The organism is Sphingomonas zeae (assembly GCF_014197135.1).
Taxonomy (GTDB): domain Bacteria; phylum Pseudomonadota; class Alphaproteobacteria; order Sphingomonadales; family Sphingomonadaceae; genus Sphingomonas; species Sphingomonas zeae.
In genome coordinates this window covers 1-55,489 of sequence record NZ_JACIFA010000012.1, presented here as the reverse complement: position 1 = coordinate 55,489, position 55,489 = coordinate 1, and the positions used below count along the sequence as shown (strand labels likewise).

The 55,489-nt window shown below is 66.2% G+C and carries 56 protein-coding genes and 4 tRNA genes; 31 read left to right on the top strand and 29 right to left on the bottom strand.

Translation table 11 applies throughout. The features are described 5' to 3' along the window. Positions 1 to 218: 218 nt before the first annotated feature. Positions 219 to 1,304, top strand: a complete 1,086-nt coding sequence (locus GGR45_RS15500) for a tyrosine-type recombinase/integrase (RefSeq protein WP_175310744.1) — start codon at positions 219 to 221, stop codon at positions 1,302 to 1,304. 12 nt (positions 1,305 to 1,316) lie between these two features. On the opposite strand, the gene GGR45_RS15495 is transcribed toward GGR45_RS15500, so the two are convergent. The 10 genes from GGR45_RS15495 to GGR45_RS15450 all read right to left on the bottom strand — a co-directional run bounded on the left by GGR45_RS15495 (position 1,317) and on the right by GGR45_RS15450 (position 10,827). Further along, positions 1,317 to 1,391 (bottom strand) — tRNA-Glu (locus GGR45_RS15495). Positions 1,392 to 1,447: 56 nt separating this feature from the next. Beyond that, positions 1,448 to 3,202: a single-stranded-DNA-specific exonuclease RecJ gene (recJ, locus tag GGR45_RS15490; protein ID WP_175310743.1), complete on the bottom strand. Its 1,755-nt coding sequence runs from the start codon at positions 3,200 to 3,202 to the stop codon at positions 1,448 to 1,450. Positions 3,203 to 3,277: 75 nt separating this feature from the next. Further along, a complete protein-coding gene (locus tag GGR45_RS15485; RefSeq protein ID WP_175310742.1) occupies positions 3,278 to 3,964 on the bottom strand; it encodes a prolyl hydroxylase family protein in 687 nt (228 codons plus the stop codon). Between the two features lie 72 nt (positions 3,965 to 4,036). Next, positions 4,037 to 4,948 (bottom strand): RcnB family protein, encoded by a 912-nt coding sequence (locus GGR45_RS15480; RefSeq protein ID WP_246358256.1) that lies wholly within the window; start codon positions 4,946 to 4,948, stop codon positions 4,037 to 4,039. A gap of 138 nt (positions 4,949 to 5,086) precedes the next feature. Next, positions 5,087 to 5,638: a (2Fe-2S)-binding protein gene (locus tag GGR45_RS15475; RefSeq protein WP_175310741.1), complete on the bottom strand. Its 552-nt coding sequence runs from the start codon at positions 5,636 to 5,638 to the stop codon at positions 5,087 to 5,089. Beyond that, a complete protein-coding gene (locus GGR45_RS15470) occupies positions 5,635 to 6,774 on the bottom strand; it encodes a CaiB/BaiF CoA transferase family protein (protein WP_175310740.1) in 1,140 nt (379 codons plus the stop codon). The genes GGR45_RS15475 and GGR45_RS15470 overlap by 4 nt, the downstream gene beginning before the upstream one ends. A gap of 52 nt (positions 6,775 to 6,826) precedes the next feature. Beyond that, the gene (locus GGR45_RS15465) at positions 6,827 to 8,011 is read right to left on the bottom strand and encodes an acyl-CoA dehydrogenase (protein ID WP_175310739.1); all 1,185 of its coding nucleotides are present in this window, start codon (positions 8,009 to 8,011) and stop codon (positions 6,827 to 6,829) included. 75 nt (positions 8,012 to 8,086) lie between these two features. After that, positions 8,087 to 10,219, bottom strand: coding sequence for a TonB-dependent receptor (locus GGR45_RS15460; RefSeq protein ID WP_175310738.1), 2,133 nt, complete (start codon positions 10,217 to 10,219; stop codon positions 8,087 to 8,089). A gap of 75 nt (positions 10,220 to 10,294) precedes the next feature. Then, positions 10,295 to 10,654 (bottom strand): hypothetical protein, encoded by a 360-nt coding sequence (locus GGR45_RS15455; RefSeq protein WP_175310737.1) that lies wholly within the window; start codon positions 10,652 to 10,654, stop codon positions 10,295 to 10,297. Continuing rightward, a complete protein-coding gene (locus GGR45_RS15450) occupies positions 10,651 to 10,827 on the bottom strand; it encodes a hypothetical protein (protein WP_175310736.1) in 177 nt (58 codons plus the stop codon). The genes GGR45_RS15455 and GGR45_RS15450 overlap by 4 nt, the downstream gene beginning before the upstream one ends. 96 nt (positions 10,828 to 10,923) lie before the next feature. Between GGR45_RS15450 and GGR45_RS15445 the strand changes: the two genes are divergently transcribed. After that, positions 10,924 to 11,541, top strand: coding sequence for a S24 family peptidase (locus tag GGR45_RS15445; RefSeq protein ID WP_175310735.1), 618 nt, complete (start codon positions 10,924 to 10,926; stop codon positions 11,539 to 11,541). A gap of 37 nt (positions 11,542 to 11,578) precedes the next feature. On the opposite strand, the gene GGR45_RS15440 is transcribed toward GGR45_RS15445, so the two are convergent. Further along, positions 11,579 to 11,764 carry a hypothetical protein gene (locus tag GGR45_RS15440; protein ID WP_175310734.1) on the bottom strand — a complete coding sequence of 62 codons (186 nt, stop codon included), beginning with the start codon at positions 11,762 to 11,764 and terminating at the stop codon, positions 11,579 to 11,581. Positions 11,765 to 11,905: 141 nt separating this feature from the next. Between GGR45_RS15440 and GGR45_RS15435 the strand changes: the two genes are divergently transcribed. The 6 genes from GGR45_RS15435 to GGR45_RS15410 all read left to right on the top strand — a co-directional run bounded on the left by GGR45_RS15435 (position 11,906) and on the right by GGR45_RS15410 (position 20,406). Then, positions 11,906 to 12,133, top strand: coding sequence for a hypothetical protein (locus GGR45_RS15435; RefSeq protein WP_175310733.1), 228 nt, complete (start codon positions 11,906 to 11,908; stop codon positions 12,131 to 12,133). Positions 12,134 to 12,245: 112 nt separating this feature from the next. Then, positions 12,246 to 14,249, top strand: coding sequence for an autotransporter assembly complex protein TamA (locus GGR45_RS15430; RefSeq protein ID WP_175310732.1), 2,004 nt, complete (start codon positions 12,246 to 12,248; stop codon positions 14,247 to 14,249). Next, complete coding sequence (locus GGR45_RS15425) at positions 14,246 to 18,400, top strand: translocation/assembly module TamB domain-containing protein (protein WP_175310731.1); 4,155 nt, start codon at positions 14,246 to 14,248, stop codon at positions 18,398 to 18,400. The genes GGR45_RS15430 and GGR45_RS15425 overlap by 4 nt, the downstream gene beginning before the upstream one ends. Positions 18,401 to 18,437: 37 nt before the next feature. After that, positions 18,438 to 19,412: a quinone oxidoreductase family protein gene (locus GGR45_RS15420; RefSeq protein WP_175310730.1), complete on the top strand. Its 975-nt coding sequence runs from the start codon at positions 18,438 to 18,440 to the stop codon at positions 19,410 to 19,412. Between the two features lie 75 nt (positions 19,413 to 19,487). Next, a complete protein-coding gene (locus GGR45_RS15415; RefSeq protein ID WP_175310729.1) occupies positions 19,488 to 20,105 on the top strand; it encodes a peptidylprolyl isomerase in 618 nt (205 codons plus the stop codon). A gap of 1 nt (position 20,106) precedes the next feature. Further along, positions 20,107 to 20,406 carry a putative quinol monooxygenase gene (locus GGR45_RS15410; RefSeq protein ID WP_175310728.1) on the top strand — a complete coding sequence of 100 codons (300 nt, stop codon included), beginning with the start codon at positions 20,107 to 20,109 and terminating at the stop codon, positions 20,404 to 20,406. A 22-nt stretch (positions 20,407 to 20,428) separates the two neighbouring features. Here the strand turns inward: GGR45_RS15410 and GGR45_RS15405 are convergent, their stop codons facing one another. The 7 genes from GGR45_RS15405 to aroQ form a co-directional block, all read right to left on the bottom strand. After that, positions 20,429 to 20,752: a hypothetical protein gene (locus GGR45_RS15405; RefSeq protein ID WP_285139299.1), complete on the bottom strand. Its 324-nt coding sequence runs from the start codon at positions 20,750 to 20,752 to the stop codon at positions 20,429 to 20,431. A 72-nt stretch (positions 20,753 to 20,824) separates the two neighbouring features. Continuing rightward, positions 20,825 to 22,237, bottom strand: a complete 1,413-nt coding sequence (glnA, locus tag GGR45_RS15400) for a type I glutamate--ammonia ligase (protein ID WP_175310727.1) — start codon at positions 22,235 to 22,237, stop codon at positions 20,825 to 20,827. Between the two features lie 107 nt (positions 22,238 to 22,344). Then, on the bottom strand, positions 22,345 to 22,683 hold the full coding sequence (locus GGR45_RS15395) for a P-II family nitrogen regulator (protein WP_007405799.1): 339 nt from the start codon (positions 22,681 to 22,683) through the stop codon (positions 22,345 to 22,347). A 160-nt stretch (positions 22,684 to 22,843) separates the two neighbouring features. Then, positions 22,844 to 23,179 (bottom strand): arsenate reductase (glutaredoxin), encoded by a 336-nt coding sequence (gene arsC, locus GGR45_RS15390; protein WP_175310726.1) that lies wholly within the window; start codon positions 23,177 to 23,179, stop codon positions 22,844 to 22,846. 127 nt (positions 23,180 to 23,306) lie between these two features. Next, a complete protein-coding gene (gene accC, locus GGR45_RS15385; RefSeq protein WP_175310725.1) occupies positions 23,307 to 24,659 on the bottom strand; it encodes an acetyl-CoA carboxylase biotin carboxylase subunit in 1,353 nt (450 codons plus the stop codon). Positions 24,660 to 24,665: 6 nt separating this feature from the next. Next, a complete protein-coding gene (accB, locus tag GGR45_RS15380) occupies positions 24,666 to 25,154 on the bottom strand; it encodes an acetyl-CoA carboxylase biotin carboxyl carrier protein (RefSeq protein ID WP_175310724.1) in 489 nt (162 codons plus the stop codon). A 14-nt stretch (positions 25,155 to 25,168) separates the two neighbouring features. Then, a complete protein-coding gene (gene aroQ / locus GGR45_RS15375; RefSeq protein WP_175310723.1) occupies positions 25,169 to 25,603 on the bottom strand; it encodes a type II 3-dehydroquinate dehydratase in 435 nt (144 codons plus the stop codon). Positions 25,604 to 25,719: 116 nt separating this feature from the next. Here aroQ and thiS point away from each other — a divergent pair, with 116 nt between their 5' ends. Together thiS and GGR45_RS15365 are read left to right on the top strand one after the other, a co-directional pair. Further along, a complete protein-coding gene (gene thiS, locus GGR45_RS15370) occupies positions 25,720 to 26,730 on the top strand; it encodes a sulfur carrier protein ThiS (protein ID WP_175310722.1) in 1,011 nt (336 codons plus the stop codon). A 90-nt stretch (positions 26,731 to 26,820) separates the two neighbouring features. Next, on the top strand, positions 26,821 to 27,003 hold the full coding sequence (locus GGR45_RS15365; RefSeq protein WP_175310721.1) for a CsbD family protein: 183 nt from the start codon (positions 26,821 to 26,823) through the stop codon (positions 27,001 to 27,003). A 178-nt stretch (positions 27,004 to 27,181) separates the two neighbouring features. Here GGR45_RS15365 and GGR45_RS15360 read toward each other — a convergent pair whose 3' ends face one another. Then, the gene (locus GGR45_RS15360; RefSeq protein WP_175310720.1) at positions 27,182 to 28,831 is read right to left on the bottom strand and encodes a thiamine pyrophosphate-binding protein; all 1,650 of its coding nucleotides are present in this window, start codon (positions 28,829 to 28,831) and stop codon (positions 27,182 to 27,184) included. A 100-nt stretch (positions 28,832 to 28,931) separates the two neighbouring features. Between GGR45_RS15360 and GGR45_RS15355 the strand changes: the two genes are divergently transcribed. From GGR45_RS15355 to leuD, 6 genes are all read left to right on the top strand, one after another. Next, positions 28,932 to 29,633: a CoA transferase subunit A gene (locus GGR45_RS15355; RefSeq protein WP_175310719.1), complete on the top strand. Its 702-nt coding sequence runs from the start codon at positions 28,932 to 28,934 to the stop codon at positions 29,631 to 29,633. A gap of 100 nt (positions 29,634 to 29,733) precedes the next feature. Next, on the top strand, positions 29,734 to 30,675 hold the full coding sequence (locus tag GGR45_RS15350; RefSeq protein ID WP_246358255.1) for an HAD family acid phosphatase: 942 nt from the start codon (positions 29,734 to 29,736) through the stop codon (positions 30,673 to 30,675). 2 nt (positions 30,676 to 30,677) lie between these two features. Then, positions 30,678 to 31,313 (top strand): CoA transferase subunit B, encoded by a 636-nt coding sequence (locus tag GGR45_RS15345; RefSeq protein ID WP_042490199.1) that lies wholly within the window; start codon positions 30,678 to 30,680, stop codon positions 31,311 to 31,313. Beyond that, a complete protein-coding gene (locus GGR45_RS15340; RefSeq protein WP_175310718.1) occupies positions 31,313 to 32,002 on the top strand; it encodes a glutathione S-transferase family protein in 690 nt (229 codons plus the stop codon). The genes GGR45_RS15345 and GGR45_RS15340 overlap by 1 nt, the downstream gene beginning before the upstream one ends. A gap of 168 nt (positions 32,003 to 32,170) precedes the next feature. Further along, positions 32,171 to 33,628: a 3-isopropylmalate dehydratase large subunit gene (leuC, locus tag GGR45_RS15335; RefSeq protein ID WP_175310717.1), complete on the top strand. Its 1,458-nt coding sequence runs from the start codon at positions 32,171 to 32,173 to the stop codon at positions 33,626 to 33,628. A 173-nt stretch (positions 33,629 to 33,801) separates the two neighbouring features. After that, positions 33,802 to 34,422 (top strand): 3-isopropylmalate dehydratase small subunit, encoded by a 621-nt coding sequence (gene leuD / locus GGR45_RS15330; protein ID WP_175310716.1) that lies wholly within the window; start codon positions 33,802 to 33,804, stop codon positions 34,420 to 34,422. A gap of 34 nt (positions 34,423 to 34,456) precedes the next feature. On the opposite strand, the gene GGR45_RS19855 is transcribed toward leuD, so the two are convergent. After that, positions 34,457 to 34,582 (bottom strand): hypothetical protein, encoded by a 126-nt coding sequence (locus tag GGR45_RS19855; protein ID WP_281394136.1) that lies wholly within the window; start codon positions 34,580 to 34,582, stop codon positions 34,457 to 34,459. Between the two features lie 233 nt (positions 34,583 to 34,815). Here GGR45_RS19855 and GGR45_RS15325 point away from each other — a divergent pair, with 233 nt between their 5' ends. From GGR45_RS15325 to GGR45_RS15275, 11 genes are all read left to right on the top strand, one after another. Next, entirely contained in the window at positions 34,816 to 35,139 is a 324-nt protein-coding gene (locus tag GGR45_RS15325) for a DUF1476 domain-containing protein (protein ID WP_175310715.1), read from the top strand. A gap of 2 nt (positions 35,140 to 35,141) precedes the next feature. Beyond that, on the top strand, positions 35,142 to 35,378 hold the full coding sequence (locus GGR45_RS15320; RefSeq protein ID WP_175310714.1) for a BolA/IbaG family iron-sulfur metabolism protein: 237 nt from the start codon (positions 35,142 to 35,144) through the stop codon (positions 35,376 to 35,378). A gap of 24 nt (positions 35,379 to 35,402) precedes the next feature. Beyond that, complete coding sequence (gene grxD, locus GGR45_RS15315) at positions 35,403 to 35,726, top strand: Grx4 family monothiol glutaredoxin (RefSeq protein WP_175310713.1); 324 nt, start codon at positions 35,403 to 35,405, stop codon at positions 35,724 to 35,726. A 230-nt stretch (positions 35,727 to 35,956) separates the two neighbouring features. Continuing rightward, positions 35,957 to 36,325, top strand: a complete 369-nt coding sequence (locus GGR45_RS15310; RefSeq protein ID WP_175310712.1) for a BlaI/MecI/CopY family transcriptional regulator — start codon at positions 35,957 to 35,959, stop codon at positions 36,323 to 36,325. Continuing rightward, entirely contained in the window at positions 36,322 to 37,947 is a 1,626-nt protein-coding gene (locus GGR45_RS15305; RefSeq protein ID WP_285139297.1) for a M56 family metallopeptidase, read from the top strand. The genes GGR45_RS15310 and GGR45_RS15305 overlap by 4 nt, the downstream gene beginning before the upstream one ends. A gap of 92 nt (positions 37,948 to 38,039) precedes the next feature. Continuing rightward, complete coding sequence (locus GGR45_RS15300) at positions 38,040 to 38,897, top strand: MBL fold metallo-hydrolase (RefSeq protein ID WP_175310711.1); 858 nt, start codon at positions 38,040 to 38,042, stop codon at positions 38,895 to 38,897. Next, complete coding sequence (locus GGR45_RS15295) at positions 38,879 to 39,628, top strand: DUF4230 domain-containing protein (RefSeq protein ID WP_175310710.1); 750 nt, start codon at positions 38,879 to 38,881, stop codon at positions 39,626 to 39,628. Before GGR45_RS15300 ends, GGR45_RS15295 begins: the two co-directional genes overlap by 19 nt. Positions 39,629 to 39,673: 45 nt before the next feature. Beyond that, a complete protein-coding gene (gene nadA / locus GGR45_RS15290) occupies positions 39,674 to 40,660 on the top strand; it encodes a quinolinate synthase NadA (protein WP_175310709.1) in 987 nt (328 codons plus the stop codon). Next, the gene (gene nadC / locus GGR45_RS15285; protein WP_285139296.1) at positions 40,657 to 41,505 is read left to right on the top strand and encodes a carboxylating nicotinate-nucleotide diphosphorylase; all 849 of its coding nucleotides are present in this window, start codon (positions 40,657 to 40,659) and stop codon (positions 41,503 to 41,505) included. Before nadA ends, nadC begins: the two co-directional genes overlap by 4 nt. Positions 41,506 to 41,527: 22 nt before the next feature. Then, positions 41,528 to 41,923 (top strand): hypothetical protein, encoded by a 396-nt coding sequence (locus GGR45_RS15280; RefSeq protein ID WP_175310708.1) that lies wholly within the window; start codon positions 41,528 to 41,530, stop codon positions 41,921 to 41,923. Then, complete coding sequence (locus GGR45_RS15275) at positions 41,920 to 42,627, top strand: ribonuclease T2 family protein (RefSeq protein WP_175310707.1); 708 nt, start codon at positions 41,920 to 41,922, stop codon at positions 42,625 to 42,627. Before GGR45_RS15280 ends, GGR45_RS15275 begins: the two co-directional genes overlap by 4 nt. A gap of 6 nt (positions 42,628 to 42,633) precedes the next feature. Here GGR45_RS15275 and GGR45_RS15270 read toward each other — a convergent pair whose 3' ends face one another. The 7 genes from GGR45_RS15270 to aroA form a co-directional block, all read right to left on the bottom strand. Beyond that, complete coding sequence (locus GGR45_RS15270; RefSeq protein ID WP_175310706.1) at positions 42,634 to 43,053, bottom strand: DUF4112 domain-containing protein; 420 nt, start codon at positions 43,051 to 43,053, stop codon at positions 42,634 to 42,636. A gap of 5 nt (positions 43,054 to 43,058) precedes the next feature. Continuing rightward, positions 43,059 to 44,489: an ABC transporter substrate-binding protein gene (locus GGR45_RS15265; RefSeq protein ID WP_175310705.1), complete on the bottom strand. Its 1,431-nt coding sequence runs from the start codon at positions 44,487 to 44,489 to the stop codon at positions 43,059 to 43,061. A 5-nt stretch (positions 44,490 to 44,494) separates the two neighbouring features. After that, positions 44,495 to 44,578 (bottom strand) — tRNA-Leu (locus GGR45_RS15260). 101 nt (positions 44,579 to 44,679) lie between these two features. Beyond that, positions 44,680 to 44,967: an integration host factor subunit beta gene (locus GGR45_RS15255; protein WP_175310704.1), complete on the bottom strand. Its 288-nt coding sequence runs from the start codon at positions 44,965 to 44,967 to the stop codon at positions 44,680 to 44,682. Between the two features lie 145 nt (positions 44,968 to 45,112). After that, a complete protein-coding gene (rpsA, locus tag GGR45_RS15250) occupies positions 45,113 to 46,822 on the bottom strand; it encodes a 30S ribosomal protein S1 (RefSeq protein WP_175310703.1) in 1,710 nt (569 codons plus the stop codon). Between the two features lie 376 nt (positions 46,823 to 47,198). Then, positions 47,199 to 47,834 (bottom strand): (d)CMP kinase, encoded by a 636-nt coding sequence (cmk, locus tag GGR45_RS15245; RefSeq protein ID WP_175310702.1) that lies wholly within the window; start codon positions 47,832 to 47,834, stop codon positions 47,199 to 47,201. Further along, positions 47,831 to 49,162, bottom strand: a complete 1,332-nt coding sequence (aroA, locus tag GGR45_RS15240; protein WP_175310701.1) for a 3-phosphoshikimate 1-carboxyvinyltransferase — start codon at positions 49,160 to 49,162, stop codon at positions 47,831 to 47,833. Before aroA ends, cmk begins: the two co-directional genes overlap by 4 nt. 95 nt (positions 49,163 to 49,257) lie before the next feature. On the opposite strand from aroA, the gene GGR45_RS15235 reads away from it, so the two are divergent. The 3 genes from GGR45_RS15235 to GGR45_RS15225 all read left to right on the top strand — a co-directional run bounded on the left by GGR45_RS15235 (position 49,258) and on the right by GGR45_RS15225 (position 49,895). After that, positions 49,258 to 49,581 carry a TIGR02300 family protein gene (locus GGR45_RS15235; RefSeq protein ID WP_175310700.1) on the top strand — a complete coding sequence of 108 codons (324 nt, stop codon included), beginning with the start codon at positions 49,258 to 49,260 and terminating at the stop codon, positions 49,579 to 49,581. Between the two features lie 86 nt (positions 49,582 to 49,667). Beyond that, a tRNA-Ala gene (locus tag GGR45_RS15230) sits at positions 49,668 to 49,743 on the top strand. Between the two features lie 76 nt (positions 49,744 to 49,819). Then, positions 49,820 to 49,895, top strand: a tRNA-Ala gene (locus GGR45_RS15225). A gap of 194 nt (positions 49,896 to 50,089) precedes the next feature. Here GGR45_RS15225 and GGR45_RS15220 read toward each other — a convergent pair. Together GGR45_RS15220 and GGR45_RS15215 are read right to left on the bottom strand one after the other, a co-directional pair. Then, complete coding sequence (locus tag GGR45_RS15220; protein ID WP_175310699.1) at positions 50,090 to 51,550, bottom strand: globin-coupled sensor protein; 1,461 nt, start codon at positions 51,548 to 51,550, stop codon at positions 50,090 to 50,092. A 131-nt stretch (positions 51,551 to 51,681) separates the two neighbouring features. Then, complete coding sequence (locus GGR45_RS15215; RefSeq protein WP_175310698.1) at positions 51,682 to 53,697, bottom strand: M3 family metallopeptidase; 2,016 nt, start codon at positions 53,695 to 53,697, stop codon at positions 51,682 to 51,684. 540 nt (positions 53,698 to 54,237) lie between these two features. On the opposite strand from GGR45_RS15215, the gene GGR45_RS15210 reads away from it, so the two are divergent. Next, positions 54,238 to 55,218, top strand: a complete 981-nt coding sequence (locus GGR45_RS15210; RefSeq protein WP_175310697.1) for a bile acid:sodium symporter family protein — start codon at positions 54,238 to 54,240, stop codon at positions 55,216 to 55,218. Positions 55,219 to 55,489: the final 271 nt, after the last annotated feature.

Here is a 55,489-nt window from a genome sequence, read left to right as displayed (position 1 = left end):
GGTAGGGTTGCTCTGACGCCTCGCCTAGTCGGGGAGGAACAGGCTGCGTCGTATATCGGACGCAGCCGGACAGCTTTCCGGTCGCAGAGGCTGGCCGGACAAGTGCCCGCCCCTTCCGACCACAATGGTAAAATTCCGCTATGGGATACCCGTATTCTGGACGCCTGGGTTGACGCGAAAAGCGGCCTAGGCGCATCCAACGACGGATGGGCAGACTTTTGATTCCGGGCGTCGTCCAGAAAAAAGGCCAGACCTATCGCCGCTTCAAGGTGAAGGTGGATGGCAAGTGGAAGGACCACTACGTCAAGTTGCCAGACCCGAGCAGCCCCGGCTTTGCCGAGGCCTTGGCGAAGGCGAATGGTGCCAGTGCCGTTCGCAGCGATCCGGTCGCGGGCACATTTGCTGCGCTGGCGGTTGAGCACCGTAAGCGCCTGACGACCTCCAAGCTGGCGGACAGCACCAGGCGCAACAAGCTGTATTATGTCGCGCTGATCGAAGAGACGATCGGTGCGCGTCCCGTTCGCTCAATGAGGCCGTTCCACTGCTACAAGCTCCGCGATCGGTATGCCGACAAGCCGGGCAAGGCCAACAATTTGATGGCCGTCCTGAAGGCCATGCTGACGCAGGCCGTCGAATATGACTGGATAGCGACCAACCCGGCCGCAGGCATACCCCTCTTGGAGATTGGCGAGCATGAGCCTTGGCCAGCCGAGGTGCAGGAAGCTGCGCTGAGAGATGCCGATCCGATGCTGCAGTTGGCAATCATCACCGGCCTATGCGGTGGTCAGCGCCTGAGTGACTGCATCCGCATGGCGCATAGCTGGCACGATGGTCGCATCATGCAGATCCACGGCCAGCAGAAGACCGACGTTGCGGTGGCCATACCGATGCACCCGCTATGGACGGCAGCTATCGCCAGTATGCCCAAGAAGGCGACGACGCTGTTATATGATCGGTCCGGCAAGCCGTTTAGCGGCCCCGATCGCATTCAAGAGCGGCTGCGTCGGCTGATGCATAAGCTAGGCTACGTGGATGACGATAGGCAGTTGCTCTACACCTTCCACGGCCTGCGCAAAAATGCGTGCTGCTATCTGCTCGAATTGGGCCTGAGCGATACGGAGGTAGGCGCAATCCTCGGCATGACGCCGGAAACCGTCAGGCATTATGGCAAGCGAGCGCGCGTGCTGGTCATTGCCGAAGGTGCATTGGAGCGTGTGACCAGCGGCAAGATTTTGAGCTTTGGGGGAACTGGTGGCGATTCTTGTGGGAACCAGCCTGTCAGTAAGAGCACGCTAAGTGCTTGATTTTGCACCAAATGGTGACCCCTACGGGAATCGAACCCGTGTTTCAGCCGTGAAAGGGCCGCGTCCTAACCGCTAGACGAAGGGGCCCCGAAAGGCGTGGAGGGGCCTCTAAGGGAGGGTGGGGAATCGGTCAAGGGCTTTTTTTAATCGGCCCAGGCGGCATCCTCGACATGGAGCTCGGCGACGTCGCGGCCCGACCAGTCATCGACCTTGGCACGGCCCGCCAGCCACAGGCGGCGGGTGCTTCCTGCGCCCAGCAGCGCCTGGCCGAGCGCCGTGTCGGCCTGGCGGAAGGCCATGGCCTTCAGGCTCCGGCCATCGGCACCCGCCACGATCGCCCGGACGTGATGCGTGCCGACCAGATCGGCACGGATCACGCGGAACGGCCCGGCGGCGATGCGCGGGGCGGGCCAGCCCATGCCATAGGGGCCGCCCGCCTCCATTGCGCCGACCAGGCCGGGATTGACCCCGCCGGGCGCCAGCACCGCATCGACCAGCAGCGCGCGGCCCGCACTGGCGCGCACGACCGTATCGGCCAGCCGCTCCTCCAGAAAGTCGGCGAACTCGGCGATGCGGTGCGCCTCGATCGTCAGGCCCGCTGCCATGGCGTGACCGCCGCCCGCGATCAGCAGACCATGTTCCTTGGCCGCCAAGATCGCCGCGCCCAGGTCGACACCCGCGATCGAGCGGCCCGAACCCTTGCCCAACCCATGCTCGTCGATAGCGATGACGATGGCCGGGCGGTCGAGTTTTTCCTTCAGCCGCCCGGCGACGATGCCGATGACGCCGGGATGCCAACCTTCGCCGGAAACGACCGCCACTTGTCGATTGCGGTCGATGGCGGTCTCGGCCGTGGCCTGCACGCCGGCCTCGATCGCGCGGCGCTCATCGTTGAAATGGTTGAGCTCCTCGGCGATCGCGCGCGCCTCTGCGGGATCGTTGGTGGTCAGCAGTCGCACACCCAGATCGGCACGGCCGACGCGGCCGCCTGCATTGATCCGCGGCCCCAGCGCAAAGCCCAAGTCCGAACAGGTCGGCGCGCGGGTCAGCCGGGCGGCTTCGGTCAGTGCTGCAAGGCCGATATTGCGCCTCTGCGCCATGACCTTCAGCCCCTGCGCGACAAAGGCGCGGTTGAGCCCACGTAGCGGAGCGACGTCCGCCACCGTGCCGAGCGCCACCAGGTCCAGCAGGTCGAGCAGGCGCGGCTCGGCCCGGTCCGCGAAGAAGCCGCGCATCCGCAAGGTGCGGATCAGCGCGGCACCGAGCAGGAAGCAGACGCCCACCGCCGCCAGATGGCCATGCGCCGCGCCTTCGGCTTCGTCCAGGCGGTTGGGATTCACCACGGCATGGGCGCGCGGCAGTTCGGTCGCGCATTTGTGATGGTCGACGACGAGTATCTCGATGCCCGCCGCCTCGGCCGCCGCAAGCGGCTCGAACGCCTGCGCGCCGCAATCGACGGTGACGATCAGGTTCGCGCCCTCCGCCTGAAGCCGCAGCAGCGCCGCCTCGGTCGGGCCGTACCCCTCGGCCAGCCGATCTGGGATATAGGCGCGCGGGGACAGCCCCAGGTCGCGGAGCAGGCGCACCATCACGGCCGCCGAGGTCGCGCCATCCACATCGTAATCGCCGAAGATCGCGACCGATTCCCCCGCGATCACCGCATCAGCGAGGCGGGCGGCGGCGCGATCCATGTCGCGGAAGATCGACGGATCGGGCATGAAGCCCCGGATCGACGGGGTGCGATGTGCCTCGACCTCGTCCGGCGGGCACCCTCGGGCCAGCAGCAGCTGGGCGACCAGATCGTCATGGCCCAGGCCGTCGCGCGCATCGGCGGCGAGCGCGCGCCAGCGCCAGGGCTGCCCCAGGATCGACTGGGCGACGCCGAGGACTTGTGTCATGGGCGAAACTGAAAGCAATGGAACGTCACGCGAACGCCATGCCATGGACCGCGGAGTCGCGACAAGGGCGCCGGATCAGCTGACCCAGTTGCCCTCGCGAAACCATTTGGTGATGACATATTTGGTGCCCTCGACCACGGGCATCCCCTCGTGCAGGGTCATCTCGTTGGGACTGCCGTCGAGCTTCATGTTGTTCCAGGCGAGCAGAAGGCCCTGGCGGGGCGCCACGCGGATGCCAGCCTGGGGGAACCAGGTCGCGCCGCCTTCGGGCACGTCGTTGAGATAGATCATCGCGGTCCAGGTCCGCTGTCCGCCGTGCACGCGCACCTTTTCCCAATAGCTTTCGCTTTCATGGAAATAGTCATGATGAGCGCGGAACTGCTGACCGGGAGCATAACGCTGTCCCTGCATCGTCTCCCCCTGTTCGGGCGCGATGCCCAGAAGGGCGGCGATCGATTCGTCGATCGGCTGCACATCGGGCGACCAGCGCGCCATGTCGCAGCTTTCCGATGTGCGGAAGCCATAATCGGGCCGGTCCGACAACAAGGTCGAGGGACGGCGATTGGCGTCGATCATCGCCATCAGCGCACCGCATTGGTCGGCCGTCAAAAAGTCGGGCTGATAATAGATCTGTGCCGTATCGGTCGCCACACGGGTCACGGCCGGATTGGCATCGAGACGCTCGGCGACGGTAACTCCGAAACGGGCGCGCAACGGAGAGGCGGCGGGATGGCCCTTCGGCTTCCTTTGGAAGAACGACATGGCAGGCGATGTGCGACGATGCGCGGACAAAGACAAGGGGGGAGGGACCCTCGCGCGCGCCTCCCGCCCCGATCACCAGAAGATGTCGTACACGATGTCGACGACCAACCCGCTGCGCAGGTCGACCAGCACGGCGTCGTTGTAATAGCGGACCCAGCGATACGGCCCATAAGCGGGTGGCAGGCGATAGGCGTAAGGGTCGTCCAGCCAGTATGTCCGGCCGAAGAACATCGGCTCCAGGATCACACCGCTCGAAAAGCGCTGATAGCCATAGCCACCATTCGGCCCATAATAGCGCGGCAGATGATAAGCGCCCCGATTGAGCGAGCGCCAGCCCATCCAGTCGTAACGCCGGTCACGTCGCCAGCTGCGGTTCCACTGGTCGGCCCAGGCGCGACGCTCGGCAAAGCCATAGGCCTGGTCGTTATGGTCGCGCCAGTCACCGAAGCTGCGCCGCCAGCGGTCGCGATCCTCGCGCTGGCGACGCTCGTCGTCGCGCCAGCGCCGGTCCCGGTCTTGCCATTGCTGGCGGCGATCCGGACCCCAGTCCTGGCGTTCGACGCGGACGCCACTGGACCCGACGCGATCCGGCGCGGGGGGCGGTGAGGGCTCCGGCCGATTGCGCCAGCCGCCACGATCGTTCCCGTCGCGCGGCTGACCGAGGGGGGCGGGGGACGGCTCGGGCCGGTTGCGCCAATTGCTACGAATGCCCTCGTCGCGCGGCGGCGCGGGCGAGGGTTCGAAGCGCGGCGCCCGGGCTGGTGGACGCGGGGCTTCGGCATGGTCCGGGCGGAAGGCCGGTCGATTTTCGGGGAAGGACTCACGGTCATGGAAGACCGGCCGCCCCTCGCTGCGCTCCAACCGACCAGCGGGACCGCCCCCGGGCCGGGCGCGCGGGCCTTCGTCCATCCGCATCTGCTGCGTACGCGCTTCTGCCGGCATCGTCCCCGCCACCACTGCACTCGCCGCCAGCAGAGCCGCCATCCACCGCCTGTTCATCACCTGTCACCCCATGTGCCGGCGCACGAGCCGACCCCGATCATAAGACGGCTTCTGCCAAGCCGGCGTTGAGCGGAGGCTGAACTGGCCTGTCAGCAACGGGAAAGAATCGTGGCGGGCGCGTCATTCTTCCCGCATTGCGCCGGGCACCAGCGCAGGAACGACGCGGGCGGCATCGGCCGGATCGGTGCCGGGCATCGGTGCGGCGGGAATGGTTTCCTCGCCGCGGGCCGCGCGGGCGGCTCGCTGGATGGCTTCGATCAGGCGCGGATAGATGCCGCAGCGGCACAGGTTGGTGATCGCCGTGCGGATCAGTGCCTCGGACGGATCGGGGTTGTGGTGGATCAGCGCGGCGGCCGCCATCACCATGCCCGGGATGCAATAGCCGCACTGACCGACATTGGCCGCCAGGAAGGCCTGCTGGACCGGATGCGAGCGGTCGCGCGACAGCCCCTCGATGGTGGTGACGACGCTCCCCTCGATCCGGCCGATCGGTACCTGGCAGCTTCGGACCGCGCGCCCGTCTATGTCGACCGTGCACGCGCCGCAATCCCCGGTGCCGCAGCCATATTTGGTGCCGGTCAGGTTCGACGCATCGCGCAGCGCCCAGAGCAGCGGCGTGTCGGGCGGCAGGCGATAGCGGACGGGCTGATTGTTGACGGTGAAGCTGGTCATCGCGGGTGCGTATCCTGCCCTAGCATTGGGGCGGCGCGGTCTAGCATCAGGTCGGCGTCGGAAAAGCGGATCGGGGCGCGGACGCCGGGTACGGTCGAGCCATCGGGGCGCTCCGGATGGATCGCCAGCCCCCGCGCGACTATCTGCGGGTCGGCAAATGCCTGTTCTACCGTGTTGATCGGCCCCGCTGGTACGCCAGCGGCCTCCAGCGCGGCGAGCAAGTCGTCGCGCAGCCAGCGGGCGGTGGCAGCTTCGATCACGGGGGTCAGCGCCGCGCGATGTTCGCACCGCAGCGCATTGGTGGCATAGCGCGGATCCTCGCCATCGATCCCGACCACCTGCGCAAAGCGGCGGAACTGAGCGTCATTGCCCACCGCCAGGATGAACCAGCCATCGCTCGCCGGAAAGGCGGCATAGGGCACGATATTGGGGTGCGCATTGCCCAGCCGGGTCGGCGTCACGCCCGAGGCGAGATAGTTCATCGCCTGATTGGCGAGCACCCCCGTCATCGTGTCGAGCAGCGCCATGTCGATCCATTGCCCGCGCCCGGTCCGCGTCCGCATGTGGAGCGCCGCCTGGATCGCGATCACGGCATACAGCCCGGTCATGATGTCGGCCAACGCCACGCCGATCTTCTGCGGCGCACCGCCGGGCTCGCCGGTCAGGTCCATGATGCCGCTCATGCCCTGTACGATGAAGTCATACCCGGCGCGCGGCGCATAGGGGCCGTCCTGCCCGAAGCCGGTGATCGAGCAATAGATCAGGCGCGAATTTGTAGCCGACAGGCTTTCGTAATCCAGGCCATAGCGGGCCAGGCCGCCCAGCTTGAAATTCTCGATGACGACATCGGCCTCGGCGATCAGCGCACGGACCTTTGCCTGTCCCTCGGGCGTGGCGAAGTCGGCGATGACCGAGGATTTGCCGCGATTGGCCGCGTGGAAATAGGCGGCGTCCTGCGTGCCGTCCGGGTTGGGGATGAAGGGCGGTCCCCAGCGCCGCGTGTCGTCGCCCTCGGGGCTTTCGACCTTGACGACTTCTGCGCCGAGATCGGCCAGCACCTGCCCCGCCCAGGGACCCGCCAGGATGCGGGCGAGTTCGACGACCTTCAGGCCGGCCAGGGGAGCAGGTTTGGTCATCGTCAAATCCTCCCCAAGCTGTGCTTGGGGAGGGGCAGGATTTGAGCAGCCATCAAAACGCCGCGATCCCGGTGATGGCGCGGCCCAGGATCAGCGCGTGAACGTCATGCGCGCCTTCATAGGTGTTGACCGTCTCCAGGTTCATCAGGTGGCGCATCACCTGATACTCACCCGAAATGCCGTTGCCGCCATGCATGTCGCGCGCGGTGCGGGCGATATCGAGCGCCTTACCGACATTGTTGCGCTTGACGATCGATATCATCTCAGGCGCGAACCGGCCCTCGTCCATCAGTCGCCCGACGCGCAAGCTCGCCTGGAGTCCGAGTGCGATCTCGGTCTCCATATCGGCGAGCTTTTTCTGGTAGAGCTGCGTCGCCGCCAGCGGTCGTCCGAACTGCTTGCGATCCAGCCCATAGGCCCGCGCGGCGTGGAAGCAGAATTCCGCCGCGCCCATTGCGCCCCAGCTAATCCCGTAACGGGCGCGGTTGAGGCAGCCGAACGGCCCCTTCAGCCCCTCGACATGCGGCAGCAGTGCGTCTTCGCCGACCGCAACCTCGTCCATCATGACCATGCCGGTGATCGAGGCACGCAGGGACAGTTTGTTCTCGATCTTGGGCGCAGACAGGCCCTTCATGCCCTTTTCCAGCACGAAGCCCCGGATCGCGCCACCATGTGCGTCGGACTTGGCCCAGATCACGAACACATCGGCGATCGGCGAATTGGAGATCCAGGTTTTGGACCCCGACAGGACATAGCCGCCCTCCACCTTACGCGCGGTCGTCCGCATTCCACCGGGATCGGAGCCCGCATCGGGTTCGGTCAGCCCGAAACAGCCGATCCACTCGCCGCTTGCCAGCTTGGGCAGATAGCGATGCTTCTGTTCGTCCGAGCCGTAACCATGGATCGGATACATGACGAGGCTGGACTGCACGCTCATCATCGAGCGGTATCCGCTGTCGATCCGCTCCACCTCGCGCGCGATCAGACCATAGGCGACATAGGATGCACCGACGCCGCCAAACTCCTCGGGAATGGTGGGGCCGAGCAGGCCCAATGCGCCCATCTCGCGGAAGATGTCCGGGTCGGTATGTTCCTGCGCAAAGGCGTCGATGATGCGCGGGGCCAGCCGGTCGTCGGCATAGGCGCGCGCGGTGTCGCGGATCATCCGCTCGTCATCGGTCAGCTGGTCGTCGAGCAGGAACGGGTCCGCCCAGTCGAACTTGCCCATCGGGGACATTGGCTTCTCTCCTTATGTCCCCGCTTCTTTCGAAGGCCGGGGGTTTTGTCCACCCCCGGCCCCGCACCGAGCGGCTTACAGCTTGAAGCTGAGCGTCGCGCGCAGATCGCGACCGGCCAGCGGCGCGAAGTCCTTCAATACGCTGGCATGGCGGCGGGCATCGACATCGAAGATGTTGTTTGCCGACAGGGTCAGCGTCGTCGGGTTCCGTGTGCCCCAGGGCTTCAGCTGGACGGAGGCGTTGACCAGCGTAAAGCCGTCGGTCGGGGTTTCCAGACCCAGCACGCGGCTCTGTTTAAAGCTGCGCTCCACCTCGACGCGGGCGTTGACGCTCTCCGACTGCGCTTCCAGTCCGCCGAGCAGGCGCAGCGGCGGGATGCGCGGCGCGGGGCCGGTGCCGATGATCTGGGCATGGACGTAATCGCCCAGCAGGTCGGCGTTGATCGCATAGCTCCCGATCGTGGCGAGCCGCAGCGAACCCTCCGCCTCGATGCCGTAATAACGCGCGTCGGCCTGGGCGTACTGGAAGCAGGGGAGGTCGACATCGCGGCCCGACGGCGCGGCGGCGGCGACACACCAACCCTGCTGGACCAGCGCGTCATAGATATAGTTGGAGAAGCGGTTGTAATAGGCCGACGCATCGAAGCTGTAGCCGTCGCCATGTCCGTGGACCGTGGCCTCGATCCCCCAGCTCGACTCCTTCTTGAAGTTCGGATTGCCCAGCTCATAGGCCTCGGTCCCGGCATGGGGGCCGTTGGCGAACAGCTCCTCGGCCGAGGGCGCACGTTCGGTGCGCGACAGGTTCAGGCCCGCCCGCCAGTCGGGGGCGAAGCCATAGCTGGCGCCGATCGAGCCGGAAAAGGCGTCGAAGCTGCGCTTCCCGCGGAAGAAGCGATCGTCGCCGACGGCGGTGCGCGCGGTCAGCGAGGTGTGCTCATAGCGCGCACCCGCCTCCATCTTGAACGCACCGCGATCCAGTTGCTGCAGCGTGAAAAGGCCAATCTGCGCGGTGTTGTTGCGCGGCAGGAACGCCTCGTCCCCGCGCACGTCGAAGTCGCGGTTGAAGAACTGGACACCGGATGCGCCCTGCCAGCCGTTCCGCTTGGTCTGAACCAGCTCCAGGCGGCTTTCGATCCCCTTGTTGTAGAAGGCGGTGCCGATGCCGCCATCCTCTTCCAGTTCGTAATGGCGATATTGTGCCGCGCCCGCGCGCAGCCGGATACGGTCGAGGAAGCCGCCGCCCGTTTCGATCTCGCCGCGCAGGTCGAGGCGGTTCTGGACCAGGCTGAGGCGCGGGGCCTCCGGCTCCTCGCCGCCCGGCGTCAGGGTGTAGCGAACCGGCACGCCGTACAGGCTGTCATAATGGCTGTAGGCGATGCCCAGCGAGCCGGTGTCGGTGATGAGCGCGCCGCCCAGACCCGCCGTCCAGGTCTCGCTGGCGGTATTGGGCAGGCGGCCGCGAAGATTCGCGATGGCGCCGAAGTCGAGCGGGTCATTGGGGGCCTGCGCCGCCGACGCCTGCGCCTCGGCGCGCGCGCGCGGGCTGAGGACATAGCCACCGATCTTCAGATCGTCGGTCTTCAAATAGGAGCCATCGGCGTGCAGCACGAACTGCTTGCCCACCGCCACATCGGTCGCACCCGCCACCGAGCGTTCGGTCGCGGCCGAGCCATAGGTTGCCATGCCCGACAGGCGATAGCCCTTTTCCGGCACCGAGCGGGGGATGCGCGTGTCGATGACGTTGACCACGCCGCCCACCGCCGACGATCCGAACAGCAGCGCGGAGGGGCCGCGCAGCACCTCGACCCGCTCGGCGAGCAGCGGGTTGATGACGACGGCATGGTCGACGCTGGTGTTCGACACGTCGATCGAGCCGATGCCATCGGTCAGCACGCGGATACGCTCGCCCTGGAAGCCACGCAGCACCGGACGCGAGGCATTGGGGCCGAAGGACGTGGCCGACACGCCGGGCTGGCGGGCCAGCGTCTCGCCGATGGTCGGGCGGATCGAGCGTTCCAATTCCTGGCCGGTGACGATCGAGGTACCCGACAGCACATCGGCCTCCGACTGCTGGACCGGCGCCGTCACCACGATCTCGCGCGCCCGATTGGCCGGGGTGGAACTGGCAGTCTGCGCAGCGGCGGGGGCGGCGAGCAGGCTGGCGAGCACGGTGGCGGACAGACCGGACAATAGGGCGGGCTTGAACAAGGAAAGGCTCCGGGTTGTGGTGCCATGCCGACTACAGTGTTGTTACAACATATCAAGGAAAAATTCATGCGTCTGTCATCCGCCTGCCGCGTCCAGACAGAGCAGGACGCGCAGGCGTTGCCTCGTTCCGTCTGGCTCCACCGCGATATCCGCGATCAGGTCGCGGCCGAGCGGAATGTCCGCCTCGGGCAGGTTGGCAAGCCAATTGGACGAAGCGGGGCCGGGGGAAGCGTCCAGCGCCAGAACGATCACCGATCCGCTGAAGGTCGCCGAGCACCAGGGTTCCACCATGGTCACGCTCAATCGTACCGTGCATCCCATCCGCGCCGCATGGGCGACCAGCGCACGGGCGAGCCGTTCCCCGCGATCGGCGGGGCGATGGCGGAGCACGGTGCGCGACGCCAAAGCGTGGTCGATCCGGACAAAGGCGGTCATGCGTGCTGTCCTTTGATGAAGGCGGTGACGCGTGCGATCATTTCCGGACCCGGCTCTCGCCCACGTCGCAAATCGCCGACCAGCCGCGGGTCATTGACCGCCAGCCGCCCGAACTTCGTCTCAGGCATGTGAGTGGTTTTCAAATAGCGATCGATTGCTCCCAGCAATTCCATGGACGTTCTCCCAAAAGTCCGATTCTCAGGCTGATGTTCATGATCTGTTCTGATTTCCAACTTGTCTAGGAAAAATCCTATGCCTATATTCGGATCATGGCGGACATGGAGATCAGGGCGGCGATACAAGGGCTGGCCGCGAAGGCAGGGGTGAGTCTGGCGGCGCTCTCGCGGATGCTCGGGCGCAACGACGCCTATCTTCAGCAGTTCGTGCAACGCGGTACGCCGCGCGTCCTGGCCGAGGCCGACCGGCGGCAGCTGGCCGAATTTTTCGGCGTGCCCGAGACGCGGCTGGGGGCTCTGCCCGCCATGGGGCCGATGCTGGTGCCCCGGCTGGCGGTCGCGGCCTCGGCGGGGCCGGGCGCAACGGTCGATGACGAGGTGATGATCGGCGTCGAGGCCATCGATCGCGGCCTGGCCCGGCGGTTGGGCTTGAGCGAGGGAGCGGCTTCGGTGATCCGGGTTCGCGGCGATTCGATGGCGCCGGGCTTGCTGGAGGGCGATCATCTGGTGGTCGATGAACGCGACATCCGACCCGGCGCGCTGGGCGGGCTTTATGTGATCCGGATCGGGGGGGCGCTGATGGTCAAGCGGGTGCGGAAGGGGGAGCGGGGTCTAGTCGTCACCAGCGACAATCCTGCCGCGCCGCCGGTGCCGGACGAGCCGATCGCGGTGATCGGGCGCGTAGTGTGGCAGATGCGGCTGCCGAGCTGAGTGGCATGTTCCTCGCCGGCGAGGGGAAAAATGTCTCCTATCGGCCCCGCCACCAAATCAGCAGGGCCACGACGATCCCGATCGCCAGCCCGATTAGTACCCCCATGGTGACTTCGCCGGTCGCCAGCCCCGCCAGGATGCCGCCGATCACGCCCAGCGCGATGAAGATGCCGCCCGCATGAACGGACGACTGGGGCGGGCGCTGGCGTTTGGGCTCGATCATGGCGGCTGTCCTGCCATGGGCCGAACGGCGAGACCAGCCGTCTATGGTCGAAAACGGGTTAACCATGGAAGGGGGTGGCTAAGTTCATAACCCCGGCTTAGGGGAGGCTCCGGTTTCACGGCGCGGCTTCGAGGAGTTTCCATGCGCGATTTTCGCGACGCCTATGTTACACCATTTTTGAACGATCGAGACGTGGCGGATGCGGCCGAGATGATGGAAACCTATGGCCAGGCAGCGGGCAGCGAGGCCGCGGCGCGCGCCGACCGCAGTCGCGATCTGGGCAATCACATCCATTTCTGCCGCTGGCGTCAGATCGAGCGGCTGATCGACCTGCTCTCTTGCAACGAGGCGGCCGGCACCGTCCATTGAACGGGGTGCCTGTCGACCCTGCGATGCTTCGCGACGATCGGATCGGCAAATCTGTCCAGATGATGGCGCTTGGGGGTGTCGCTGACGCGTGCGCGCGGCTAGGGATTGGCGCATGATGGTCCGCGTCGGGCGGCCGCGCCGCTCGGCCGCCATCATATGCTTGGCAATGGGTCTTGGCGGCGCGGGCTGGCCCGCCGTTGCGGCTGCGCAGATCGCAAACCCCGCTCCGCCACCGTCAACGCAGACCATAGCGGGCAGCGAAGTGCCCGACGATCCGACCATGCTCGACCCGTCGGCTCCGCTGGCGCCCTTGCCCGAGATCGGTGTCGCCTGGCCCGATCTGGCGACGGCGCCGGGCGATCCGGTGGCGACGATGACCGCGACCGTCGATGCCGCGGCCGAGCGGCGCTATCGCTGGCGGATCGAGGGAATCGATGGCACGGGCGATCTGGTCCGCCAGCGTTTCGAGCAACTCTCCACCCTCGACGCCAATGACGGCGAGCCCGCCAACGCCGCACAGCTCGACCGCCGGGCACGCGAAGATTCCGCCCTGCTGACCAACCTGCTGCGCGGGGCTGGCTATTATGACGCGCAGGTAACGACCCGTATCGAGCCGGGCGACCAGCCGATGGTCGTTCTGGAGGCGGTACCCGGCAATCTCTATCGCTTTGCGGGCGTGACGCTCAACGGGGTGAAGGCGGCAGGGGACAAGGCCGCGCCTTTGGAAAAGGCGTTCGGGATCAAGCCGGGTGATCCGGTCGATGCCGACAATATCGTCGCAGGCGAGGCGCGGTTGAAGAGCGTGGTGGGCGAGGAGGGCTTTCCCTTCGCCAAGGTCGGCGATCCGCAGATCGTGGTCGACCGTGCCGCGCGCACCGCGACGCTGGACCTGTCGGTCGATCCTGGCTCGTCGCGCCGCTATGGTCGGATCGTCATGGCGAACGATAAGTTGTTCGACGCCAAGCATGTGCAGGAGATCGCCCGGTTCTCGCCCGGCCAGCCCTATGATTCCGCCGGGCCGGACGATCTTCGCCGCGCGCTGGTGCAGACCGGGCTCGTCTCGTCGGTCGAGGTCAAGCCGGTGCCCGGCGATACGCCCGAGACGGTGAACATCGCCGTTGCGCTGGAGCCCGCGCCGCCGCACACCATCGCGGGCGAGCTGGGTTACGGCACCGGCGAGGGGGCGAGCGCGACGATCAACTGGACCGACCGCAATCTGTTTCCGCCCGAAGGCGCGCTGACCCTCCGCAGCGTGCTCGGCACTCGCGAGCAGCTGGGCGCGATCGTCTTTCGTCGCAACAATTTCCAGGGCCGCGACCGGGTACTGACCGCGCAATTCTCGGCCGCGCATATCCTGCGCGACGCTTATGAGGCCAAGACGTTGTCGCTATCGGGCGGGCTGGAGCGCCAGACGAACATCTTCTTCCAGAAGACCTGGACCTGGTCGCTGGGCGCGGAGCTGCTGACCTCGGACGAGCGCGACGTGATCGAGAGTACCGGCCAGCCGCGCCGTCGCACCTTCTTCATCGGCGCCCTGCCGACCAGCCTGAATTACGACGGCTCGGACGATCTGCTGAATCCGACGCGCGGCTTCCGGCTGGGCGGGCGGATCAGCCCCGAAGTGTCGCTGCAGGGCAGCGTGTTCGGCTATACCCGGACGCAGGTCGACGCCAGCCTCTACCATCCCTTTGGCGACCGGGTGGTGCTGGCGGCGCGGACGCGGCTGGGGACGATCCTGGGCGCGCCGCGCGACCAGATTGCGCCGTCGCGGCGTTTCTATGCGGGCGGCGGCGCCTCGGTGCGCGGCTATGGTTTCCAGGCGATCGGTCCGCGCGACGCCAACAACGATCCGATCGGCGGGCGCAGCCTTGCGGAATTTTCGATCGAGGCGCGGGTCAAGGCGTTCGGCCATTTCGGCGTCGTGCCCTTTCTGGATGCAGGCAACATCTCCACCTCGCCGCTGCCGCGCCTGACCGGCCTGCGGTTCGGCACCGGGCTGGGCGTGCGCTATTATTCCAATTTCGGGCCGATCCGCCTGGATGTCGGCACGCCGCTAAACCCGCAAAAGGGGGATAGCCGCGTGGCGGTCTATGTCTCGCTGGGACAGGCCTTTTGAGCTACGAGACGGAAACCCCGCCGCCCGCCCGGCCGCGTTTCCGTTGGGGACGGGTGATCGCGATCGCGGTGGCGGCGCTGATCGGCATCGTGCTGGCCGCCTTGGGTGTCGTCGACACGTCGATCGGCCATCGCTGGGTCGCGGATCGGATCGCGACCATCCGCACCGACACCGGCCTGCGCTTCTCGGTCGGGCGGATCGACGGCTCGCTTTACTCCGATATGCGGCTGGTCGATCTGCGCGTCTACGACCTGGACGGGCTGCTCGTACAGGTGCCGCAGGCACGGCTGGACTGGCGCCCGTGGAACTGGGCACGCGGCACGCTCGACATTCGGCGGGTCGAGGCGGCGAGGGCGACGCTCTTTCATGTCCCCCACACCCGGCGGACCGGGCGGCAGACCCCGATCCTGCCCGATTTTGACATCCGCATTGACCGGCTGCGGCTCGATCGCCTGGTCTTCGCCCCACGCGTGCTGGGCCGCGAACGGGTGGCGAAGGTCGACGGGCGTGCGGACATTCGTGACGGTCGGGCGGTCATCGCGCTTGATGGCGCGGTTGCGGGAACCGATCGGCTGCACCTGCGCCTGGATGCCCGGCCCGATCACGATCGTTTCGACCTGGCGGTGGAGGCGCAGGGCGGAAGCGACGGCGTGCTCGCCAAGGCGGTGGGCGTCCGCGCACCCGTTTCGCTCAGCGTCGCGGGGGTAGGGCGTTGGTCGCGCTGGGATGGCCTGGCGAACGGCCGGATCGGCGGGCAGCGGGCGGTCGATCTGCGTCTGTCGGCGCGCGCGGGGCGCTATGCGCTGTCGGGACAGGTGGCGCCCTCGCTGGTGCTGCGCGGACGCCTCCAGCGGCTGACCGCGCCGCGGGTCATCGTCGCGGGTCAAGCGGACTTCGCCGCGCGGCGGCTGGACGGCGCGCTGGTGCTGCGCTCGCCCGCGCTGCGGGTGCGAACGCGCGGCGTGGTCGATCTGGGTGCAAACCGGTTCGAGGGGCTGCGCGTCGACGTCCGCCTGCTGCGGCCCGAGGCGCTGTTCCGCAATATGAGCGGACAGGCGATCGCCATGACGCTGCGGCTGAACGGCGCGTTCGACCGGGCGGCGTTCGACTATAAACTGGCGGCGACCCGCTTCGCCTTCGATCGGACGGGGTTCGAGCAGGCGGTCGCAGCAGGCAAGGGACGGTTGCGGGGCGGCTGGCCGCTGACCTTGCCCGTGCGCTTCACCGCGACGCGCGTGACAGGTGTGGGCGAGGCGGCGGGTGGTATCTTGCACCGGCTGTCGGCGGCGGGTGATCTGCGTATCACCCCGCGTGAGATTATGGGGCAGGGGCTGGTGCTGCGCTCCGACAAGCTGGCGGGGCGGCTCAACCTGCGCATCGACCTGACCAATGGGCGTTATGACGTCGGGCTGGACGGCGCGCTCCAGCGCTACCTCATTCCAGGTCTCGGCATCGTCGATGTAAAGTCGCGGCTGACTGCGGTGCCAGGTCCAAACGGCCATGGCACGCGTGTCGTCGGGCGGGGTGAAGCGCAGGTCCGGCGGCTCGACAATGCGTTTCTGCGCTCGCTCGCGGGAGGATTGCCGCATCTGACCACCGACCTGGAGCGGGGGACGGACGGCGTCTTCCACTTCCACCACCTGGTCCTGACCGGTCCCGACATCCGCCTGACCGGCGAAGCGATCCGACGGCGCGACGGCACTTTCCATTTCGTCGGCGGCGGGCGGCAGCGCAGTTATGGCCCGGTCCAGATGGTGCTCGACGGGCGGATCGACAAGCCAACGCTCGACCTGCTGCTCGCCTCGCCCAATGCGGCGATGGGGCTGAGCGATGTGCGCGCGCATCTCGACCCGACCGATCAGGGTTTTGCCTTCCGCGCGGCAGGCGGCTCGCGGCTGGGGCCGTTCCAGGCAAGCGGCGCGATCCTGTTGCCGCGCGGGCAGGATGCGGTGATCCAGATCCAGCCGCTGCTGGTGGCAGGCGCGCGCGCGACCGGCGCGCTCAACGTCGTGCAGGGGAGCTTTGCCGGGCGGCTGGACGTGGGCGGCGGCGGCCTGTCGGGCGAGCTGCTGTTCCGCCCGGTCGGTGAGGTCCAGCGGATCGAGGCGCACCTGGCCGCGCGGCAGGCGCAGATTTCGGGCGTCACCGTCCGACAGGGCCGGGTCGACCTGGTCGCGCTGCTCGATCCCGCCGGGGCCTCGATCGAGGGGACGGCGAATGCGCAAGGGCTGCGGCGCGGCGCGCTCCACATCGCGCAGATGAACGGCACCGCCCGGATGCGCGGCGGCACCGGCGAGGTTCGGGTCGGCATCTCGGGATCGCGGGGTCGGGCCTTTTCGATCCAGACCGTGACGCAGGTTTCGCCCGATCGTTTCTCGACCACCGCGCAAGGCACGCTCGACCGGCGGCCGCTGCAATTGCTGTCGCCTGCGATCATCACCCGTGACGGCGATGGTTGGGTTCTGGCGCCGACCCGGTTGAGCTTTGCGGGCGGCGAGGCGAAGCTGGCGGGCCGGTTCGATCCCGACGCAACGGAGATACAGGCCAGCCTGACACGGATGCCGCTGGCCGTGCTCGACATCGGCTATCCGGGGTTGGGGCTGGGGGGCACCGCGACCGGCACGCTCACCATCCGGCAGGCGACGGGCGCGCCGACCGGTAAGGCGGACCTGACCATAAGGGGGCTGACCCGTGCGGGTCTGGTCCTGACCTCTCGCCCGATCGACATGGGCGTGGCGGGCGTGCTGTCCGCCGACCGGCTGGGCGTTCGCGCGGTGATGGCGTCGGGGGGCAAGATCATCGGGCGCGGCCAGGCGCTGATCGTTCCAGGCGGCGCGGCGGACTGGGCCAGCCGGATGCAGGCGGGGCGGCTGATCGCGCAGCTGCGTTATGCCGGGCCTGCCGACACGCTGTGGCGACTGACCAGCGTCGAGATGTTCGATCTGTCCGGCCCCGTCGCGATCGGCGCGGACGTGACCGGATCGCTGAGCCAGCCGGTCATCCGGGGTGCGGTAAAAGCCGTCGGCGCGCGGATCGAGAGTGCCACGACCGGCACCGTTCTGACCGATGTGCAGGCAACCGGCCGGTTCGGCGGATCGCGGCTGGTCATCGACCGCTTCGTCGCACAGGCGGGCAAGGATGGCCGGGTCAGCGGCACCGGCCAGTTCGACTTCGCCGCCGCCAAGGGCGTCGGGCTCGACCTGTCGCTCAACGCCAGCAACGCGGTGATGATCGCGCGCGACGATATTGGTGCGACCGTGACGGGGCCGCTGACTTTCCATTCCGATGGCGCGGGCGGCACGATCGGCGGCGATGTGGTGCTCAACCGCAGCCGCTATCGCCTCGGCCGGGCCTCGGCGGCGACCGCCGTGCCGCAGCTCAACATCCGCGAGATCAATATCCCCGGCGGCGGCGAGGAGGACGATGTTCCGCGCAAGCCCTGGACGCTGGCGGTGAAGGCGCATGCGCCCAACGGCCTGATCGTGTCCGGCCTGGGGCTGAACAGCGAATGGTCGGCCGACCTGAAGATCGGCGGCACGCCCGACAATCCTGCGATCACCGGCCAGGCGACTCTGATCCGCGGCGATTACGAATTTGCGGGCCGCGAGTTCGATCTGGCGCGCGGCATCATCCGCTTCGGCGGAGAGGTGCCCGCCAACCCCGCGCTCGACATCGCCGCCAACGCGAATGTGCAGGGGCTGAGCGCCACGATCCGCGTCACCGGCACCGCGCTGAAGCCCGAGATCGGCTTTTCCAGCACGCCCGCTCTGCCCAATGACGAACTGCTATCGCGTCTGCTGTTCGGTACATCGATCGCCAGCCTGTCCGCGCCCGAGGCGTTGCAACTGGCCGCCGCCGTTGCCGCGCTTCAGGATGGCGGGGGTGGGCTGAACCCGATCAACGCGGTGCGGCGGGCAGCGGGACTGGACCGGCTTCGCGTGCTCCCCGCCGACGTTCAGATCGGGCGGGCCACCTCGGTCGCGGCAGGCAAATACATCACCCGGCGCTTCTATGCCGAGATCATCACCGACGGGCAGGGCTATTCCGCGACCCAGATCGAGTTCCAGGTGACGCGTTGGCTGTCGCTGTTGTCCAGCATCTCGACCTTGGGGCGGCAGAATGTGAATGTGCGGATATCCAAGGACTATTGAGGCGTTGGCCCGCGCGAACGCGAACTGGAGTAGAGCCATGGAAAAGACCGCCTTTATCGACCGCACCGGCGGGCCAGAGGTCATCCAGTGGCGTGACGAGCAACTGCCGCCGCCCGCCAAGGGTGAGGTGCGGATGCGGCATCATGCGGTCGGCCTGAACTATATCGACACCTATCACCGCAGCGGGCTGTACCCGATCGAGCTGCCCGGCAAGCTGGGCTCGGAAGCGGCGGGCGTGGTCGAGGCGGTGGGCGAGGGCGTGACCGACTGTAAGGTCGGCGACCGGGTTGGCGTGTTCGGCCCGGCGCGCGGCGCCTATGCCACGGCGCGCAACGTCGCGGCAGATCTGCTAGTGCCGCTGCCCGATCATGTCGATGACCAGACGGCGGCGGCGATCCTGCTGAAAGGCGCGACGACCGCTTTCCTGATCGAGGATTGCGCGAAGGTGCAGACGGGCTGGACCGTTCTGGTCCATGCGGCGGCGGGCGGGGTGGGGCACCTCGCGGTCGGCTGGCTCAAGGCGATCGGTGCGACGGTGATCGCGACCGTCGGGTCCGAGGCCAAGGCGGAGAAGGCGCGCACGGCCGGGGCCGATCACGTCATCCTCAACCGGACCGAGGATGTCGCCGCCCGCGTACGCGAGATCACCGGCGGCGCGGGCGTGCCGGTGGTGATTGACGGGGTCGGCAAGGCGACCTGGGAAGCGTCGCTGAACAGCACGGCGCGGCGCGGGCTGGTCGTCAGCTTCGGCAATGCCTCGGGCGCGGTGGATGGCGTCAATCTGGGCATCCTCGCCGCCAAGGGATCGCTGTTCGTCACCCGGCCGACCTTGTTCGACTATGCCGTGACGGCGCAGGAAAAGCGCAGCCTGATCGCACGGGTCTTCGCGATGCTGGAGAAGGGCGCGATCACGCCGGAGATCGGACAGACGTTCGCGTTGACCGATGCAGCAGAGGCACACCGTGCGATCGAGGCGGGGGAGACGGTAGGAAGCACGGTTCTTATTCCGTGAGGTCATGGCAAGGGATACACCTCGCCCCGAAACCTCGCTAACCTGCCGCCAAATTCCTGCCCCCCGGAGACCAAGATGATCGCGCTCCTGTCCGTCGCCCTGCTGGCCGCCCAGACCGTTCCCGCAACTCCGCCGGCGCCGACGACCACCGAAGCCCCAAAGCCCGTCATGGTCCGCGTCGCGATGCAGACGAGTCTCGGACCCGTGGTGCTCGACCTCGACCGCACCCATGCGCCGATCACCACCGGCAATTTCTTGCGCTATGTCGACCAGCATCGGCTGGACGGCGTGACCTTCTACCGTACGGTCCGCGTCGCGCCCGATTTCGGCTTCGTCCAGTTTGGCATCCAGAACGAACCCAAACGCATCCTGCCCCCGATCGCGCATGAGCCGACGACCAAGACCGGCATCAAGCACACGGATGGCACCATCTCGATCGCGCGGCTGGCCCCCGGATCGGCGCGCGGCGACTTCACCATCATGGTCGGCGACCAGCCCTCGCTCGACGCCGATCCGTCCAAGCCCGGCGACAATCTGGGCTATGCCGCCTTCGGCCATGTCGTCGAGGGGATGGACGTGATCCACAAGATCCTCGACCAGCCCGCCGACCCCGCCAAGGGGCCGTTCAAGGGCGAGATGCTGGCCGCGCCGATCAAGATCCTGTCGGCCAAGCGGTTGGCGGTAGCGCAATGACGTGCTGCTGATCGTCGGCACCGTGCGCCTGCCGCCGGAAAATCTGGACGCCGCCCGTCCGGTCATGCAGCGCATGGTCGAGGCCAGCCGCGCCGAGCCGGGATGCCTGGACTATGGCTATGCGGAAGACGTGCTCGAACCCGGCCTCATCCATGTGAAAGAAATGTGGGTCGATCAGTCCGCGCTGGACCGCCATTTCGCCTCGCCGCACATCGCCGAGTGGCGGGCTGCTTGGCCGGAACTGGGTATCTGCGAGCGTCGGCTGGTCGTCTACGAGGTGGGCGAGCCGCGTATGACCTGAATTATGGTTTTAGGCTGTTCGCTTAACGAGTCCCCCGCGCAATGCGCGCTTGTCGCTGCCTGACCTTCAGCGGTACGGCTATGGCGACGAACAGAGCCATGGCACCGAAGAGCAAAGCTGCGTCGAATTGTCGTTGCAGCAGGGCGATGGCAATGGCGCAGGGGATCGCGACGATGGGCGTCAGCTTGGTGACCCACCACAATATCGGTCCCCATCCGGGCCGATCCCTGACATCTCTACCCACCAGAAGCAGCACCAGCGTGGCGATCAGCTTGGCGCCGAGCATGAGGGCGACGACCCAGCTCAACATGTCGATCGGGGCGGAAAAGCCGAAGCTGAAAAGCACCTTTACACTCCTCCCAAAAAGAAAGGGGCCTTGCGGCCCCTTTCCCCGTAGTGACATCGGTCAGTGGCTGGATCAGCCGCTGTAATACATGTCGTATTCGACCGGGCTGGGGGTCATTTCCCAGCGCATCACTTCGCTCATCTTCAGCTCGATATAGCTCTCAATCTGGTCCTTGGTGAACACGTCGCCCTTCAGCAGGAAGTCGTGGTCGGCGGCCAGTGAGTCGAGCGCTTCGCGCAAGCTACCGCAGACGGTCGGGACCTGGGCCAGTTCGGCGGGCGGCAGGTCGTACAGGTTCTTGTCCATCGCCTCGCCCGGATGGATCTTGTTCTGGATACCGTCCAGACCCGCCATCAGCAGCGCCGCATAGGCGAGATAGGGGTTCGCCAGCGCGTCGGGGAAGCGCACTTCGACGCGCTTCGACTTCGGGCCGGTGCCGTAGGGAATGCGGCACGAGGCCGAGCGGTTGCGCGCCGAGTAAGCGAGCAGCACCGGCGCTTCGTAACCCGGCACCAGACGCTTGTACGAGTTGGTGGTCGGATTGGTGAAGGCGTTCACCGCCTTGGCATGCTTGATGATGCCGCCGATGAAGTACAGGCAGGTTTCCGACAGGCCAGCATAGCCGTTGCCGGCGAACAGCGGGGTCTTGCCTTCCCAGATCGAGAAGTGGGTGTGCATGCCCGAGCCGTTATCTTCCTTGATCGGCTTGGGCATGAAGGTCGCGGTCTTGCCGTAAGCATGGGCGACCTGATGCACGACATATTTGTAGATCTGCATGCGGTCGGCGGTCTGGGTCAGCGTGCCGAAGGTCAGGCCCAGCTCGTGCTGCGCGGCGGCAACCTCGTGGTGGTGCTTGTCGCAGGGCAGGCCCATTTCGAGCATGGTCGACACCATCTCGCCGCGGATGTCGACGGCCGAGTCGACCGGCGCGACGGGGAAATAGCCGCCCTTGGCGCGCGGGCGGTGGCCCAGATTGCCGCCTTCATACTCACGGCCGGTATTGGTGGGCAACTCAACATCGTCGATCTTGAAATAGGATGACGAATAGTTGGTGTCGAACTGCACGTCGTCGAACATGAAGAATTCGGCTTCCGGTCCGACATAGACGGTGTCGCCGATGCCGGTGGTCTTCACGAACGCCTCGGCGCGCTTGGCGGTCGAGCGCGGATCGCGGGCATAAAGTTCGCCGGTCGACGGCTCGACGATGTCGCAGAACACGATCAGCATCGGGGTGGCCGAGAACGGATCGGTGTAGACGGCGTCGAGGTCGGGCTTGAGGACCATGTCCGACTCGTTGATCGCCTTCCAGCCCTCGATCGACGAGCCGTCGAACATCAGGCCGTCGGTCAATTCGTCTTCACCCAGGATCGACGCGACCATGGTCAGGTGCTGCCACTTGCCCTTGGGATCGGTGAAACGCAGGTCGATCCACTCGATCTCCTCGTCCTTGATCTTCTTCAGGATGTCGCTGGCCGTATTCGCCATGTGTCGTTCTCTCTCTGCTTAGATCCGACACCCGGAGATGACCGGGGCCGGTGAAAAACCTTTAATCGGGCCGGATGTCGGCCCGATGACGTAGAGGGTGGAGTGCCTTAGATCGCCGCGTCGTCGCGTTCGCCCGTGCGGATGCGCAACGCCGTCTCGACCGGGATGACGAAAATCTTGCCGTCGCCGATGCGGCCCGTCTGCGCGGCGGCGGCGATCGCCTCCACCACGCGCTCGGCCAGACCGTCCTCGACCACCACTTCCAGCTTCACCTTGGGCAGGAAGTCGACGACATATTCGGCGCCACGATACAGCTCGGTATGTCCCTTCTGGCGGCCGAAACCCTTGGCCTCGGTGACGGTGATGCCGGACACGCCGATTTCGTGCAGCGCTTCCTTCACCTCATCGAGCTTGAAGGGCTTGATGATCGCCTCAATCTTTTTCACGAGCCTGACTGTCCCCGATGGTGTTCGAACCCTCGCCCGACCATGCGCGTCGCATGGATCGTGCCAATTGCTATTCCCTCGTCAAAGGGTAAGAAAATCGTCAGATTTGCGCCTTGAAAATGGGCAAATGCCTGGCCCTTGCCTGATTTTTGGGCAGCGGTCACAGGATGCTGCGAACGGCTTCGGGTGGACGGCCGATGACCACGCCCTTGTCGGTTTCGATCAGCGGCCGCTCAATAAGGATGGGGTTGGCCGCCATCGCGTCGAGAACCGTCGTGTCATCCGCGCCGGACAGCGCCTTGGCATCTGCCTCCGCCCTGCGCAGGCCGTCGCGCGGGGACAGGCCGCCCTTCGCGTAGATCCGCGCCAGTTCCGCGGCGCTTGGCGGTGTCTTGAGATATTCGATCACCGTCACGTCGGCACCCGCGTCGGTCAGCAGGGCCAGCGCCTCGCGCGATTTGGAGCAGCGCGGGTTGTGGAGGATCGTCGCCTTCATCGCCGATGCTTGTGCCATGGGCAGGCAGGAATGTGGAGGGGTAATCCCCGCTTCCGGGCACATAAAAGCCCCCTCCCGGCTGGGGAGGAGGCCTTTTATGTCCATCCCGATCAGGGAGCAGGGCGGTTTACGCGCCCTGCTTGGCCAGCCATTCCTCCAGCCATTTGATCGTGTAGTCGCCCTTAAGGAACTCCGGGTCATCGAGCAGCGACTGATGGAGCGGGATGGTGGTCTTCATCCCCTCGATCACGAACTCTTCCAGCGCGCGACGCAGACGGCGCAATGCGCCTTCGCGGGTCGTGCCGTACACGATCAGCTTGGCGATCATGCTGTCGTAATAAGGCGGGACCTTATAGCCCTGGTAGAGCCCGCTATCGACGCGGACATGCATCCCACCCGGTGCGTGATACATCTTCACCGTGCCCGGCGAGGGGGCGAAGGTGCGCGGGTCTTCCGCGTTGATGCGGCACTCGATGGCATGACCCCGGAACTGCACATCCTCCTGACGCAGGGTCAGCGGGTGACCCTCGGCGATGCGGATCTGCTCGCGCACCAGGTCCAGGCCGGTAATCATCTCGGTAACGGGATGCTCGACCTGAAGGCGGGTGTTCATCTCGATGAAATAGAACTCGCCGTCTTCCCACAGGAATTCGATCGTGCCCGCACCGCGATAGCCCATATCGGCCATCGCCTTGGCGACCACGCCGCCCATGCGCGAACGCTCCTCGGCCGTGATGATCGGCGAGGGGGCTTCCTCCAGCACCTTCTGGTGGCGGCGCTGGAGCGAGCAGTCGCGCTCGCCCAGATGGATCGCCTGGCCATTGCCGTCACCGAACACCTGGAACTCGATATGCCGGGGGTTGCCCAGATATTTTTCCATGTAGACGGTGGCATCGCCGAACGCGGCCTTCGCTTCCGAACCCGCCTGCTGCATCAACGTTTCGAGCTGGTCCTCGGAGGGCACGACCTTCATGCCGCGACCGCCGCCGCCCGATGCCGCCTTGATGAGCACTGGATAGCCGATCTCGGCGGCCAGCGCCTTGGCCTCCTCGATATCCGAAATCGCACCGGCGGAACCGGGCACCAGCGGCAGTCCGAGCGCACCGGCGGTGCGCTTGGCCTCCACCTTGTCGCCCATGATCCGGATATGCTCGGGCTTCGGGCCGACGAAGATCAGACCGTGCGCCTCGACGATCTCGGCGAACTTGGCGTTCTCCGAGAGGAAACCGTAGCCGGGGTGGATGGCATCCGCGCCCGAAATCTCCGCGGCGGAGATGATGTTCGGGATGTTGAGATAGCTGTCACCGGCCGCGGGCGGGCCGATGCACACCGCCTGGTCGGCGAGGCGCACATGCATGGCATCGGCGTCGGCCGTGGAATGCACGGCGACGGTTTCGATTCCCATCTCGTGACAGGCACGGTGGATGCGAAGCGCGATCTCACCGCGATTGGCGATCAGGAGTTTCTTGATCTGCGCCAAGGCGGATTACTCGACGACGACCAGGGGCTGGTCGAACTCGACCGGCTGGCCGTTCTCGACCAGGACGGCAGTGACGGTGCCCGCCGCCGTCGCGGTGATCGGGTTCATCACCTTCATAGCCTCTACGATCAGCAGCGTGTCGCCGGCGGCGACCTTCTGGCCGATCGAGGCGAAGGGCTTGGCACCCGGCTCGGCCGACAGATAGACGGTGCCGACCATCGGCGACTTCACGGCGTTGGCCGATACGGCAGGCGTAGCAGCTTCCGCAGGCAGGGCAGCCGCGATCGGCGCGGCCGCCACCGGGGCGGGTGCGGCAGCGGCGGGCGCCGGGGCATAGGCCATCGGTGCGGCGGGAGCCGCCTTGCGCGCGACGCGGATTTTGCGGTCGCCATGCTCGACCTCGATCTCGGTCAGGGCGGTGGCGTCGAGCAGCTCGGCGAGCTGACGGACGAGGTCGACATCGACCTTCATGGCTTGTTCAGTCTTTTCGGTCATGGAACGCGCTCCTGTCAGAACCGGGCGGCGGCTTCAAGCGCGAGCAGATAGGATTGCGCGCCAAAACCGGCGATTGTGCCTTTTGCGGCACGCCCGATGAAACTCTCATGGCGGAAGGGCTCCCGTGCATGAGGGTTGGATAGATGAACCTCGATCACCGGGGTCGTCACCGACTTGATCGCGTCGTGAATCGCAATCGAGGTGTGGGTAAAACCCCCGGCATTGAGCAGCACGGCTTTCGCTTCGTAAGCCTGGGCCTCGTGCAACCAGTCGATCAGATGGCCTTCATGGTTGGACTGGCGCATGTCGATCTCCAGGTCGAGCTCCCGCGCGCGATCCTCGAGCATCCCCGCAATATCGTCCAGCGTATCATGACCATAGATATGCGGCTCGCGCATACCCAGCAGGTTCAGGTTCGGCCCGTTGAGGACGTAAACGGTCGCGGGCATCGGCACTCCCATGGTTGCGGCTCGGGGTGGCCGGGCCTAGATCGAGGGCCTTCCTTAACCGCTAACCCCGTCCCGCGTCGAGATTGGGTGGCGACTGCATGGTAAGTGACACGCATATGCCCCATACCGACGGAACCGTGACCATCACCGTGAATGGCGAGCACAAGCGCGTCGCGGCCGGGCTGTCGCTCGCTGATCTGGCGAGCCAGCTGGGGCTGGTGCCCGAAAAGGTGGCGGTCGAGCGCAATCTTGAGGTCGTGCCGCGCTCGACGCTGGCGCAGGTGCAGGTCGAGGATGGCGATGAGATCGAGATCGTTCATTTTGTCGGCGGCGGCGACCATGCGGTGGCGGTCTCGGACGACGATTCGTGGGAAGTGGCGGGGCGGCGTTTCCGTTCGCGCCTGATCGTCGGCACCGGCAAATATAAGGACTTTGCGCAGAACGCGGCGGCGGTCGAGGCGGCCGGGGCGGAGATCGTCACGGTCGCGGTCCGCCGCGTCAATGTGTCGGATCGCAATGCGCCGATGCTGACCGACTATATCGATCCCAAGAAGATCACCTATCTGCCCAACACGGCAGGCTGCTTCACCGCCGAGGATGCGATCCGCACGCTGCGTCTGGCGCGCGAGGCGGGCGGCTGGGAACTGGTCAAGCTGGAGGTACTGGGTGAGGCGAAGACCCTTTACCCGGATATGTATGAGACGCTGCGCGCCACCGAAATCCTGGCCAAGGAAGGCTTCAAGCCGATGGTCTATTGCGTCGACGACCCAATCGCCGCCAAGCGGCTGGAGGATGTCGGCGCGGTCGCGATCATGCCGCTCGGTGCCCCGATCGGATCGGGCTTGGGCATCCAGAACAAGGTGACGATCCGCCTGATCGTCGAGGGCGCCAAGGTGCCGGTGCTGGTCGATGCGGGCGTCGGCACCGCGTCGGAAGCGGCCGTCGCGATGGAGCTGGGCTGTGACGGCGTGCTGATGAACACCGCTATTGCCGAGGCCAAGGACCCGGTGCTGATGGCCCGCGCGATGAAGGCGGGGGTCGAGGCGGGCCGAATGGCGTATCGCGCCGGGCGCATGGGAATGCGGCGCTACGCCGACCCGTCGAGCCCGCTGGCCGGGCTCATCTGACTTTAATTTCACGGAACTTGCCGCGTAACAAACCGTTGTGTTTCCGAGTGTTCAACGGGATTTTTCAATCCCCAGTAAATGGAGGCCTCAATGGGTGAGCTGACCGACAAGATCAAGGGCAACGTCAACGAAATGGTTGGCAAGGCCAAGGAAGCCTTGGGTGATCACAACCGCGACGCCGACATGAAAGCGGAAGGACAGGCCCAGCAAGTCGAGGGCAAGGGCCAGCAGCTGAAGGGTTCGGTCAAGGGTGCCCTTGGCGACAACATCTGAACATGCTAGTCGTTCTCTGACTAAAGCAATCAGCAACGACCTCGCCGCCCCGGTTATGCCGGGGCGGTTTTCTTTTGCCTTGCGTCAATGGGCAGCATCATCGCTTTGGCTATGGTAGCGCTATTTGGGCGATCGGCGCGGTCGATGTGTCTGCGATATTCGCCCTCCTGGGGAAGACTTAGCGTACCGCGATTCGCGACAGGGTCGTGGCGGGGGTGATGACCTCTATGTCCGTCTTCAGATGCAACAGTTTTACCCCCGTCTCCGCCATGGCGCGGGATAGGGCGGGGGCGAAATCCTCGGTACGCGTCACCGTCTCGCTCCAGCAGCCATAGGCGCGGGCGAGGGCGGCAAAATCGGGGTTAGAAAGCGCGGTCCCTGCCACCCGGCCTGGATATTCCCGCTCCTGATGCATCCGAATCGTGCCATAGCCGCCATTGTCGATCACGATCACCAGCATCGATGCGCCGTGCTGGACGGCGGTGGCCAGTTCCTGTCCGTTCATCAGGAAGCATCCGTCGCCCGCCAGCGCGACGACCATGCGATTGGGATGGCGCAGGGCGGCGGCGGTGGCGGCGGGCACGCCATAGCCCATCGCGCCGCAGGTCGGGGCAAGTTGGCACCCCGGTTCGTAGCGCCAATAACGGTGCCACCATCCCGAATAATTGCCGGCACCATTGCAGAGGATCGTCGTGGCGGGCAGCGTCTGGCGCATCGCTTCGACGCATTGTCCCAGATCCAACGTCACGCCGTCGCGGGGGGACGGCTCGGACCAGGCAAGATATTCGCCATGCGCTTGCGCGCCCGAGGGGTGTGGCCGGCCGCGTTCGGTCGCCATCAGCTCCAGCATGGCGACGGCCTCCGCCACGTCGCAGCAGAGCGCCAGATCCGTCCGATAGACGCTATGAAGTTCGTCGGGATCGGGATGAACGTGGATCAGCGTCTGGCCGGGATGGTCGGGCGTAATGACGGTGTATCCATCGGTCGTCGCTTCCCCCAGACGTGCACCCATTACGATCAGCAGATCGGCATGACGCACGCGGGCGACGAGGGCCGGGTTAGGGCCATAGCCCAGATTGCCTGCATAGACCGGGCAAGTCGCGGAAACCGCATCCTGCCGCCGGAACGCGGCGACCAGCGGCACACCCGCGGCTTCGCCCCATTTTTCGACCAGTGCGATGGTGTCCGCGTCCCAATGCGCGCCGCCGATGATCGCCACCGGACGCTCCGCCTTGCCGATCATGTCATGAACGGTCAGCGCATCGATGATCGATACGTCCTGCGCAGGCCTTTCGATCCGGGGGCGGGGGGTGCCCTCGACCATGTCGCACAGCATGTCTTCGGGCAGCGCCAGTACCACCGGCCCCGGCCGTCCGCTCATCGCCATGGCATAGGCGCGGGCGACATATTCCGGGATTCGCGCGGCATCATCGATTCGCGCGGTCCATTTGGCGAGCGGCGCGAACATCGCCTGGAAATCGACCTCCTGAAAGGCTTCGCGGTCGCGAGTGCCCCGGTCGACATCGCCGATGAACAGGATCATCGGCTGCGAATCCTGGCGCGCGACATGCACGCCGATCGCGGCGTTGGTCGCGCCTGGCCCGCGGGTGACGAAGGCGATGCCCGGTCGCCCGGTCAGCTTGCCGTCGGCACAGGCCATGAAGGTCACGCCGCCCTCTTGTCGGCACGTCACCAGGTCGATGGCGGGCGTGTCGTGCAGCGCGTCGAGCACCGCCAGGAAACTCTCCCCCGGCACGGTGAAGATACGGTCGCACCCCTGTTCGAGAAGCGCATCGACAAGCAGGCGTCCGCCGGTTTTCGTGGTCATGGGCCACAGCCTAGCCGCGGTTCCTTTCAAAGGGCAAACGCCGGGTTGACCCGGCTCCACGCCTCCGCCTAACGCTCATGCAAATCTAGGGAGGACGCCCATGCAGAAGCTTTATCCCGACGCGGCTACCGCGCTCGATGGCCTGCTCCATGACGGCATGACGATCTGCGCCGGTGGATTCGGCCTGTGCGGTATCCCCGAGCGCCTGATCGATGCGATCGAGGCCGCCGGGGTCAAGGACCTGACCATCGCCAGCAACAATGCCGGGATCGATGGCGTCGGGCTGGGCAAGCTGCTGCGCTCGCACCAGGTCAGGAAAATGATCTCCTCCTATGTCGGCGAGAACAAGGAGTTCGAGCGGCAATATCTGTCGGGCGAGTTGGAGGTCGAGTTCTGTCCGCAGGGCACGCTGGCCGAACGCTGCCGGGCCGGGGGCGCGGGCATTCCCGGTTTCTATACCAAGACCGGCGTCGGTACGAAGGTTGCCGAGGGCAAGGAAGTGAAGCAGTTCGACGGGGAGGATTATATCCTCGAACGCGGCATCCGCGCCGACCTGTCGATCATCAAGGGGTGGAAGGCCGATGAGGCCGGGAACCTGATCTTTCGCAAGACAGCGCGCAACTTCAACCAGCCGATGGCGACCGCGGGCCGCATCTGCGTGGCCGAGGTGGAGGAAGTGGTACCGGTCGGCAGCCTCGATCCCGACCAGATTCATCTGCCCGGCATCTATGTGAAGCGGATGATCGTCGGTGCGCCGTACGAAAGGAAGATCGAGTTCCGCACGGTTCGCGAGCGGGCCTGATTCTTGGGGGCGGGGATGCGGAGAGCGCCAGCCCTCCCCCCGACCCCCTCCCGCCTGCGGGAGGGGGAGCGTGCTTGGCAAACCTTGGGGGCGTAAACGCATGTTGAAGCAAGACGACATCTGCAATACCTCTCCCCTCCCGCAAGCGGGAGGGGCTGGGGGAGGGCGACCCGGCCCGAGGCTGGGCGCCGCACTCGCCACCGCCCTGACCCTGTCCGGCTGCGTCGTCGCGGTCGGCAACAACGGCACGTCCGCGCCTCCTCCGGCCGCCATCAATCCCAAGCTGGCGGGCATGCAATATCTCTACGGCTCGGCCGAGGCCGACGCGATCTCTCGCCAGGCCTGGAACGCGCTCGTCACCTATGCCGCCGACCGGGTACGCCGCCCCCAGCCCGACAGCGTCGTGCTGGCGCAAGGCGCGAGCCTCGAAAGCCCGCGCTTCGTGCCTTGCGCGGGCAAGCGTCCGGCGGCGGTTTTCGACGTCGACGAGACGGTCCTCCAGAATCTCGGCTTCGAATATGACGACCTGACCGGCCGCCCCGACCGCGACTTCCCCAGTCGCTGGCGCGCCTGGGAACAGAGCGACGGCCATGCCGTGCTGCCCACGCCCGGTGCGGCGGCAGCGATCGCCGATCTGCGGGCGATGGGTGTGACGGTGATCTTCAACACCAACCGCGACGATCCCGCCGGGTCGGCGCGCGTGATCGAGGCGGCGGGGCTCGGCCCGGCGGTGCATGGCGACACGCTGTTCGTGCGCCCCGACACGGGGAGTGGCGACAACAAGGACCCGCGCCGCTGGCAGATTGCGCAGCGTTACTGCGTGATCGCAATGGGCGGCGACCAGCTGGGCGATTTCAGCGAGTTGTTCAACACATCTGCTACCGTGGCGCAGCGTCGCACCCGTGCCGATGGCCCGCGCATCGCGGCGCTGTGGGGACGCGGCTGGTTCGTCTTCCCGAACCCCGTTTACGGCAAGGCGCTGAAGGGCAGCCCCGACGACATCTTCCCCGCCGACCGGCGGTGGCATCCGACAGGAGAGTAACCATGGCCTGGACCCGCGACGAAATGGCCGCCCGTGCCGCCAAGGAATTGAAGGACGGCTTCTACGTCAATCTCGGCATCGGCATCCCGACACTCGTTGCCAATCATATTCCGCAAGGGGTTGAGGTTACGCTACAATCCGAAAACGGGATGCTGGGCATCGGGCCGTTTCCTTATGACGACGAAGTCGATCCCGACCTCATCAACGCAGGCAAGCAGACGATCAGCGAGCTGCCGCACTCGGTCTATTTCTCGTCAGCCGACAGCTTCGCGATGATCCGGGGCGGGCATATCGACCTGACGGTGCTCGGCGCGATGGAGGTGTCCGAGGGCGGCGACATCGCCAACTGGATGATCCCCGGCAAGATGATCAAGGGCATGGGCGGCGCGATGGACCTGGTCGCGGGCGTCAAGAAGATCATCGTCGTCATGGAGCACAACGCCAAGGACGGCAGCCCGAAGTTCATCCCCGAATGCACCCTGCCGCTGACCGGGCGCAACGTGGTCGACATGATCGTCACCGATCTGGCGGTGTTCCAGCGGCCCGATCACGACAGCGCCTTCCGCCTGATCGAATGCGCGCCGGGCGTCACCGCCGATGAGGTGGCAGCCAAGACGACGGCCAAGTTCGAACGCTGATGGCCTATACGCTCGTCACCGCGAACCGGAATTATTCGAGCTGGTCGCTGCGCCCCTGGCTGCTGATGAAGGCATCGGGGATCGCCTTCACCGATCGGATCGAGCCGTTCGCGGCGGCGGAGAATTACGAATCGTTCCGGGCCTTTTCGCCGACGGGGCAGGTGCCGGTGCTGCTCGACGGCGAGCGGACGGTGTGGGATTCGCTGGGCATCGCGCTGTATCTGGCAGAGCGACATCCGGGCGTCTGGCCGGAGGACGAGGCGGCGCGCGCCTGGGCGATGTGCGCGGTGGCGGAAATGCATGGCGGCTTTGCTGCGCTGCGCTCCGAGCGAACGATGAGTGTCGGCGTGCGGGCGGATGCGAAGCCGCCATCGGTTCGGCTGGACCGCGACGTCGCGCGGCTGGCGGAACTGTGGGGCGAGGGGCTTTCGCACTTCGGCGGGCCTTGGCTGGCGGGGGATCGGTTTTCGGCGGTGGACGCCTTCTACGCGCCGGTGGCGTTCCGGGTGCGGACCTATGGCATCGATGTAGGCGCACCGGGGGCGGCCTGGGTCGAGGCGGTCCTGGCGCATCCGGCGATGCTCGATTGGGAGGCACAGGCATTGGCCGAGACGTGGCGCGACCCGGCGCATGAAATCGAGCTGGCCGAGTGTGGCCGGGTGACGGAGGATTTTCGTGCCAAGGGGTGAGGGGGGCGAACGGCGTGGGGGAGGTGGCTTGCCCAACTTCCGTTCAGCCTGAGCGAAGTCGAAGGCCACGCACATCGCTCGCCTACATGACAAATGCGCCACTCAAGCGAAATAACATTGCGCCCGACCTTTGCGTCGCGCGCCTTTTCGGATAACAGCGCCCCCATCATGGCCCAACGACCCCAGACGCTGTACGAGAAGATCTGGGCCGCGCACGTTGTCGAACGGCGGCCCGATGGCACCTGTCTCATCTATATCGACCGACACCTCGTCCATGAGGTGACGAGCCCGCAGGCGTTCGAGGGGCTCCGCGCGGCGGGGCGCAAGGTGCGGCGTCCGGAGCTGACGCTGGCGGTTCCCGATCATAACCTGCCGACGACGCCGCGTACGGACGCCAACGGCCAATTGCTGCCCATCGCCGACCCGGAAAGTGCGCAGCAACTGGAAGCGCTTCGCCGCAACACCGCCGAGTTCGGCGTCGATTATATCGATGCGACGGCGGCGGCGCAGGGCATCGTCCATGTCGTCGGGCCGGAGCAGGGCTTTACCCTGCCGGGCACCACGCTCGTCTGCGGCGACAGCCATACCTCGGCGCACGGGGCGCTGGGCGCGCTGGCCTTCGGCATCGGCACGTCCGAGGTCGAGCATGTGCTGGCGACCCAGACGCTGCTGCTCTCGCCCTCCAAGACGATGGAGGTCCGCGTCGACGGCACGCTGGGTCACGGCGTATCGGCCAAGGACGTGGTTCTGGCGATCATCGGCAAGATCGGTGCGGCGGGCGGTACCAGCCATGTCATCGAATTTACCGGCAGCGTCATCCGCAATCTGTCGGTGGAAGGTCGCCTGACCATCGCCAACATGTCGATCGAGGGCGGCGCGCGGGCCGGGCTGATCGCGCCGGACGAGACGACCTTCGCCTATTTGAAGGGGCGTCCCATGGCGCCCAAGGGTGAGGACTGGGAGAAGGCGGTCGCCTGGTGGCGGACGCTGCCGACCGATCCGGGCGCGGTGTACGACAAGGTGGTGACGCTCGACGCCACCGACATCGCGCCCAACCTGACCTGGGGCACCAGCCCCGAGGACGTGGTGCCGATCACCGGCGTCGTGCCCGATCCCGACAGCTTCACCGATCCGTCGAAGCGCGAAGCGGCGCGCAAGTCGCTGGATTATATGGGGCTGACCCCCGGCACCGCGATGCAGGACATCGATGTCCAGCATGTCTTCATCGGCAGCTGCACCAACAGCCGGATCGAGGATCTGCGCGCCGCCGCCGCCGTGGCGCGCGACCGCAAGGTTGCCGACGGCGTGCGGGCGTTGGTCGTGCCTGGCTCCGGCCTGGTCAAGCGTCAGGCCGAGGCCGAGGGGCTGGACCGCGTGTTCGTGCAGGCGGGCTTCGAGTGGCGCGAGCCGGGCTGCTCGATGTGCCTGGCGATGAACCCCGACAAGGTCCCCGCGGGCGAGCGCTGTGCTTCGACGTCGAACCGCAATTTTGTCGGGCGGCAGGGTCCGGGCGCGCGCACTCATCTGCTGTCCCCCGCCATGGCGGCCGCAGCGGCCGTGACCGGGCGCCTTTTCGACGTTAGAGAGTTGAAAGTCCACGATTTCAGTCGTGAAGGCATCTCATAGGGACAATTGGGGACACGCATTATGAAGCACGTATTGGTCATGCTCGTCACCGGCGCCGTTCTATGCGGCGCGGCCGCCTACGCCGCAGGGGTCGCCTCGCGCCCCGCCGTGGCCGAGCAGCGTCCGCAGCGCGCCGGCTGACGCGGACGCTTTTGGAAGGCAGGGATGATGGAATGAACCCGGTTACGACCGTCTCGGGCACCGCTTACCCTTGGGGTGCCAAGAATATCGACACGGATGTCATCATCCCGGCGCATTGGCTGAAGACGATCACCCGTGCCGGCCTTGGGCGCGGTGCGTTCGAGACGGTGCGGGCGCAGCCGGGCAACATCTTTGACGATCCCGCCTATGCAGGCGCGCCGATCCTGATCGCGGGCGACAATTTCGGCTGCGGCTCCAGTCGCGAGCACGCGGCGTGGGCGCTGGCGGACATGGGCATCCAGGCGGTGATCGCGCCCAGCTTTTCCGACATCTTTTCGGGCAATGCCTTCAAGAATGGCATCGTCCCGGTGGTCCTGCCGCAGGAGGCGGTCGACCGACTGATCGAGGTGGCAAAGGACCAGCCCATCACGGTCGATCTGGAGACGATGACCGTCACCACGCCGTTTCAGGATCGGTTCGCCTTCGAGTTGGACCCGTTTCGTCGCGAATGCCTGATGAAGGGGCTGGACGAAGTCGGTCTGACCCTGGCTCGGGACGAGGCGATCGGCAGTTTCGAGGGCGAGATGGCCGAGGGGCGGCCCTGGATCGCCGGGCGGCAGCGATTGGACGCGACCACAGCCGGAACCGCTTGAGCCGAGCCGGACGCGCCGCGTTGGAGCGGAGCGATCAGGACGCGATGACGACGATCCCGGCAATGACCGCCCACATCGCGAGCGATCCGATCAGGCCGTTGACGATGCCCAGCATCGGGTCATGTAGACGATCCGGTGGCATCGGGCGGGGGGTAGGCATGACACTCTCCTAGACTATCGGTGACGGCCCAGGAGTTCCCGAGGCCATCCCGCTTTGGTTCTCATGACAATTACGCACCGAAAGGGGTGCGCGTTCCCACCATTTCACAGCCGGAATGTTTCCGTGGGGCATCTCGCGACACCCGATCGGTACATCGGTTGCGCGCGGGCGCGCCGGCTCCTATCTCGGGCACGTGTTTGGATTGCCTATATGGGTTGGGGGATGGCGGACGGATGACCAGTTTCGACGAACGCAGAAAGGGCTTCGAGGCCAAATTCGTGGCTGACCACGACATGCTGTTCCGCATCACGGCGCGGCGCAACCGGCTGGTCGCGCAATGGGCGGCCGAGCGGATGAAGCTGACGCCCGCCGAAACCGACGCCTATGCGAAGGCGGTGGTGCAGGCCGATTTCGAGGAGGCGGGCGATGAGGATGTCATTCGCAAGCTGCTCGGCGACCTGACCGCCGCCGGGATCAACGTGGACGAGGCCGAAGTCCGCCGCGCCCTTGACGAGAAGCAGGTCGAGGCGCGCCGCCAATTGATGGAGAGCCGCTGACCATGCCGATGGCCGCCGACGATATCGCTGCGATGATCCGCGCCGCCATTCCTGACGCTGATGTCCAGATCACCGATCTGGCCGGGGACGGCGATCACTATGCCGCACACGTCACCGCCGCCAGCTTTGCAGGCATGAGCCGTGTCGCGCGCACCCGTGCCGTCTATGCCGCCCTCGGCGGACGCATGGGGGGCGAGCTTCATGCGCTGCAACTGACCACCGCGGTTACGGCCGCCTGACCCGTTTCCCTGAGGACGAATGATATGACCGATGATGTGAATGCGCGGATCGACGCGCTGGTGAAGGACAATGCCGTCCTGCTGTTCATGAAGGGGACGCCGCTCTTCCCGCAATGCGGCTTTTCCAGCCGCGCGGTGGCGATCCTGAACCATCTGGACGTGCCGTTCGAGAGCGTCGACGTGCTTCAGGACCAGGGCATCCGCCAGGGCATCAAGGCCTATTCGGACTGGCCGACCATCCCCCAGCTCTATGTGAAGGGCGAGTTCGTCGGTGGGTCGGACATCATGATGGAGATGTACGAAAGCGGAGAGCTGGCTGAGCTGGTCCAGGATGTGAAGACCGCGTGATGCTACGGAGGGCCGGATGAAAATCCGGCCCTTTTTCTATCCTCCCCGGCACGGGGGGGCAGCGAAGCTAGTGGAGGGGGATCGCCGCTGGCGAGTCCTGTGTGGATGCCCCCCTCCGTCATCGCTGACGCGATGCCACCTCCCCGTGCCGGGGAGGATCGAAATCGCCCTATTGACTACGCCTGTAATCGTAATAGGATTACGCTTGTAATCAATAAGAGGGCGAGTCGATGGCCGAGCGTATCAGCGATGCCGAACATGCCGTGATGGAGGTCCTGTGGGAGGAGGCTCCCTTGACCGCGCAGGATGTCGCGGAGCGGGTCGACCCGGAACGCGGCTGGAGCACCAACACCGTCAAGACGCTGCTCGGCCGCCTGCTCGCGAAGAGCGCCATCGCGCATGAGGAGCAGGGGCGGCGTTACCTGTACCGTCCGCTGGTCGCGCGCGACGATTATGTGGTGGGCGAGTCCCGCCGCCTGATCGACCGGCTCTTTGGCGGCCGCCTGACCCCGCTGGTCGCGCATCTGGCCGAGCGTGACGAACTTACCGCGCAGGACATTTCGGAGATCGAGGCGCTGCTCAAGGAGCTGAAGGCGTGAGCGGCGCGCAACTCGGCTGGGCGGTGGAGGCGATGATCGCCTCGACACTGCTGATGGCGCTGGTCCTGCTGGTTCGCCGCCATGTCCGCCAGGCTTTTGGACCGCAGATCGCCTATGCGCTCTGGGCGTTGCCGCTGCTTCGCCTGATCCTGCCGCCGCTGCCGCGCGGCCTGTCGGAGCAGGCGACCCCGCCGCTCGCCGCCGCGAGCCAAAGCATTGCCACCTATGTCGTGATGCCGATGGCGGAACAGATGCCCGCGACGCTCGCGGAGCCGAGCCTGTGGCCGATGGTGGAGCAGGGCGTGGCGCTGCTCTGGATCGTTGGGGCAGCGGGCTTTCTCGGTTTCCAGCTACTGCGTCACTGGCGGTTCCGCGCGCGCCTGCTCGCAACGGCCGAGGCGCTGGATGCGATCGCGGGGGTTCGCGTCGTCGCCAGCGACGGTGCGCCGGGGCCGCTCGCCTTCGGGATCTGGCGCCGTTATGTCGCCTTCCCGCGCGATTTCGCCGAGCGTTACGATGCCGACGAGCGCGACCTGGCGCTGGCGCATGAGCTGGGCCACCATGCCCGTGGCGACCTGATCGCCAACTGGATCGCGCTCGCGGTGCTGGCGCTCCACTGGTTCAATCCCGTGGCGTGGCGGGCCTTCCACGCGTTCCGTGCCGACCAGGAACTGGCCAATGACGCTCGCGTCCTGAAAGGGCGCAGCCGCGCCGATCGGCATGTCTATGCCTGCGCCATCGTGAAGGCCGCGCATGGCCGCGCCCTGTCGGGCGCCTGTCACCTGCATACCATCGATGATCTGAAAGGGAGGCTGAAGATGTTGACCACTTCTCCGACATCGCGTCGCCAGCTGGCAATGGGGGGCGCGACCGTATCACTGCTCGTGTTGGCGGGGCTGGGGGCGACCGCCTCGGGTACGCCGGCGGCGGCGGCCCTGACGAAGAAGGTCGAGCGGACATTGGGCGTCGACCTGACCAGCACCGTCGCGGTCCTGCCCGCCGTCGCCCAGACAGAGCCTGAAGTGCCCAATTCGCCCGTGGCGGCGTCCGAGCCGACTGCTCCGACCGCGCCAGCCAAGCCAGTGGCTGCGGTCGCCGCGACGGCTCCGGCGACGCCCGCTGTTCCCGCCGCTCCAACCGTTTCACAGGCCGCCGAACCGCCCGCCGCCCCCCAGGCTCCGGCCGTGCCCCGGGTCCGCGTCGTCACCCTGGGCAATGGGCATAAGGTCAAGTTTGTCGGCGGCAACGGCATGGTCCCGATGGTCCCCCCGATGGTCCCCATGCCGCCGATCCCGATGATCCAGTCGCGCAGCTGCGGGACGGGCAGCAGCGATACCCGTACCAGCTATACGACCATCGACGGTAAGACCCGGCGGCAGGTTACGGTCATCTGCACCGACCGGATCGAGCATTCCGCCCGCCAGGCCTCGCTCGCCGCGCTCGGTGCCCAGCGCACGGCGCAGGTGAACATGCAGATCGCGCTGGCCAGCATCGAGAGCGCGCGCGCCTCGATCGACCGCGACCGCAACCTGTCCGAAGATGCGCGCCGCGAAGCCCTGAAGGGTCTGGCCGAAGCGACCGCCGAGCTGAAGGCCGAAATGGCAAATCGCGACCGCGACTGAGGTCGTACCGATTTTACCCCAACTCAACCCTCGTGCTCGTCCGACGGGTACGGGGGTTGCTCTTTGTCGGCGGCTTGCCCACATGACTGGCAATGGCTGAGCACCCGACCGGCATTCCGATCCTGCTTGAGCCGCTGGTCACCCGCGTGCTCGCCCCCAATGCCTCGCCCTTCACCTATACGGGCACGCAGAGCCATGTCGTAGGTGATCGCGACGTCGCGGTGATCGATCCCGGCCCCGATGATCCCGCCCATATCGAGGCGCTGACCCGCGCGATCGCCGGGCGAACGGTGGTGGCGATCCTCATCACCCATCACCATCGCGATCATAGCCCGGCCAGCCGTCCCCTTGCCCGCCTGACGGGCGCGCCGGTCGTCGGTGCCGCGCCCTTTGCGCCGGATTATGACGGCGGCCGGTCCGACGCTGCGTTCGATCGCGACTATGCCCCCGACCGGATATTGGCAGAGGGCGAGGCGGTGGGCGGCGACGGCTGGACGCTGGGCGCGATCGCCACGCCGGGGCATACGTCCAACCATCTGGCCTTCGAACTGCCCGAAACCAAGGCCCTGTTTTCGGGCGATCATGTCATGGGCTGGTCTACCAGTATCGTCTCGCCGCCGGACGGCGACATGGCCGCCTATATGGCGAGCCTGGAAAAGCTGATGGAGCGCGATGACCGCGTCTATTATCCCGGTCACGGCGAGGCGGTGGACAATCCACAGCGGCTGGTGCGCGGGATGTTGGGCCATCGCAAACAGCGCGAGGGGCAGATCTTACGGCTGCTGGCCAGTGAGGCGCAGTCCATCGCGGCGATGACCACGCGCATGTATGTCGGGCTGAACCCCAAATTGATTCCGGCAGCGGAACGATCGGTGCTGGCGCATCTTTATGACCTTCGGAACCGCGGGCTCGTCCGCGAGGAAGGAGAATCATGGACGACCGCGGCGTGACCCCGCCTATCGAAACGCCGCCGCAACCCCAGGCTCGGGCGCGCGGCGGCGTCGGCCTGTTCCTGACGAAGGTGGCGGGAGCGCTTGTCCTGCTGATCCTGGCGGGGCTGATCGCGATATGGGGTATCCAGCGCTATGTCGCCGATCGCCTGACCCCCGATCCGACGACGATTGCCCGCGCCAGCCTGGACGGCCTGCGCGAACAGAACCGGCTGTCGGCCTTCGCCGCGCGTTATGTCGCGGTCGTCACCTCGCGCCAGTCGCAACTGGGCTTTTCGACCGAGCGGACGCTCATCATGCCAGGCATGGTCCGCTATGAGGTTGATCTGGGCAAGCTGCGGCAACAGGATGTCCGCTGGGATGCGACGACCCGCGTCCTGTCGGTAACGTTGCCGCCGGTCGAGATTGACGGGCCGCAGGTCGATTTGTCGGCGATCCGCGAATATGGCTCGGGCGGCCTGCTTACGACCTTTACCGATGCCGAACAAAGGCTCGACGCCGCCAACCGCACTGCGGGGCAGGTCGAGCTGATGCGACAGGCCCGTGCACCTGCGCCGATGAAGCTGGCGCGCGATGCGACCCGGCGCGCGGTCGAGCGCAGCTTCGCCATGCCGCTGCGCGCGGCGGGCGTGGAGGCCAGCGTCAAGGTCCGCTTTTCCGACGAGCCGTCCAGCGACGAACGCTGGGATACGACACGCACGGTGCAAGAGGTTCTGAGCAACGCCGGTTGATGTGCCCGATTGTCGGCGCACGACGCAGCGCCTAGGGGGAATGCCATGACCATCCAGACGAATCTGACGGGCCTCGACCTGCGCGCCGAGATCGACCGGCTCCGCAAGGAACGTAACGCCGTCATCCTCGCCCATTATTATCAGAAGCCCGAGATTCAGGATCTGGCCGATTTCGTCGGCGACAGCCTGGACCTCAGCCGCAAGGCGCAGGCGACCGACGCGGACGTCATCGCCTTTTGCGGCGTGCGCTTCATGGCCGAGACGGCGAAGATCCTGTCGCCGGAAAAGATCGTCGTGTTGCCCGACATGGCGGCCGGGTGCAGTCTGGAGGACAGCTGCCCGCCCGACCAATTCGCCGAGTTCCGCGCGCAGCACCCGGATCACATCGCGCTGACCTATATCAACTGCTCGACCGAGGTGAAGGCGCTGTCCGACATCATCGTCACGTCCTCCTCGGCGGAGCAGATCCTGGCGCAGATCGACCCTGCGCAGAAGATCATCTTCGGCCCCGACCGCAATCTGGGCGGCTACCTTGCGCGCAAGACGGGCCGCGACATGCTGCTCTGGCCGGGCGTGTGCATCGTGCATGAGGCGTTCAGCGAAACCGAACTCCTCAAGCTGCGCGCCCAGCACCCGGACGCGCCGATCGCCGCACATCCCGAATGCCCCGCCGTCATTCTGGATCATGCGGATTATGTCGGTTCGACACGTGGTATCCTGGAGTTTGCGCAAACGGTTCCCGGCGACACGCTGATCGTCGCGACCGAGCCGCACATCATCCACCAGATGCAAAAGGCGATGCCGGGCAAGACTTTCATCGGCGCGCCCGGCGCGGACGGCAACTGCAACTGCAATATCTGCCCCTATATGGCGCTCAACACCATGGAGAAGCTGTACCTCGCGCTGCGCGACCTGACGCCGCGCGTCGAGATCGAGGAAGGCCTGCGGCTCCAGGCCAAGAAGAGCCTTGACGCGATGCTGACGCTCGCCAGCGGGACGGTCGGCAAGGGCGATCTGGGTCCGCGCCAGTGACTGAAGGCGTGATAGAAGGGTTCGACCTCAACGGCTTCGTGCAGGCGACGCTGGCCGAGGATCTGGGGCCGGGCGGCGACATCACGTCGGCGGCGGTCATCCCGGAGGATGCGCGCTTCATCGGCACCATGGCCAGCCGCGACGCGATCACCGTCGCCGGGCTGCCCCTTGCCGAGGCGTTCTTCCGGCATCTCGACCCAGAGGTCGTGATCGAACGGTTGGTCGAGGACGGCACGAGCGTTCCGGCGGGCACCGAACTGCTCCGCCTGTCCGGCAAGGCGCGCGCGATGCTGACCGCCGAGCGGTCTGCGCTGAACACCGTCCAGCATCTGTCGGGTATCGCGACGATGACCTCGGCCTATGTCGCGGCGATAGCGGGCACGGGCGCGACGTTGCTCGATACGCGCAAGACCATTCCCGGCCTTCGTCTGGTCGAGAAATACGCCACCCGCATGGGCGGCGCGCAGAACCATCGCATGGGTCTGTGGGACGCAGCGATGATCAAGGACAATCATGTCGCGGTCGCGGGCGGCATCGGCCCGGCCGTCACGGCGGCCAAGGCGGCCGGGATCGCGCGGATCATCGTCGAGGTCGACGCACTCGACCAGATCGAACCCGCGCTGGCGGCGGGGGCAACTCATTTGCTGCTCGACAATATGAACCCGACGCAATTGGCCGAGGGGGTCGCGCTGGTCGCGGGGCGGGTGCCCACCGAGGCGTCTGGGGGCGTCCGGCTTGATACCATTCGTGCCATCGCGGAATCGGGCGTCACCTATGTCAGCGTGGGGCGCTTGACCCAATCGGCCCCGGCGGCCGATATCGGACTGGATTTCGCGGCCGCCTGAGGCGCGCTTGGGAGGAAAGATCGTGCGACCGAAGTCGGTGATATTGGGTGAGCGGCTATCGCTCTTCGCCATCCTGCTGCTGGTGGTGCTGGCGGTCATCGGCTGGGGCGACACGGTCGCGCAGGCGGGGGTGGCAATCGCTTTCATCGCCAATGGCCTGTTGATCGGCTTGTTCCTGCTCGGCACGCTGTTGACCACCCGGTTCGCCAGCCGGATCGGGCTGGGGCTGTTGGTCGTGCTGACGATCCTGAACCTGCTCGGGTTTCTTTATCAGGTGTCGGTGGGTGCGCTGGCCGAGGGGGTGTTCGGCGTGTTGACCGCAGTGCAGGCGGCCGCGTCGCTGGTCGCGGTGGTGATGTTGATGCGACCCAACGCCCTGGCCTGGTATCGCGCGATGGCGGAGGTGAGCGAAGCATGAAACACGTCGTTATCGGCCTGGCGCTGCTCGCCGTGCCGCAAATTCTGTCGGCACAAACGCTGCAATGCACCGCGCCGAGCGGCCCGCAGTCGATCCGCCCCGATCTGCCCAGCCAGAGCCAGCCGACCCGCATACTGCCGATCGGTGGCTATACGCTGGCCATCACCTGGAGCCCGCAATATTGCCGCGATGCGAAGGGGGACAGCAGCTTTCAGTGCGGCGGGGCCAATCGTTTCGGCTTTACGCTGCATGGGTTGTGGCCGGATGGCGTGGGCAAGGACTGGCCGCAATATTGCCGCCCAACCGCCATTCTCCCGCGGGCAGTGGTCCGCCGCCACATCTGTGCCACCCCCTCGGCGCAGCTTATGCAGCATGAATGGGCCAAGCACGGCACCTGCATGGCGCGGTACAGCCCGGCGAGCTATTTCGAGCGTTCGAACGCGCTCTATTATGGCTTGCGCTTCCCAGACATGGACGGGTTGTCGCGGCGGAATTTGCTGACGGCGGGTGATCTCGCAACCGCCTTTGCGGCGGCCAACCGGGGCATGACCGCCGACATGATGCGCGTCACCGCGACGCGCGAAGGCTGGCTGGACGAAATCTGGATCTGCCTGAACAAGGCGTTCCGGCCGGCTCGCTGCCCGGCGCATCAGGGCGGATTGTCATCCAATGCGTCGCTGAAAATCTGGCGCGGGTCCCGCTGACCGGGCTTACCCCTCCAGTACCACGCTGGAGGGGTGATGCTTGTCCAGATGCTTGCGGATAATCCGCAGGTTGCGGGTGTTCGAGCGGAACAGAATATCCGCGGCATCGCCGACCAGCGGCACCAGCCCCAGCAGCGCATCAAAGCCGACATTGCCCATCATCCGCGCCATCTGCAATCGGGATAGGCCCAGGTTGCGCGCTTCCCAGATGATGTAGCTGCCCAGCGCGGCGGCGGCGATGTCGCCGACGATGGGCACCAAGCCCAGCATCACGTCCAGCCCGATCGGCCGGTTGATGCCGGGCACGACGACGACCCGCTCCAGCAGCCGCTCGATCGCCTCGATCCGCTGGCGGCTCGCCGCGATGCCCTTGCCCAGGGGAAGCGCGTCGAAAGTGGTGGGATCGATACGGGATGCTTTGGCCATGCGACTCAATTGGTGTCGGCGCGCAATCGGTTCAATGGATGCCAGGCCCGGGCATTGGTCTGGAACTGACGCAGTCGGGCCGTGGCAAGCGACCAGCGCAGCGGACGCGCGAGCGAGATGAAGGGCGCGTCGGCATTCACCGCGGCATCCGCCGCCGCGATCGCTGCGCTCCGCCCCGCCAGCGTGGGGGCAAGCCGGGCCTGTTCGATTGCGGCCATCGCCGCCTCGCCGCAGGGCGCACAGGCGGTGGCGAGATACCAGCGAGCGCTGTCATAGGGAGCGACCGCGTCGATCAGGCGCAAATCGGCGGGAGCGGAGATCGCCACCCGTTCCGGCGTGATGCCCACCGCGAGTAAGGTTGCGCCGATCTGGCCGTAAAGCAGATTCGCACCTGGCCCCTGCGGCATGGCGATGCGCAGCCGCACCGGCTGGCCCCAGGCGGCGACACGCGCGCGCGCGCCGCTGCGCCGCTCATTCAGATTGAGCAGCGCCCAGCCAGGAATTTGCGGTGGCGCATCCGAATCGAGCGCGTCGGGTAGCAGGCGATCGGCTGCTTCCCAATTGGGCGCGACCGCCGCCAGCATCGCGGCGCGGTCGAACGCGGCGGATAGCGCTTGACGATTGGCGGCGTCACCCAGGAAACCATCGCGGTTGACGATGCCCAGGCCGAAAAGTCCGGCCGCCGGATCGATCCGGATCGCAGCTTGGCTGATCGGGACGGAATTGAGCAGCGGCCACGTCTCGAACCGACCGCCCAGCACCAGGTCGGACTGCCCTTGCGCGAAACGGAGAATGGCGCGCGCCGGGCTTTCGGCGATCAGACGGACATCCTGCTCCGGCTCGGGCGTGGCGTCGCCCTCGGGCTCGGCGCGACGGGGATCGGGGATGGGGCGCAACAGCGGGGGCGGTCCGGTCCGGACGATGCGGAACGGCCCGGTGCCACGACGCCCCCGGTCGATGATCGCCATTTCGGGCTGGGCGAACAGCTTGAGCAGGTCGGGGCGGGGACGCGAGAGGCGGATCTCGATCACCTGCGGGGTCATCACGACGATCTCGTCGATCGCGGTCAGGAAGGGTGCCAGCGGATTGCCCGAACGCGGCGACACCAAATGACGCAGGATCGGCACGACCTGCTCGGCGGTGACGGGGGAGCCGTCATTCCACTTGGCCTCGCGCAGGCGGAAGATGAAGCTGCCTCCCTCGTCGATGACGATCCAGCGTTCCGCCAAACCCGGCTCGATCTGGCCGTTGGCATCGAACCGGACCAATCCCTGCGCCAGTGCGTCGCGCAGGACACGGTGCGACGTATCGCTATCGGTCGGGGCCGGCACGGCCGCCCGGGTTGAGGCGATGGCGGAGGGTATCGTGCTGACAATCACCGCGCCGTGATCGGTTCGACGCTCACATGCAGTCGCCGCCAGCAGGGCGGCGCCCATCGTGATGGTGCGGACGGCGGGACTCGAACCCGCACTCCAGGGGAAGCCGATTTTAAGTCGGCAGCGTCTACCGGTTTCGCCACGTCCGCGCACCCGCTCACGAAGATACGAGGTTGCCGCGAAGGTCAAGGGTACAGCGGCCGGAAAGCCAGAATCGCCGTGTTCACAGCGCCCGGTGGCGCAGGCCGGATCAGTCGGCTTCGACGTTCAGGCGCGCACGCATTTCCTTGCCGGGTTTGAAATAGGGGACGCGCTTGGCGCAGACATCGACGGTTTCGCCGGTGCGCGGGTTGCGGCCGGTGCGAGCACCGCGCGAGCGGGTCGAAAAGGCGCCAAAGCCGCGGAGTTCGACACGACCGTCGCCCGCCAACCGCTTGGTGATTTCGTCGAAGAAAATCGTGACGATCAGCTCAACCTCGCGCGGGTTCAGACCCGGATTACGCTGACCAATTTTCTGCACCAGTTCCGAACGGATCATCGTCTAGTCCTAAGCTTCAGACCAGCCGCTCCTAACCTGTGTTTCTCGCTGCTGAAAGTATTTTTATTATACGATAAAGTGCGTCGCCGTGTCGTTTGCCCGAAACCGGGACACGTTTCGTGAAAACGTGTCCCGGTCCAGTGACTTACTTCTGAGTGCGCGCCTTCAGCGCTTCGCCCAGAATATCGCCCAGCGAGGCGCCCGAGTCGGACGAACCGTACTGAGCCACCGCCTGCTTCTCTTCGGCGATCTGCATCGCCTTGACCGAGAAGGTCGGCTTCTTCGAACGATCGAAGCCGGTGACCATCGCGTCGAACTTCTGGCCGACCTGGAAGCGCTCGGGGCGCTGCTCGTCACGGTCGCGACCCAGATCGGTGCGCTTGATGAAGCCGGTCGCGCCATCGTCGCCCGCCTGGACTTCGAGGCCCGCATCGCGGACTTCGAGGACGGTCACGGTGACGACCTGGTTCTTGTTCAGGCGATCGCCAGCCGCAGCCACGCCGCCAGCGACGGGGCCGCCGCGCTCGAGCTGCTTCATGCCGAGCGAGATACGCTCCTTCTCGGGGTCGATGTCCAGAACCACGGCCTGAACGACTTCGCCCTTGCGGTGCAGGTTGAGGGCATCCTCACCCGACACGCCCCAGGCGATGTCCGACATGTGGACCATGCCGTCGACATCGTTGTCCAGGCCGATGAACAGGCCGAACTCGGTCGCGTTCTTGACTTCGCCCTCGACGGTCGAGCCGATCGGATGGGCAGCGGCGAACGCTTCCCACGGATTGGCCTGAGCCTGCTTGAGGCCGAGGCTGATGCGGCGCTTTTCCTGATCGACTTCCAGGACCACGACATCGACTTCCTGCGAGGTCGACACGATCTTGCCCGGATGGACGTTCTTCTTGGTCCAGGACATTTCCGACACGTGGACCAGCCCTTCGATGCCCGGCTCGAGCTCGACGAACGCACCATATTCGGTGATGTTCGTGACGCGGCCCGACAGCTTGGCGCCGACCGGATACTTGGAACCGGCACCATCCCACGGATCGCTCTCGAGCTGCTTCATGCCGAGCGAGATGCGCTGCGTGTCCTTGTTGATGCGGATGATCTGCACCTTCACGGTGTCGCCGATCGCGATCATCTCCGACGGATGATTGACGCGCTTGTACGACAGGTCGGTGACGTGCAGCAGGCCGTCGATGCCGCCCAGGTCGACGAACGCACCATAGTCGGTGATGTTCTTGACGACGCCGTCGATGATCTGACCCTCGGCCAGGCTCTGGATCAGGCCCGAACGCTGCTCGGCGCGGGTTTCTTCCAGGACCGCGCGACGCGACACGACGATGTTGCCGCGCTTGCGGTCCATCTTCAGGATCTGGAACGGCTGCGGGATATCCATCAGCGGGGTGACGTCGCGGACGGGGCGGATATCAACCTGCGAGCCGGGCAGGAACGCCACGGCGCCGTTCAGGTCGACGGTGAAGCCACCCTTCACGCGGCCGAAGATCACGCCTTCGACGCGGGCCGACTTCGAGAATTCGAGTTCCAGCTTGTCCCAGGCGGCTTCGCGGCGGGCGCGATCGCGGCTGAGCATCGCTTCGCCGTGCATGTTCTCGACGCGGTCGACATAGACCTCGACCTCGTCACCGACCTTCAGGTCGGCCTTCTGGCCGGGGGCAGCGAATTCGCGGAGGGGCACACGGCCTTCCGACTTCAGACCGACGTCGATGACGGCCATGTCGTTTTCGATCGCGGTGACGGTGCCATGCACGACGCGACCCTCGAAGCTGTCGGCACCGCCGAACATGTCATCGAGCATCGCCGCGAAATCGTCGCGCGTGGGCTGGGGGTTGGTTGCCATAAAAGGGTTAGGTTCCTGATAGTTTTCCGCCTCCGGTCCGGGGCATTCCCGAAACCTTCGACGATGGCCGCGCCGACCCCATGCCGACGCCACCAAGCCCGAAGATGTGGCTGAAACACGGAAAAGCGGCGGTCCGCGACAAATGCGGAAAGGACGCCAAGGGCAAGACCCGGCGTCAGCCTCTCCGCGGAACAGAGTCCGCGAGCGGGAGCGCCTTAGCGGAAAATGGGGTTTTGCGCAAGGTGAGGGACTGGCATCTTCCGCCCCTGTAAGGGGAGGGGGACCAGCGAAGCTGGTGGAGGGGTGTCCCGCTATCGAGAGGCCTACACCCCTCCGTCGCGCTCCGCGCGCCACTTCCCCTTAGAAGGGAGGAATATCAGAGACTCCCCTTCGCCGCGACCTGCGCGTCGACGAACTGGATCGCGCGGGCGACGGCGGCTTCGATCGTCAGGCTGGATGTGTCCAGCGCCGCCGCATCCGCTGCCTGGGTGAGGGGGGCGGTCGCCCGACCGCTGTCGCGTTCGTCGCGGGCGCGGATGTCGGCCAGCACCTGCTCGAATGTCGCGGTCGAGCCATTCGCCGCCAACTCGTTATGCCGCCGCCGTGCGCGGACCTGCGGACTGGCTTTCACAAACAGCTTGGCGTCGGCGTCCGGGGCGATCACCGTGCCGATGTCGCGTCCGTCGAGGATCGCGCCGCCGGGTTGCTGCGCGAAACGCTTTTGCCGCTGGAGGAGCGCGGACCGGACCAGCGGATGCGCCGAGACGACCGAGGCGAGCTTGCCCGTCTCGTCGTCGCGCAGGGCCGGATCGGCGAGCAGACTGTCGTCGAAACTGCACGCGGCGACCGCATCGGCTTCCCGGGTCGGGTCCAGATGCATATTGCGCACCGTCGCCGCCACCGCGCGATACAGCAGCCCGGTGTCGAGATGCGGCAGGCCGTAGTGCTTGGCGAGCGCACGGGCGATGGTGCCCTTGCCGCTGGCGGCGGGGCCGTCGACGGCAATGATCATGCGAAGGCTCCCAGCTTCTCCAGCGTGTCGAAGAAGACAGGATAGCTGGTCGCGACGGGCGCGGCGTCATCCAGTGTGATGGGATTGCGGGCGTTGAGAGCTGCGATCGTCATGCTCATGGCGATGCGGTGGTCGAGCTGCGTCGCGATGGTTGCGCCGCCGGGGATCGGATCGCCGCCGGTGCCGGTGACGGCCATGCCGTCCTCAAATTCCTCGCAAGCGACGCCGCACGCGCCCAGCGCCTCGGCCATGGCGGTGATGCGGTCCGACTCCTTGACGCGCAGCTCCTCCGCGCCGCGCGCGATGGTCGTGCCGGTCGCAAAGGCGGCGGCCACGAACAGCACCGGATATTCGTCGATCATGCTCGGCGTCAGTTCGGGGGGCACCTCGATCGCCGACAGGGGCGCATGGCGGACCCGTAGATCGGCAACCGGCTCGCCGCCGACGATACGCGAATCAAGCTCGGTTATGTCGGCGCCCATCATCTTGAGCGCGGCGATGATGCCGGTGCGGGTCGGGTTCATGCCGACATTGGTGATCGTCACGTCGGCGCCCGGCACGACCGAGCCCGCGACCAGCCAGAAGGCGGCCGAGGACGGATCGCCGGGTACGACAATATTCTGCGGCTGCAACTCGGCTTCCCCGCTGATCGTGATGATCCGGCCTTCGGGGGAAGGGGTGACGGTCAGCTTGGCGCCGAAACCCGCCAGCATTCGCTCGCTATGGTCGCGGGTCGCGATGGGCTCGATCACCGTCGTCTGGCCCGGCGTGTTGAGACCCGCCAGCAGGATCGCCGACTTCACCTGTGCCGAGGCGACGGGCAGGGTGTAGCGGATCGGCACCGCCGGGCTGATCCCCCGGACCATCAGCGGCAGGCGGCCGCCGGGCGTATCCTGGAACTGCGCGCCCATTTGCGACAGCGGTTCGATGACGCGGCCCATCGGGCGCTTGGACAGCGAGGCGTCGCCGATGAAGGTCGTGGTGATCGGATGGCTGGCGACCAGGCCCATGAGCAGACGCGTCGAGGTGCCTGAATTGCCCATGTCGAGTGCGGTCTCCGGCTGGAGCAGCCCGCCGACGCCGACGCCGTGGATCACCCACACACCGTCATCCTGGCGCACGATGTCGGCACCCATCGCGCGCATCGCGGCGGCGGTGGCGAGCACGTCCTCGCCCTCCAGCAGGCCCTGGACCCGGCTTTCACCGACCGCGAGAGCGGAGAGCATCAGCGAGCGGTGGCTGATCGATTTGTCGCCCGGAACGGCGATGGTACCGCGAAGGGCGGCGGCGGCTCGCACGGTGCGAGGTTGGGGAAGGGTGTGGGCCATAGATGGCGCGGGCTTTTGACAGGGGGCTTGCGCTGTGGCAAGGCGCGCCCACTTTTCGCTCCGGCGGAAAACCCAATCCGAAAGGTATGAACGGCATGATCAAGCCGGAATGGGGCACGAAGCGTACGTGCCCGAAATGCGCGACGCGCTTCTACGACCTCGAAAAGGACGACCCCGTCACCTGCATCAATTGCGGGACGCAGTGGGAGCCCGAGCCCATCCTGAAGTCGAAGCAGCCCCTGCCGTTCGAGCAGGCCAAGCCCGAGAACAAGGAAGCCGACAGCGATCTGGCGGGCGGCGACGACGAGGATCTGGACATCACCGGTGAGGACGAAGAGCCCTCGCCCGACGATGAAGTCGATCTGGGCGGCGACGACGATCTGGGCGTCGAAACGTCCAGCGAGGACGACGAACACTAAGGTGTCCGAAGGGCTCGGCGGGTGCTTGAAAAAAGTGCTTGCCGAGCCACGGCGGCCCCGCTAGTGGGCTGCCTCCACAGCGGAACGGGGCCGTAGCTCAGCTGGGAGAGCGCTGCAATGGCATTGCAGAGGTCAGGGGTTCGATCCCCCTCGGCTCCACCATTCCGCCGGAACAGCCGCATTTTCCAATGCGCTGACGGGCCAGTCCGCATCCCGCCGGGCTCGTACCGAAATCGATGGGGCCGTAGCTCAGCTGGGAGAGCGCTGCAATGGCATTGCAGAGGTCAGGGGTTCGATCCCCCTCGGCTCCACCACCCCTTGGATATCGCTGATGCCTTCGCCGCCCGGGTCTTCCCATGGGCGGTTTTCGGCGTTCGAAGCGCGCCGCGCATGACATCGTGAATTCGTCCCGGTGGGGGGAGGGGCCATGGCCCTGTTAACAACGGCACTCTCCCAAAAAAAAGGCCCCGGCTTTCGCCGGAGCCTAGTTTGCCCTGGGGGATAGGGATCAGGCCGCCGCCAGTCGCCGTTGCATCTGGTGGACCGGATTGCGCGGATCGCCCGTCACATCGCTCAGGCGGAAGCGCGCAACCTCGCGGGCCAGCGTCTCGGCCTCCTGGGCCAGGGTACGGGCCGCCTCGCTGGCCTGTTCGACCATGGCGGAGTTGCATTGGGTGACGCCGTCCATCTCGGCGACGGCGGTGTTGACCTGTTGCAGGCCGATCGACTGCTGGCTGGCCGAGGCGGCGATCTGCGACACCTGATTGCTGATCTCGCCGATCCGGCCGATGATCCGCTGAAGGGCTTCGCCCGCCTCGTTGACCAGTTCGACACCCGCGCCGATCTGGTTCGAGGAAGAAAGGATGCGCGTCTTGACGTCCTTGGCCGCCTCCGCCGATCGTTGCGCCAGGGCGCGGACCTCGCTGGCGACGACCGCGAAACCCTTGCCGGCTTCGCCTGCGCGCGCCGCCTCGACGCCTGCGTTCAGCGCGAGCAGGTTGGTCTGGAACGAGATGCCGTCGATGACGGTGATGATCTCGCTGATTTCGGCCGAGGCGCGTTCGATCCCGCCCATCGCCTCGACGGCGCGGCGGACGATCTGACCCGATTCTTCGGCCTCCTGCCGGGCCTCGCCGACAATCCGATTGGCGCGCGTGGCACCGTCGGCCGTCTGGCGGACCGTGGAGGTGATCTGTTGCATCGCGGCGGCGGTTTCCTCCAGCGAGGCCGCCTGCTGCCTGGTACGATCGGACAGGTCGTCAGACGCCTGGCGAATATCGCCCGAGCCGACGCGGATCTGCTCGCCCGATTGGGTTACGACGCCCAACGTGGCGCACATCTGTGTCCGCATCGCCTCGAAACTGTCGGTCAGCGCCTGATATTCGGTGGGCAATCCGTCCAGCGAGGCGGTCAGGTCCCCCTTCGCCATCCGGTCGAACACTGCCCCGCAGCGCTCGATCACCGCGCGACGACCGGCCTGCTCGGCCTCGAAATAGGCGGCGAGTGCGATGTCCATATCGATCAGCGACGCCTTGACCAGCGCACTGGCGGCTCGCGCGCGACGGGCGGCGCCGAACGGCCAGAGCAGCCGCCCCAGGATCAGCTTGGGCAGGACATGCTCCAGCATCCGGGCATAGCCGCTGATGTACCAGGTCGGTGCGAGCCCGATCCGCGCATGGACCAGCCCGATATGGGTCGACGAGGCGGCATAATCGCCATCCAGCGGGCCGGAGAACAGCTTGCGCCAATGTTCCATCTGCTTGTCGCGGGCATGGTCCATTCGTGCCGGGGACGCGAAAAGATCGCGTATCTGCACGGTGTTGGCGATATGCCGATACAGTGCCGTCAGCGCGGCCGGCGCATGACGTTCGATAGCCCGCTTGATCGTCGGGAAGGTCGAAAAGCTTCCGGCATTGTAGTTAAACGCGGCTAGCCGCTGCTCAAAATCAATATGTTCCGATCCGCTCACGGCATATCCTCCATGCGCTAGGCTATAGGCAAAGAGGGTTAAGAACCCGTGGCGGAACGACTTTTTTTATTGATGCAGCGTATGCCGTGGGAACGAAACCGGGGGCGCCATGCTGGACCCCGGTCCCTGTTTCAGGCGGCCAGACCGTGATGGCGCAGCAGCGCGTCCGGCTCCGGCGGGCGACCGCGAAAGGCGCGGAAATTCTCGGCCGCCGGGCGACTCGCGCCGCGCGCCAGCACTTCGCGACGGAACCGGTCGCCCGCCGCCTGGCCTTCCTCGGCAAAGGCGGCAAAGGCATCCGCCGACAGCAGCTCGGCCCAGAGATAGCTGTAATAGCCCGCCGCATAGCCGCCGGCGAAGATGTGGGCGAAGCTGTGCGGGAAACGATTCCATTCGGGCGGACGAATCACCGCCACCTCGTCGCGCACGCTGTTCAGTACGTCCATCACCCGGCCGCCCTGCGCCGGGTCGTAATCGCGGTGCAGCCGCAGGTCGAAGGTCGCGAACTCGATCTGGCGGAGCAGGAACAACCCCGCCTGGAAGCGCCGCGCCGCCAGCATCTTGGCGAACAGATCGTCGGGCAGCGGCTCGCCCGTTTGGACATGCGCGGACAGCGCGGTCAGTGTGTCGCGGTCCCAGGCGAAATTCTCCATGAACTGGCTCGGCAGCTCGACCGCGTCCCATTCGACGCCCGAAATGCCACCGATCGAGGGCAGGTCGACCTCAGTCAGCAGATGGTGCAGCACATGGCCGAACTCATGCAGCAGCGTCACGACATCCCCATGCGCCAACAGGGCGGGGGTGTCGCCCGTCGCAGGCGGAAAGTTGCAGGTCAGATAGGCGACCGGGCGATGATAGCGGTCGGCGTCGCGGAAGCGCGGGCGGCACACGTCCATCCACGCGCCGCCCCGCTTGCCCGCACGCGCATGAAAGTCACAATAGACGCCAGCGACAATGTCGCCGTTCTTGTCCTGTACGTCATAATAGCGGACATCTTCATTCCACACAGACACGCCCGTCCGTTCGACCAGACGAATGCCGTAGAGTCGTTCGATCAGTGCGATCGTACCTTCCATGACGCGGGGCAGGGGGAAATAGGCCCGGATCGCTTCGCGATCGACGCCGAAGCGTTCGCGACGCATATGCTCGGCGACATAACCTAGGTCCCAGGGCTCCAGCTTGTCGATCCCGAACGTCTCGGCGGCATAGGCGCTCGCCTCGGCCAGTTCGCGTTCCGCCAAGGGGCGGGCACGGACCGCGAGATCGGACAGAAAGGCCAGCGCTTCGTCCGCCGATTGTGCCATCTTGGTTTCGACCGACCGTGCGGCGGCGTCCTTGAAACCAAGCAGCCGGGCCGCCTCGTGGCGTAGCGCCAGAATGCGGTCGATCCTTGCGCTATTGTCATGGCTGGTATCGTGCGCCTGGTCGGAGGCGCGGGTGGCATATGCCTTGGCGACCCGGGCGCGCAGGTCGCGATTGTCCGCCTGCGTCAGGATCGCCTGAACGCTCGGTTCGCGCAATGTCACCAGCCAGCCGTCCAGTTCCTTTTCGGCGGCATAGGAGGCAAGGATCGCCTTCGCATTGTCGGTCAGTCCCGACAGCAGCGCTTCATCGGTGACATGCTCGCTCCAGGCTTCGGTGGAATCGAGCACGGCATTGCTGAATTCGGTGCTCAGCCGGTTCAGTTCGACGCCGATCTTGCGGAACTGCGTCTTGGCTTGGTCATCCAGCCCGACGCCCGACAGGGCGAAATCCCGTCGCGCCAATTCGACCGTCCGCGCCTCGGTCTGGCTCAGGGGCGCCAGATCGACCCGGTTGAAGGCCGCGAACAGGCGCGGATCCTGGCCCGCCTCCATGCCATATTCGGCCAGCATCGCCTGCGCCTCGGCATAGGCGGTGCGCAGCTCGGGGGTGTCGGCGACCGAATGGAGGTGCCCGGCGGGCGACCAGCCCCGCGAAATCGCGAACCCTGCGCGCTCGCTGGCCAGCACGACATCGGCAAAGTCGCTGGCATTCGATCCGCCGATCCGGTCGGCAGCAGCGCGCGCGTCGGCGATCATGTGCTCGACGGCGGGCACCAGATGCTCGGGGCGGATCGCGGCGAAGTCAGGCAGGTCTGTATCGGCGAGCAGCGGATTGGTGGTCATTCGGCATCCTTGAGCGTTGTCATTTGGGTCATCTCGGCAGCTTCGATGCGTTCGGCAAGACCCCTTGGGCCAGATGGATGGGGCTATCCTGCCATTATGCGGCTCCCCTTATGAAACCAAGCGCACGCGAAACCTGTTAACGCTCCCAATTGCATTGTGTGCAATCATCATTGCCGATGTTGCAATTGCCTCGGCCGGTGCTGCGGTGCACAAGGATCGGGCCTTTCAGGCATCCTCTCCTAAAAACTTTCCGGCCGGTCGCAAGACCGGCCTTTTTTTGGCCCTGACCTCCCCTAGGACGAGGATGCATCGTCAGCCACCACACAAACAGAATAGACAATCGGGAGCGGACGCCGCCGGAAAGACCGGCACCGGCTGGACGATCGGGTGGGGGTTGAGCGATTCGGCGCTTCCCCCGCTTTCCGCTATCGATCTCCTTGCAAAGGGTAGCGTCGCTGTCCCGATTTGCCTATCTGGCGGCTTTCACGGCGTTTCGGCGAAGCCTCAATTGGTGCGGAGCGCGTCAGCCGGGGAGCGCCCATGATCCAGCGCCTGTTTTCCGTCTTCGAACCCTTCATCCTCAGCCTGCTGGCGACGGTAACGGTCGCGACTGTTTTGCCCGCCCGGGGCGGCTTTGCCGTTTTCGCGGGGTATATGGCCGAAGCGGGTATCGTGCTGCTCTTCTTCCTGCACGGCGCAAAGCTCTCGCGCGAGGCGATCTGGACGGGCCTGCGCAACTGGCCATTGCACCTGGCAGTGCTGGCATCGACCTTCATCCTTTTTCCTCTACTGGGATTGGGCATGGCGAGGCTGCCGGGCGTGGACCCCTCCTTGGCGATGGGCATCCTGTTCCTGACGCTGCTACCGTCGACGGTGCAGTCCTCCATCGCCTTCACCGCGATCGCGCGCGGCAATGTCGCGGCGGCGATTTGCAGCGCGTCTTTTTCCAACCTGCTTGGCATTCTTGTCACGCCAGCGCTGGTCGCGTTGCTGATGAAGGTAGAGGGCGGGGCAGGGGTGTCGCTGGCCTCGGTAGAAGGCATCCTGTTGCAACTGCTCGCGCCGTTCGTCGCGGGCCATCTGCTGCGGCCATGGATCGGCGGCTTTGTAGGGCGGCATAAGAGCCTGTTGACCGTCGTCGATCGCGGTTCGATCCTGCTCGTCGTCTACACGGCGTTCGGCGCCGCAGTGGTCGAGGGGCTGTGGACCCGCGTCTCGCCGGGCGACCTGGGGCGGTTGTTCCTGCTATGCCTGTTGCTGCTCGGGGTGATCCTAGCGGCGACCTATATGATCGCCCGCGTGATGCGGCTGTCGCCCGAGGACGCGATCGTCCTGCAATTCTGCGGATCGAAGAAGAGCCTCGCATCCGGCGTTCCCATGGCGGGGGTGTTGTTCCCGGCGGCGCAGGTCGGTGTGATCCTGCTGCCGGTCATGCTGTTCCACCAGATCCAGCTCATCGCCTGCGCCATGCTGGCGCGCCATTACGGGCAGCGGTCGGCAGCGGAGAGTGAAGAGGTGTAGGGAAGGAATGTTACGTTCGTGCGCAACAAAAAAGGCATTGGTATGAAAAATGTTGTTGACCGCCGCGGTGACCCCGCCTAGAGGGGTTTCACCGCAGCGGTGGTCGCCTAGATCGCCGTTTGCAGCTACGACAGATCGGCGCACTTGAGGCCCTGGGAACGGGGTTATGGAGTGTTGCCGGTATTTGTTGTCGGGCTCTTTGACATTGTGATTGAGATGAAGGGACATGCGGGCGGCGGCTTGGCGGTTACCTGCGCATTCAAGGTGCGTG

Bases quoted from the DNA above. Each gene is read 5' to 3' on its own strand.
- GGR45_RS15340 (WP_175310718.1), top strand. From the start codon at position 31,313: ATGGCCTATACGCTCGTCACCGCGAACCGGAATTATTCGAGCTGGTCG.
- nadA (WP_175310709.1), top strand. From the start codon at position 39,674: ATGACCATCCAGACGAATCTGACGGGCCTCGACCTGCGCGCCGAGATC.
- GGR45_RS15430 (WP_175310732.1), top strand. From the start codon at position 12,246: ATGATGGTCCGCGTCGGGCGGCCGCGCCGCTCGGCCGCCATCATATGC.
- arsC (WP_175310726.1), bottom strand. From the start codon at position 23,179: ATGAAGGCGACGATCCTCCACAACCCGCGCTGCTCCAAATCGCGCGAG.
- GGR45_RS15235 (WP_175310700.1), top strand. From the start codon at position 49,258: ATGATCAAGCCGGAATGGGGCACGAAGCGTACGTGCCCGAAATGCGCG.
- GGR45_RS15265 (WP_175310705.1), bottom strand. From the start codon at position 44,489: ATGGGCGCCGCCCTGCTGGCGGCGACTGCATGTGAGCGTCGAACCGAT.
- rpsA (WP_175310703.1), bottom strand. From the start codon at position 46,822: ATGGCAACCAACCCCCAGCCCACGCGCGACGATTTCGCGGCGATGCTC.
- aroA (WP_175310701.1), bottom strand. From the start codon at position 49,162: ATGGCCCACACCCTTCCCCAACCTCGCACCGTGCGAGCCGCCGCCGCC.
- aroQ (WP_175310723.1), bottom strand. From the start codon at position 25,603: ATGCCCGCGACCGTTTACGTCCTCAACGGGCCGAACCTGAACCTGCTG.
- recJ (WP_175310743.1), bottom strand. From the start codon at position 3,202: ATGACACAAGTCCTCGGCGTCGCCCAGTCGATCCTGGGGCAGCCCTGG.
- thiS (WP_175310722.1), top strand. From the start codon at position 25,720: ATGCCCCATACCGACGGAACCGTGACCATCACCGTGAATGGCGAGCAC.
- accB (WP_175310724.1), bottom strand. From the start codon at position 25,154: ATGACCGAAAAGACTGAACAAGCCATGAAGGTCGATGTCGACCTCGTC.
- GGR45_RS15450 (WP_175310736.1), bottom strand. From the start codon at position 10,827: ATGGAATTGCTGGGAGCAATCGATCGCTATTTGAAAACCACTCACATG.
- GGR45_RS15325 (WP_175310715.1), top strand. From the start codon at position 34,816: ATGACCAGTTTCGACGAACGCAGAAAGGGCTTCGAGGCCAAATTCGTG.
- GGR45_RS15480 (WP_246358256.1), bottom strand. From the start codon at position 4,948: ATGGCGGCTCTGCTGGCGGCGAGTGCAGTGGTGGCGGGGACGATGCCG.
- GGR45_RS15470 (WP_175310740.1), bottom strand. From the start codon at position 6,774: ATGACCAAACCTGCTCCCCTGGCCGGCCTGAAGGTCGTCGAACTCGCC.
- GGR45_RS15440 (WP_175310734.1), bottom strand. From the start codon at position 11,764: ATGATCGAGCCCAAACGCCAGCGCCCGCCCCAGTCGTCCGTTCATGCG.
- GGR45_RS15355 (WP_175310719.1), top strand. From the start codon at position 28,932: ATGCAGAAGCTTTATCCCGACGCGGCTACCGCGCTCGATGGCCTGCTC.
- GGR45_RS15270 (WP_175310706.1), bottom strand. From the start codon at position 43,053: ATGGCCAAAGCATCCCGTATCGATCCCACCACTTTCGACGCGCTTCCC.
- GGR45_RS15300 (WP_175310711.1), top strand. From the start codon at position 38,040: ATGGCTGAGCACCCGACCGGCATTCCGATCCTGCTTGAGCCGCTGGTC.
- GGR45_RS15320 (WP_175310714.1), top strand. From the start codon at position 35,142: ATGCCGATGGCCGCCGACGATATCGCTGCGATGATCCGCGCCGCCATT.
- GGR45_RS15345 (WP_042490199.1), top strand. From the start codon at position 30,678: ATGGCCTGGACCCGCGACGAAATGGCCGCCCGTGCCGCCAAGGAATTG.
- GGR45_RS15350 (WP_246358255.1), top strand. From the start codon at position 29,734: ATGTTGAAGCAAGACGACATCTGCAATACCTCTCCCCTCCCGCAAGCG.
- leuD (WP_175310716.1), top strand. From the start codon at position 33,802: ATGAACCCGGTTACGACCGTCTCGGGCACCGCTTACCCTTGGGGTGCC.
- GGR45_RS15415 (WP_175310729.1), top strand. From the start codon at position 19,488: ATGATCGCGCTCCTGTCCGTCGCCCTGCTGGCCGCCCAGACCGTTCCC.
- GGR45_RS15445 (WP_175310735.1), top strand. From the start codon at position 10,924: ATGGCGGACATGGAGATCAGGGCGGCGATACAAGGGCTGGCCGCGAAG.
- glnA (WP_175310727.1), bottom strand. From the start codon at position 22,237: ATGGCGAATACGGCCAGCGACATCCTGAAGAAGATCAAGGACGAGGAG.
- GGR45_RS15455 (WP_175310737.1), bottom strand. From the start codon at position 10,654: ATGACCGCCTTTGTCCGGATCGACCACGCTTTGGCGTCGCGCACCGTG.
- GGR45_RS15360 (WP_175310720.1), bottom strand. From the start codon at position 28,831: ATGACCACGAAAACCGGCGGACGCCTGCTTGTCGATGCGCTTCTCGAA.
- GGR45_RS15255 (WP_175310704.1), bottom strand. From the start codon at position 44,967: ATGATCCGTTCGGAACTGGTGCAGAAAATTGGTCAGCGTAATCCGGGT.
- GGR45_RS15420 (WP_175310730.1), top strand. From the start codon at position 18,438: ATGGAAAAGACCGCCTTTATCGACCGCACCGGCGGGCCAGAGGTCATC.
- GGR45_RS19855 (WP_281394136.1), bottom strand. From the start codon at position 34,582: ATGCCTACCCCCCGCCCGATGCCACCGGATCGTCTACATGACCCGATG.
- GGR45_RS15465 (WP_175310739.1), bottom strand. From the start codon at position 8,011: ATGTCCCCGATGGGCAAGTTCGACTGGGCGGACCCGTTCCTGCTCGAC.
- GGR45_RS15365 (WP_175310721.1), top strand. From the start codon at position 26,821: ATGGGTGAGCTGACCGACAAGATCAAGGGCAACGTCAACGAAATGGTT.
- grxD (WP_175310713.1), top strand. From the start codon at position 35,403: ATGACCGATGATGTGAATGCGCGGATCGACGCGCTGGTGAAGGACAAT.
- GGR45_RS15295 (WP_175310710.1), top strand. From the start codon at position 38,879: ATGGACGACCGCGGCGTGACCCCGCCTATCGAAACGCCGCCGCAACCC.
- cmk (WP_175310702.1), bottom strand. From the start codon at position 47,834: ATGATCATTGCCGTCGACGGCCCCGCCGCCAGCGGCAAGGGCACCATC.
- GGR45_RS15435 (WP_175310733.1), top strand. From the start codon at position 11,906: ATGCGCGATTTTCGCGACGCCTATGTTACACCATTTTTGAACGATCGA.
- GGR45_RS15210 (WP_175310697.1), top strand. From the start codon at position 54,238: ATGATCCAGCGCCTGTTTTCCGTCTTCGAACCCTTCATCCTCAGCCTG.
- leuC (WP_175310717.1), top strand. From the start codon at position 32,171: ATGGCCCAACGACCCCAGACGCTGTACGAGAAGATCTGGGCCGCGCAC.
- GGR45_RS15215 (WP_175310698.1), bottom strand. From the start codon at position 53,697: ATGACCACCAATCCGCTGCTCGCCGATACAGACCTGCCTGACTTCGCC.
- GGR45_RS15310 (WP_175310712.1), top strand. From the start codon at position 35,957: ATGGCCGAGCGTATCAGCGATGCCGAACATGCCGTGATGGAGGTCCTG.
- GGR45_RS15275 (WP_175310707.1), top strand. From the start codon at position 41,920: ATGAAACACGTCGTTATCGGCCTGGCGCTGCTCGCCGTGCCGCAAATT.
- GGR45_RS15475 (WP_175310741.1), bottom strand. From the start codon at position 5,638: ATGACCAGCTTCACCGTCAACAATCAGCCCGTCCGCTATCGCCTGCCG.
- GGR45_RS15485 (WP_175310742.1), bottom strand. From the start codon at position 3,964: ATGTCGTTCTTCCAAAGGAAGCCGAAGGGCCATCCCGCCGCCTCTCCG.